The sequence below is a fragment of the Flavobacterium sp. C3NV genome, assembly GCF_046825355.2.
Lineage (GTDB): Bacteria > Bacteroidota > Bacteroidia > Flavobacteriales > Flavobacteriaceae > Flavobacterium.
The window spans coordinates 1-56916 of record NZ_JBKQBJ020000025.1; the positions used below are offsets into that span (position 1 = coordinate 1).

47 protein-coding genes, 1 rRNA gene and 1 other RNA gene are annotated in these 56916 nt (G+C 34.4%); 27 read left to right on the forward strand and 22 right to left on the reverse strand.

The features are described 5' to 3' along the window. On the reverse strand, positions 1-3991 hold a 3991-nt coding region (locus ACIDC4_RS23810; RefSeq protein ID WP_488381169.1), incomplete at its 3' end, for a beta strand repeat-containing protein. A gap of 32 nt (positions 3992-4023) precedes the next feature. After that, complete coding sequence (locus ACIDC4_RS23815; RefSeq protein ID WP_412045509.1) at positions 4024-4680, reverse strand: COG1470 family protein; 657 nt, start codon at positions 4678-4680, stop codon at positions 4024-4026. A 498-nt stretch (positions 4681-5178) separates the two neighbouring features. Between ACIDC4_RS23815 and ACIDC4_RS23820 the strand changes: the two genes are divergently transcribed. The 7 genes from ACIDC4_RS23820 to ACIDC4_RS23850 all read left to right on the forward strand — a co-directional run bounded on the left by ACIDC4_RS23820 (position 5179) and on the right by ACIDC4_RS23850 (position 11676). Beyond that, positions 5179-5664, forward strand: a complete 486-nt coding sequence (locus tag ACIDC4_RS23820) for a SixA phosphatase family protein (protein WP_230039606.1) — start codon at positions 5179-5181, stop codon at positions 5662-5664. A 6-nt stretch (positions 5665-5670) separates the two neighbouring features. After that, positions 5671-7752 carry a polyphosphate kinase 1 gene (gene ppk1, locus ACIDC4_RS23825; RefSeq protein WP_412045508.1) on the forward strand — a complete coding sequence of 694 codons (2082 nt, stop codon included), beginning with the start codon at positions 5671-5673 and terminating at the stop codon, positions 7750-7752. A 33-nt stretch (positions 7753-7785) separates the two neighbouring features. Continuing rightward, on the forward strand, positions 7786-8676 hold the full coding sequence (locus ACIDC4_RS23830; RefSeq protein ID WP_194619812.1) for a Ppx/GppA phosphatase family protein: 891 nt from the start codon (positions 7786-7788) through the stop codon (positions 8674-8676). Between the two features lie 164 nt (positions 8677-8840). Continuing rightward, positions 8841-9422 (forward strand): TMEM175 family protein, encoded by a 582-nt coding sequence (locus ACIDC4_RS23835; RefSeq protein ID WP_230039603.1) that lies wholly within the window; start codon positions 8841-8843, stop codon positions 9420-9422. A 17-nt stretch (positions 9423-9439) separates the two neighbouring features. Continuing rightward, positions 9440-10000: a Crp/Fnr family transcriptional regulator gene (locus ACIDC4_RS23840; protein ID WP_412045507.1), complete on the forward strand. Its 561-nt coding sequence runs from the start codon at positions 9440-9442 to the stop codon at positions 9998-10000. A gap of 59 nt (positions 10001-10059) precedes the next feature. Continuing rightward, positions 10060-11094, forward strand: a complete 1035-nt coding sequence (locus tag ACIDC4_RS23845) for a saccharopine dehydrogenase (protein ID WP_412045506.1) — start codon at positions 10060-10062, stop codon at positions 11092-11094. Positions 11095-11097: 3 nt separating this feature from the next. Then, the gene (locus ACIDC4_RS23850; protein WP_412045505.1) at positions 11098-11676 is read left to right on the forward strand and encodes an NAD(P)H-dependent oxidoreductase; all 579 of its coding nucleotides are present in this window, start codon (positions 11098-11100) and stop codon (positions 11674-11676) included. Between the two features lie 91 nt (positions 11677-11767). On the opposite strand, the gene ACIDC4_RS23855 is transcribed toward ACIDC4_RS23850, so the two are convergent. From ACIDC4_RS23855 to dnaX, 3 genes are all read right to left on the reverse strand, one after another. Then, complete coding sequence (locus ACIDC4_RS23855; RefSeq protein WP_412045504.1) at positions 11768-12325, reverse strand: acetate uptake transporter; 558 nt, start codon at positions 12323-12325, stop codon at positions 11768-11770. Positions 12326-12438: 113 nt separating this feature from the next. After that, on the reverse strand, positions 12439-12840 hold the full coding sequence (locus ACIDC4_RS23860) for a hypothetical protein (RefSeq protein ID WP_065449429.1): 402 nt from the start codon (positions 12838-12840) through the stop codon (positions 12439-12441). Positions 12841-13097: 257 nt separating this feature from the next. After that, positions 13098-14183, reverse strand: a complete 1086-nt coding sequence (gene dnaX / locus ACIDC4_RS23865) for a DNA polymerase III subunit gamma/tau (RefSeq protein ID WP_065449430.1) — start codon at positions 14181-14183, stop codon at positions 13098-13100. Positions 14184-14558: 375 nt separating this feature from the next. Here dnaX and ACIDC4_RS23870 point away from each other — a divergent pair, with 375 nt between their 5' ends. The 7 genes from ACIDC4_RS23870 (at position 14559) to ACIDC4_RS23900 (ending at position 18314) form a co-directional block, all read left to right on the forward strand. Beyond that, complete coding sequence (locus ACIDC4_RS23870) at positions 14559-15263, forward strand: hypothetical protein (protein ID WP_412045503.1); 705 nt, start codon at positions 14559-14561, stop codon at positions 15261-15263. 6 nt (positions 15264-15269) lie between these two features. After that, positions 15270-15722 (forward strand): nuclear transport factor 2 family protein, encoded by a 453-nt coding sequence (locus tag ACIDC4_RS23875; RefSeq protein WP_412045502.1) that lies wholly within the window; start codon positions 15270-15272, stop codon positions 15720-15722. Positions 15723-15824: 102 nt separating this feature from the next. Then, positions 15825-16517 (forward strand): hypothetical protein, encoded by a 693-nt coding sequence (locus ACIDC4_RS23880; RefSeq protein WP_412045501.1) that lies wholly within the window; start codon positions 15825-15827, stop codon positions 16515-16517. A gap of 199 nt (positions 16518-16716) precedes the next feature. Next, the gene (locus tag ACIDC4_RS23885; RefSeq protein ID WP_412045500.1) at positions 16717-17196 is read left to right on the forward strand and encodes a BON domain-containing protein; all 480 of its coding nucleotides are present in this window, start codon (positions 16717-16719) and stop codon (positions 17194-17196) included. Positions 17197-17203: 7 nt separating this feature from the next. Continuing rightward, positions 17204-17575: a LysM peptidoglycan-binding domain-containing protein gene (locus ACIDC4_RS23890; RefSeq protein ID WP_412045499.1), complete on the forward strand. Its 372-nt coding sequence runs from the start codon at positions 17204-17206 to the stop codon at positions 17573-17575. A 204-nt stretch (positions 17576-17779) separates the two neighbouring features. Then, the gene (locus ACIDC4_RS23895) at positions 17780-18028 is read left to right on the forward strand and encodes a type II toxin-antitoxin system ParD family antitoxin (protein WP_412045498.1); all 249 of its coding nucleotides are present in this window, start codon (positions 17780-17782) and stop codon (positions 18026-18028) included. Continuing rightward, on the forward strand, positions 18021-18314 hold the full coding sequence (locus ACIDC4_RS23900; RefSeq protein WP_412045497.1) for a type II toxin-antitoxin system RelE/ParE family toxin: 294 nt from the start codon (positions 18021-18023) through the stop codon (positions 18312-18314). Before ACIDC4_RS23895 ends, ACIDC4_RS23900 begins: the two co-directional genes overlap by 8 nt. Positions 18315-18746: 432 nt before the next feature. Here ACIDC4_RS23900 and ACIDC4_RS23905 read toward each other — a convergent pair whose 3' ends face one another. Continuing rightward, positions 18747-19118: a winged helix-turn-helix transcriptional regulator gene (locus tag ACIDC4_RS23905; protein ID WP_412045496.1), complete on the reverse strand. Its 372-nt coding sequence runs from the start codon at positions 19116-19118 to the stop codon at positions 18747-18749. Positions 19119-19246: 128 nt separating this feature from the next. Here ACIDC4_RS23905 and ACIDC4_RS23910 point away from each other — a divergent pair, with 128 nt between their 5' ends. Next, the gene (locus ACIDC4_RS23910) at positions 19247-20041 is read left to right on the forward strand and encodes an SDR family oxidoreductase (protein ID WP_412045495.1); all 795 of its coding nucleotides are present in this window, start codon (positions 19247-19249) and stop codon (positions 20039-20041) included. A 114-nt stretch (positions 20042-20155) separates the two neighbouring features. On the opposite strand, the gene ACIDC4_RS23915 is transcribed toward ACIDC4_RS23910, so the two are convergent. After that, a complete protein-coding gene (locus ACIDC4_RS23915; RefSeq protein ID WP_230039588.1) occupies positions 20156-20449 on the reverse strand; it encodes an SH3 domain-containing protein in 294 nt (97 codons plus the stop codon). Positions 20450-20573: 124 nt separating this feature from the next. Between ACIDC4_RS23915 and rnpB the strand changes: the two genes are divergently transcribed. Both rnpB and ACIDC4_RS23925 read left to right on the forward strand, forming a co-directional pair. Next, an RNA gene (gene rnpB, locus ACIDC4_RS23920) (RNase P RNA component class A) lies at positions 20574-20891 on the forward strand. 227 nt (positions 20892-21118) lie between these two features. After that, positions 21119-22036: a ketopantoate reductase family protein gene (locus ACIDC4_RS23925; RefSeq protein ID WP_412045494.1), complete on the forward strand. Its 918-nt coding sequence runs from the start codon at positions 21119-21121 to the stop codon at positions 22034-22036. Between the two features lie 6 nt (positions 22037-22042). On the opposite strand, the gene ACIDC4_RS23930 is transcribed toward ACIDC4_RS23925, so the two are convergent. Then, entirely contained in the window at positions 22043-22237 is a 195-nt protein-coding gene (locus ACIDC4_RS23930; RefSeq protein WP_055096600.1) for a hypothetical protein, read from the reverse strand. 210 nt (positions 22238-22447) lie between these two features. Between ACIDC4_RS23930 and ACIDC4_RS23935 the strand changes: the two genes are divergently transcribed. After that, positions 22448-22993: a hypothetical protein gene (locus ACIDC4_RS23935; RefSeq protein WP_412045493.1), complete on the forward strand. Its 546-nt coding sequence runs from the start codon at positions 22448-22450 to the stop codon at positions 22991-22993. Positions 22994-23025: 32 nt separating this feature from the next. Here ACIDC4_RS23935 and ACIDC4_RS23940 read toward each other — a convergent pair whose 3' ends face one another. Both ACIDC4_RS23940 and ACIDC4_RS23945 read right to left on the reverse strand, forming a co-directional pair. Then, complete coding sequence (locus tag ACIDC4_RS23940; protein ID WP_412045492.1) at positions 23026-23715, reverse strand: response regulator transcription factor; 690 nt, start codon at positions 23713-23715, stop codon at positions 23026-23028. 10 nt (positions 23716-23725) lie between these two features. Next, positions 23726-25084 carry a sensor histidine kinase gene (locus ACIDC4_RS23945; protein WP_412045491.1) on the reverse strand — a complete coding sequence of 453 codons (1359 nt, stop codon included), beginning with the start codon at positions 25082-25084 and terminating at the stop codon, positions 23726-23728. A gap of 275 nt (positions 25085-25359) precedes the next feature. Between ACIDC4_RS23945 and ACIDC4_RS23950 the strand changes: the two genes are divergently transcribed. After that, positions 25360-27474: a TonB-dependent receptor domain-containing protein gene (locus tag ACIDC4_RS23950; RefSeq protein ID WP_412045490.1), complete on the forward strand. Its 2115-nt coding sequence runs from the start codon at positions 25360-25362 to the stop codon at positions 27472-27474. Positions 27475-27645: 171 nt separating this feature from the next. Here the strand turns inward: ACIDC4_RS23950 and ACIDC4_RS23955 are convergent, their stop codons facing one another. Together ACIDC4_RS23955 and ACIDC4_RS23960 are read right to left on the reverse strand one after the other, a co-directional pair. Then, positions 27646-28248, reverse strand: a complete 603-nt coding sequence (locus ACIDC4_RS23955) for an RsmD family RNA methyltransferase (protein ID WP_194619772.1) — start codon at positions 28246-28248, stop codon at positions 27646-27648. Then, positions 28245-29066, reverse strand: a complete 822-nt coding sequence (locus ACIDC4_RS23960; protein ID WP_412045489.1) for a DUF3822 family protein — start codon at positions 29064-29066, stop codon at positions 28245-28247. Before ACIDC4_RS23960 ends, ACIDC4_RS23955 begins: the two co-directional genes overlap by 4 nt. Before the next feature lie 329 nt (positions 29067-29395). Here ACIDC4_RS23960 and ACIDC4_RS23965 point away from each other — a divergent pair, with 329 nt between their 5' ends. The 3 genes from ACIDC4_RS23965 (at position 29396) to kdsB (ending at position 32619) form a co-directional block, all read left to right on the forward strand. Continuing rightward, complete coding sequence (locus ACIDC4_RS23965) at positions 29396-30820, forward strand: ATP-dependent DNA helicase (protein WP_230039577.1); 1425 nt, start codon at positions 29396-29398, stop codon at positions 30818-30820. A gap of 115 nt (positions 30821-30935) precedes the next feature. Further along, positions 30936-31766: a 4,5-DOPA-extradiol-dioxygenase gene (gene ygiD, locus ACIDC4_RS23970; protein ID WP_412045488.1), complete on the forward strand. Its 831-nt coding sequence runs from the start codon at positions 30936-30938 to the stop codon at positions 31764-31766. Between the two features lie 121 nt (positions 31767-31887). Continuing rightward, on the forward strand, positions 31888-32619 hold the full coding sequence (kdsB, locus tag ACIDC4_RS23975) for a 3-deoxy-manno-octulosonate cytidylyltransferase (RefSeq protein WP_412045487.1): 732 nt from the start codon (positions 31888-31890) through the stop codon (positions 32617-32619). 429 nt (positions 32620-33048) lie between these two features. Here kdsB and ACIDC4_RS23980 read toward each other — a convergent pair whose 3' ends face one another. From ACIDC4_RS23980 to ACIDC4_RS24015, 8 genes are all read right to left on the reverse strand, one after another. Continuing rightward, complete coding sequence (locus ACIDC4_RS23980) at positions 33049-35463, reverse strand: alpha-ketoacid dehydrogenase subunit alpha/beta (RefSeq protein WP_412045486.1); 2415 nt, start codon at positions 35461-35463, stop codon at positions 33049-33051. Positions 35464-35650: 187 nt separating this feature from the next. Further along, positions 35651-38401, reverse strand: a complete 2751-nt coding sequence (locus tag ACIDC4_RS23985) for a gluzincin family metallopeptidase (protein WP_412045511.1) — start codon at positions 38399-38401, stop codon at positions 35651-35653. Between the two features lie 304 nt (positions 38402-38705). Beyond that, positions 38706-39434: an LOG family protein gene (locus ACIDC4_RS23990; protein WP_065448388.1), complete on the reverse strand. Its 729-nt coding sequence runs from the start codon at positions 39432-39434 to the stop codon at positions 38706-38708. 569 nt (positions 39435-40003) lie between these two features. Beyond that, entirely contained in the window at positions 40004-42835 is a 2832-nt protein-coding gene (gene uvrA / locus ACIDC4_RS23995; protein WP_412045485.1) for an excinuclease ABC subunit UvrA, read from the reverse strand. Positions 42836-42936: 101 nt separating this feature from the next. Continuing rightward, the gene (locus tag ACIDC4_RS24000; protein WP_412045484.1) at positions 42937-43890 is read right to left on the reverse strand and encodes a Fic family protein; all 954 of its coding nucleotides are present in this window, start codon (positions 43888-43890) and stop codon (positions 42937-42939) included. A gap of 63 nt (positions 43891-43953) precedes the next feature. Then, the gene (locus ACIDC4_RS24005) at positions 43954-45738 is read right to left on the reverse strand and encodes a chloride channel protein (RefSeq protein ID WP_412045483.1); all 1785 of its coding nucleotides are present in this window, start codon (positions 45736-45738) and stop codon (positions 43954-43956) included. A gap of 74 nt (positions 45739-45812) precedes the next feature. Next, a complete protein-coding gene (ggt, locus tag ACIDC4_RS24010) occupies positions 45813-47495 on the reverse strand; it encodes a gamma-glutamyltransferase (RefSeq protein ID WP_412045482.1) in 1683 nt (560 codons plus the stop codon). A 39-nt stretch (positions 47496-47534) separates the two neighbouring features. Further along, positions 47535-48119, reverse strand: coding sequence for an acyl carrier protein phosphodiesterase (locus tag ACIDC4_RS24015; RefSeq protein ID WP_412045481.1), 585 nt, complete (start codon positions 48117-48119; stop codon positions 47535-47537). A 412-nt stretch (positions 48120-48531) separates the two neighbouring features. On the opposite strand from ACIDC4_RS24015, the gene glmM reads away from it, so the two are divergent. Beyond that, complete coding sequence (glmM, locus tag ACIDC4_RS24020) at positions 48532-49920, forward strand: phosphoglucosamine mutase (RefSeq protein WP_412045480.1); 1389 nt, start codon at positions 48532-48534, stop codon at positions 49918-49920. 176 nt (positions 49921-50096) lie between these two features. Here the strand turns inward: glmM and ACIDC4_RS24025 are convergent, their stop codons facing one another. Both ACIDC4_RS24025 and ACIDC4_RS24030 read right to left on the reverse strand, forming a co-directional pair. Beyond that, a complete protein-coding gene (locus tag ACIDC4_RS24025) occupies positions 50097-51578 on the reverse strand; it encodes a glycosyl hydrolase (RefSeq protein WP_412045479.1) in 1482 nt (493 codons plus the stop codon). A 223-nt stretch (positions 51579-51801) separates the two neighbouring features. Beyond that, positions 51802-52674: a lysophospholipid acyltransferase family protein gene (locus ACIDC4_RS24030; protein ID WP_412045478.1), complete on the reverse strand. Its 873-nt coding sequence runs from the start codon at positions 52672-52674 to the stop codon at positions 51802-51804. Positions 52675-52786: 112 nt separating this feature from the next. Here ACIDC4_RS24030 and ACIDC4_RS24035 point away from each other — a divergent pair, with 112 nt between their 5' ends. From ACIDC4_RS24035 to ACIDC4_RS24050, 4 genes are all read left to right on the forward strand, one after another. After that, positions 52787-53434, forward strand: a complete 648-nt coding sequence (locus ACIDC4_RS24035; protein WP_412045477.1) for a rhomboid family intramembrane serine protease — start codon at positions 52787-52789, stop codon at positions 53432-53434. Positions 53435-53487: 53 nt separating this feature from the next. Then, the gene (locus ACIDC4_RS24040) at positions 53488-54177 is read left to right on the forward strand and encodes an SIMPL domain-containing protein (RefSeq protein WP_412045476.1); all 690 of its coding nucleotides are present in this window, start codon (positions 53488-53490) and stop codon (positions 54175-54177) included. Between the two features lie 168 nt (positions 54178-54345). Further along, positions 54346-55545 (forward strand): MFS transporter, encoded by a 1200-nt coding sequence (locus tag ACIDC4_RS24045; RefSeq protein WP_412045475.1) that lies wholly within the window; start codon positions 54346-54348, stop codon positions 55543-55545. A 1067-nt stretch (positions 55546-56612) separates the two neighbouring features. Next, positions 56613-56916, forward strand: a 16S ribosomal RNA gene (locus ACIDC4_RS24050); the annotation flags it as partial.

Here is a 56916-nt window from a genome sequence, read left to right on the forward strand (position 1 = left end):
AAGCAGCAAGCGCTAAAGCCGAAGTTGGTTGTCCTATAATAACAGAGTTTGTTTGAGTCGAACAATTATCAGTGACAGTCAAAGTATAAGTTCCTGCCGGAAGATTCGAAACCGAAGCCGTAGTTCCCACCGAAACATTTAAAGCGTTTTTCCAAACATAATTTACAGTTCCAACAGAATTCGTAACTAAACCAGCAGTTACTGATCCGGTGCTAAACCCAAAACAGGTAACATCAGTTTTAGAAGAAGCTGCAAGCGCTAAAGCTGCGCTTGGTTGTCCGATAATAACCGAGTTTGTTTGAGTCGAACAATTATCAGTAACAGTCAAATTATAAGTTCCTGCCGGAAGATTCGAAACAGAAGCTGTAGTTCCGACCGAAACATTCGAAGCATTTTTCCAAACATAATTTACAGTTCCAACAGAATTAGTAACTAAACCAGCAGTTACAGATCCTGTACTAAAACCAAAACAAGTAATATCCGTTTTAGAAGAAGCCGTAAGCGCTAAAGCCGCACTTGGTTGTCCGATAATAACTGAATTAGTTTGAGTAGAACAATTATCAGTAACAGTCAAAGTATAAGTTCCCGCCGGAAGATTCGAAACAGAAGCTGTAGTTCCAACCGAAACATTCGAAGCATTTTTCCAAGAATATGTAACCGTTCCAACATTATTGGTTACTGTACCTGCAGTTACCGTTCCCGTGCTGAACCCAAAACAAGTAACATCAGTTTTAGAAGAAGCCGCAAGCGCTAAAGCCGCACTTGGTTGTCCGATAATTACTGAATTAGTTTGAGTCGAACAATTATCAGTAACGGTCAAAGTATAAGTTCCCGCCGGAAGATTCGAAACAGAAGCCGTAGTTCCCACCGAAACATTCGAAGCATTTTTCCAAACATAATTTACAGTTCCCACAAAGTTAGTTACCGCGCCAGCTGTTACAGATCCTGTACTAAAACCAAAACAAGTAACATCAGTTTTAGAGGAAGCCGCAAGCGCTAAAGCCGCACTTGGTTGTCCGATAATAACCGAGTTTGTTTGAGTCGAACAATTATCAGTAACAGTCAAAGTATAAGTTCCCGCCGGAAGATTCGAAACAGAAGCCGTAGTTCCGACCGAAACATTCGAAGCATTTTTCCAATTATAAGTAACCGTTCCCACAAAGTTAGTTACTGTACCCGCAGTTACCGTTCCAGTGCTAAACCCAAAACAAGTAACATCAGTTTTAGAAGAAGCCGCAAGAGCTAAAGCCGCACTTGGTTGTCCGATAATAACTGAATTAGTTTGAGTCGAACAATTATCAGTAACAGTCAAAGTATAAGTTCCTGCCGGAAGATTCGAAACAGAAGCCGTAGTTCCTACCGAAACGTTTAAAGCATTTTTCCAAACATAATTTACAGTTCCAACATTATTGGTTACTGCACCCGCCGTTACAGATCCTGTACTTTTTCCAAAACAAGTAACATCTGTTTTAGATGAAGTTGCAAGTGCTAAAGCCGCACTAGGTTGTCCGATAATAACCGAGTTTGTTTGAGTTGAACAATTATCAGTAACAGTCAAAGTATAAGTTCCCGCCGGAAGATTCGAAACAGAAGCTGTAGTTCCCACTGAAACATTCAAAGCATTTTTCCAAACATAATTTATAGTTCCAACAGAATTAGTAACTAAACCAGCAGTTACAGATCCTGTACTAAATCCAAAACAAGTAACATCCGTTTTAGAAGAAGCTGCAAGTGCTAAAGCTGCACTTGGTTGTCCGATAATAACAGAGTTTGTTTGAGTAGAACAGTCATCAGTAACAGTCAAAGTATAAGTTCCTGCCGCAAGATTCGAAACCGAAGCCGTAGTTCCAACAGAAACATTCGAAGCATTTTTCCAAACATAATTTACAGTTCCAACAAAATTAGTTACTGCACCCGCAGTTACAGATCCGGTACTAAAACCAAAACAAGTAACATCCGTTTTAGAAGAAGCTGCAAGCGCTAAAGCCGCAGTAGGTTGTCCGATAATAACTGAATTAGTTTGAGTCGAACAATTATCAGTAACAGTCAAAGTATAAGTTCCTGCCGGAAGATTCGAAACCGAAGCTGTAGTTCCTACCGAAACATTCGAAGCGTTTTTCCATGAATAAGTAATAGTTCCAATTGAATTGCTTATTGCACCGGCATTCACACTTCCTGTACTTTTCCCATAACAGATAACATCCGTTTTAGAAGAAGCCGCAAGGGCTAAAGCTGCAGTTGGTTGCGTAATAACTACTCCGTTAATATTGGCAGAACAACCATTGGCATCCACTACTTTTATATTGTAGGTTCCGGCAATTAGAGCTTGTAAAGTATTTGGAGTTGTTCCTCCATTAATATAATAAGTAAACGGCGCAGTTCCGTTGGTAACATTTACCTGAATTTTACCATCGTTTCCGCCAAAACAGGTCACATTCGTTTTTGGCCCTAATGCGACAGTGTAAAATGGAGGCAAAGTAATATTAGAGGTTACAAAATCCCGATTGGCATACCACCATGTATTGATCGTATTTAAATTTCCGTACTGAGGACTACCATTATTATTACTATTGAAATTGTTCCAGGTATGACAATTACCGGGAGGAACGTTATTAGGAGTACAACCGGTTAGGTTTAGTTTGCTGCTAAAAACACCTCCTGTATAAGTAATGTTACTATCATCCCAGTAAAGTTTTAGAACATATCCTGATGGAGCAGCCGGCCTTACAGTTGTACAAGAAAAACCATTTTGATTTTCTTCGATATCATACATCGGAAAATGAAAAGCAGCCTGTCCAAAAGAGACTACGATAGGTATCGAGGTACCCTGCGCTATAGTATTTCCCAATCCGTCTTTTCCATTCCAGGGAACACTAACAGCATATGGTGGAGCTCCGGAACCTGTTACACTTTGAGTAGTTAGTACATCTTTTGTACCTGGAGTATAAATTCCGTCACCATTATTAAAATCAAGAAGTATATCAATTGTTCCGCTTTTAAAAACACTAATATTAATATTACTTTCTCCAATACCACAATTGGTAATTCCGTTTATTTGTATGTTTCCGTTATACGTTCCGTTTTTCCAGACATTAATATCAGGATCATTAAGAAAGACCTCATACTTCGGACTCATTTTAGTTGCATTTGCTGCATTCCAGACGCTTTTTTGATCATTAGCCGTATTTCCTGTGCTTCCTGCTCCTGTATTATTAAAAGCAACATTAAAGTACCAAGGTCTAAAACCCGCACCATTAAAATTAATTTTATTTACGAAACCTGTTTGTGTAATAGCTCCTGTTGTTGAACCGTTATCCGGAGCAAAAACAAAGAAAGCACCATTAAAATCAGTCGTAACATTATCCATTGCAAGAGCCCATCGTTTAGAGTACAGACGTCCTGAAATAGAATTTTTAGTAGCATTATTAGCAACTGTAATGTCATAATAATTATAATAAAGTTCTGTGTAACTATTGTTATTGGTTTCAAATTCAATATAATAATCACCTGCAGGCATACCGGTTGGATCAAAGACAATAGGAACATAACCAGTTGTAGTAATACCATTAATTCCATTTGGTCCGTTTTGAGCTCTTGAAAGTTTTTGAGCTTCTGTACCAGTTATATTTGATGATGAAGTAGTTAAATTATAACTTCCAAATACAACATTGCCGTTAGGATCTAAAATTCTAAATTTAGAATCAACTTCTGAATTATTATTATCCGGAGCAGATCTTCTGGCTTTACTAAAACCCAGATATACTTTTTCACTATTGGGGTTTTGAATCCTAATGTATAAACGTTGTTCATTAGTAGAACCGTATCTGGCAAAATTACCATACTCATTGTTGTTGATACAAAGAGAAGCTCGATGATTAACATCCGGCGTGGTTTGTTTTGTACCTTCTCCGCCATAAACATTCATGAACAAAGAACTTAATATAAAACTTAGAAGGATTTTTATTCTGATTTTAAAAGTAAAGTTTTCCATATTAAAAATTTAATATTGATGTGATGGTTATGCTAAGAGAAAAAACGAACTGCAACTACATTTTGTAGTAAGAAAACATAAGCGGCTCTGGAATTCATTGCGTTTTTTAAATCGAAGTATGATTTATTAAAACCAATTCCTTTTGTTTTTTTAGGAGGGATGTAGGTGTAAAGAATGACCTGATTTTTACTTTCCGGGCAAGAACCTGAAGTGGCGACAACCTTAGTGCCATTCCACTGGTCGAGCTTGCTACTGTCAGTTAAGTTGAGTTTTACATAAAATTCTACAGACTCTCCGGCAGCAAGTGTAATGGTTTTATTAAGTGCCGAATTGTTTTTATGCTGCAGTTTATTGCTCATTAAAATATTATTTTGCGAAGAACTTCCGTCCGGGTTTTCGGCAAAGCCCGAAAAGTTGTCCGCAGATAATTGATAAGTGTCTGTAGTAGTACCGGTGTTTTTAATTTGAAGTAAAAATGAAGTTTCGAAACCATTATACTTTTGCTCCTTATCTCCTTCAATAGTTATTTCTGAATTGCATGAACCCGATTGTGCAAATGCAATAGCTGTAATGAAACAAAACAGTAGAGTAAAAATGTTTTTCTGAAAAATGTTTTTTTTGAAAGAAAAAATAAACTTACAATTGTGAACAAATTTCGCTGCTTTTTCAAGAGTAGTTTTAGTTATCATATACTTAGGTTTTTTGTTTTTGGTGTTTATCAAATTTTAACAGAATCAAAGTTATAGAGAGGTGTTAATTTTGATTTTTTTTGTCCGTAACTAACCTAAAAACTCGTTGAAGTGTATTTTTTTTGTTAAATAATGGTCTAAAAAGCAATTTTTTTTGTCATTTCTAACAAATAAAAAAGTAGTCTTTTTTTGGTTTTTTGACTAAAAACGCAAATTTTAAAAACTTTTAAATGATTAATAATCAGATATTTAGTTAATTTTTTATAAATATACTTCAATCGACCAACTGTTTGGTTTAATAGATGAAGAGCACTTTTTTATAAAACTGATGTCATCGTAGCGTTATGTTTTTAGACGGTATAAAAAACTTTAATTCTTGTTAAAATTTGCTTTTAATGTTAACAGAAATAAAAAAAGTAAGAGGTTTAATATTTCTTTTGTAAATTAGAAGTTCAATAAAATTATTAACCTTCTAAGAGGTTTCTAAACCATCCGCCTATGAAAAATTTAATTTTAATACGCCATGCAAAATCAAGCTGGGAAGCGCCTTTAAAAGATTTCGACAGACCTCTAATGAAAAAAGGAATCCTGGATGCTCATGAAGTATCGGCAAATATTTCAAATTTTCTTCCTAAAACCTATATAATATGGAGTAGTACTGCGGCGCGGGCTTCAGAAACGGCACTGATTTTTGCCCAAAATATTTCGTATCCTATTGAAAGTATCGTTTATAAAGACGATCTTTATACTTTTGATGAAAAACAGCTCGAAAACGTTATCAAATCATGTGATAATAGTTTCGAAAGCGTTATTCTTTTTGGACATAACGAGGCTATTACAAATTTTGTTAATAAATTTGGGGATGTTTTTATCGAAAATGTTCCTACTTCAGGCTTTGTCTCTTTACAGTTTGATGCAGAAAGTTGGAACTCAATTAATAAAGGTAAAACCCATAAAACAATTTTCCCCAAAGATTTAAAATAATATAAAGTGTACGAACAGAAATATATCGATAGAGAAAAAAGTTGGTTAGCGTTTAATGCGAGAGTGCTTCAGGAAGCGGCAGATAATACGGTTCCGCTTTTAGACAGGCTGCGTTTTGTTGGAATTTTTTCGAACAATTTAGATGAATTTTTCAGGGTTCGTTATGCCGCAATTCGTAGATTAAGCCTTTCCGGAATTTCTGGAGAAAAATATTTAGGTGGAGTTTCTGCACATCAGTTAATTAAAGATATTACCGAAATTGTAATTCAGCAGCAATCTGAAAGTTTACGTATTTTAGGTAACATCGAAACAGAACTGGAAGCCGAAAATATTTTAATTATTAATGAAGATGAAATAACACCGGATCAGGCATGTTTTTTAAAAGACTTTTTTGATCAAAAATTGAGTCCTGAATTAGTAACCATTATTTTAAATGATTTAGCAGAATTCCCAATTCTTAAAGATACATTGGGGTATTTGGCTGTTCGTTTAGAAATGAATACAAACGATGAGGTTCGTTATGCCGTTATCGAAATCCCGAAAACGATCAACAGATTTGTTGTATTGCCTTCTCACGATGATAAACATTATGTTATTCTTATCGATGATGTAATTCGATACAACCTAAAAAACATTTTTAATATTTTCGATTATAAAAGTGTTTCGGCACATATGATCAAAATTACCCGTGACGCTCAGTTAGATATCGATAGCGATTTGAGTAAAAGTATGCTCGAAAAAATTGCAACATCGGTAAAAGACAGAAGAATAGGGGAGCCAGTTCGTTTTATTTATGATAATTTAATCGAAGAAGATACGCTGCATTTCTTTTTAGATAAAATGAAAATTGTAGAAACAGATAGTATTATTCCCGGAGGAAGATATCACAATCGTCGTGATTATATGAGTTTCCCTAATTTAGGAAGATACGATTTACTTTATAAACCAAATGAACCATTGCCAATTCCTGGACTAAGTTTGGGAGGAAGTATGCTCGAAAAAATAAGTAAAAAAGATTATTTGTTACACGCTCCATATCAGTCATTTTCATACTTAACCAAGTTTTTGCGTGAAGCAGCTTTGGACCCGAAAGTAACCAGCATAAAAATTACTTTGTATCGTTTGGCTAAGAATTCGCAGATTATTAGTTCATTGATAAATGCTGCAAAAAATGGTAAAAAAGTAACCGTACAAATAGAACTTCAGGCACGTTTTGATGAAGCTTCGAATATTTCGTATGCAGAGCAAATGCAAACCGAAGGAATCGAACTTATTTTTGGAATTAAAGGCCTTAAAGTACACAGTAAAATTTGTGTAATCGAAAGAACTGAAGAAGGAAAATCACGTCGTTACGGATTTATCTCTACAGGAAATTTCAACGAATCAACGGCAAAAATTTATACAGATGTTACCCTTTTTACCTGTCATCAGGGAATTTTGAAAGACATCTCAAAAATATTCGAATTTTTCGATATCAATTACAGAGTGCACAGATACAAGCACTTAATTGTATCGCCACATTATACAAGAACAAAATTTATTAAGCTAATAGATCGCGAAATTCTGCACGCTTTGGCCGGTAGAAAAACGCATATTAAATTAAAAATGAATAGTTTATCTGATTTTAAAATGATCGATAAATTATACGAAGCCAGTAATGCCGGCGTAAAAATCCAGCTTCAGGTAAGAGGTATTTGCTCCCTAATTCCAGGAATTCCGGGAATGAGCGAAAACATCGAAGCCATAAGTATTGTCGATAATTACCTGGAACATTCAAGGGTTTATATTTTCGGTAATGCCGGTCTGACCGAAGTTTATATTTCATCAGCAGATTTTATGACCCGTAATCTTGACGGAAGAGTCGAAGTAACCTGTCCGATTTATGATCTTGAAATAAAGAAAGAATTAATAGATAATTTTAATATTGCATGGAAAGGGAATGTTAAAGTGAGATATCATTCCTATAAATTAGATAATAAATACAAACCTCGAAATCATCATGCCCCTTTTAGAGCGCAACTTGAAACCTATAAATATTATCAGAACAAAATATCAGTTTTAGAGCAAGTTCCTCAAAAAATAAATTAAAAATAAAGAATAATTTTCAAATCATAAGTGAGCATGATTAATATAAAAAAATATGCAGCAATAGATATTGGTTCAAACGCCATGAGGCTTCTAATATCGAATGTTGTAGAACAAGATGGCAAAGAACCACAATTTAATAAAAGTTCGCTTGTTCGTGTGCCAATTCGTTTGGGACAAGATGCCTTTACAGTAGGAGAGATTTCAGAAGAAAATATAGATCGGATGGTGGATGCCATGAAAGCATTCCATCTTTTGATGAAAGTACATAAGGTAGAGCGTTATATGGCATTTGCTACTTCGGCAATGCGTGAAGCATATAATGCCAAAGAAGTGGTCGCTTTAATTAAAAAGAAAGCCGACATAAAAATCGAAATTATTGATGGTAAAAAAGAAGCTGCCATTATTGCATCGACTGATTTACTTCATTTATTAAAAAATGACGAAACCTATCTTTTTGTAGATGTGGGTGGTGGAAGTACAGAATTTACTTTGTTTTCTGACGGAAAACTTATCAATTCGAGATCTTTTAAAGCCGGAACTGTTCGTTTGCTGAATAATATGGTGCACGATGTGGTTTGGGATGAAATCGAAAAATGGATTAAAACCAATACGGCAGATTACGATGAGGTTACTTTAATTGGTTCCGGAGGAAACATTAACAAGTTGTTTAAAATGTCCGGAAAACAGCAGGAAAAACCACTTTCGTACATTTACATCAATTCGCAATACGCATTTTTAAATTCATTGACTTACGAACAAAGAATTGCAGAATTAGGATTGAATTCAGATCGTGCCGACGTAATTATCCATGCGACCAGAATTTATCTTAATGCCATGAAATGGAGTGGCGCACGCCAAATCTACGTTCCAAAAATAGGACTTTCAGACGGAATCGTAAAAGCAATGTATTACGGTAAGATTTAGTATTAGATCTTTAGGAAAAAAAATATTTTTGCCACGAATTCCACAAATTTACACGAATTATATTTTTCAATAGGAATAAAAAATTAGTGTAAATTTGTGGAATTCGTGGCAACTTTTTTCAGCATATTTCAGGCTGTAAACATAATTCAAAAACATATAAATAAATGAATAAAACAAGACTCGAGGCTTTTAGTGATGGTGTATTGGCGATTATTATCACTATTATGATTTTAGAAATTAAAGTTCCTGAAGGACATGAATTTGCCGATTTAAAAAGACTTATTCCTAAGTTTCTAAGTTATATTTTGAGTTTTATTTATGTGGGAATCTATTGGAACAATCACCATTATTTAATTCATGGCATGACCAAAATAAACGGAAAAATCCTTTGGGCAAATTTGCATTTATTATTTTGGTTGTCCCTAATTCCCGTTGCAACAGGCTGGATGGGAGAACATAATTTTGCAAAAGCTTCCATGACTTTGTACGGAGTCGTTTTGTTTTTATCGGCAATTGCGTATTTTATTTTACAGCGAATTATAATTGTAAACGAAGGTGAAAATTCAGTATTGGCAAAAGCTATTGGCAGGGATTTAAAAGGATATACATCAGCTATTTTATATGTGGTAGGAATAGTCTTTTCGTTTTACAACGAATGGGTTTCAGGTGCTGCGTATTTTGCTGTAGCCATGTTATGGCTTATCCCTGATAAAAGAATTGAAAAAGTCTTTGCTTCTAAAAATTAATTTATTCTGCATTTATAATGAAATCAGTTTTTCAATCTATTCAGGTTTTGCCTCAAAATGAATTAGAGCTGCTCGATGATTTAATTACTTTTCGAAAACTCAAAAAAGGAGAACTTTTATTGCAAGAAAACCAGGTTAGTAATGAAATCGTTTTTATCAATAAAGGGATTTTACGTTCGTATTTTTTCAATCATCAGGGCGATGAAATCACGAATTGTTTTGCTTTCGAAAACGAATTTATGGCTTCATTCTCTAGTTTTATAACGCAAAATGTAGCCGAAGAAAATATTCAGGCAATAGCTGATACAGAGTTGCAAGTCATAAGCCGTGAAAGTTTAGAAAAGCTTTATGCCTTAGGAATTCATTGGCAGGAAATAGGACGTAAGTTAACTGAAATGGAATATGTAACACTTCAAAAACGAATGATTTCTTTTCAGAAATTATCCGGAACCCAACGTTATGAAGAACTTTATAAAAACCATAAAAAATACCTGCAGCTCATTCCATTGCAATATTTAGCATCCTATTTAGGCGTGACGCCAAGACATTTAAGTAGAATACGTAAAGCGGTTTTATAGGACATTTGTCTGGTTATCGAGAGATATCTCATCATTATTTTTGCTGAAAACAATATATAATGATGAGAAAAAATATTTTAGTAATTGGCGGAACCGGCTTAGTAGGTAAAGTCATATTACGAATTCTTGAAGCAAGAAATCCTGACTTTAACCTGTTTGTAGGAAGTCGTCAGTCAGGAAAAACGAACAAAGATTTAATTGTTGATGTTACCAATCCAAAAACGTTTGAATGTATTCTACAGAATAAAATCGACCTGATTGTATTGTGTACAAAAGATAGCAATAATGAAATTTTGCAGTTTGCCATACAAAACAAATTAGACTATATCGATATTACAAAGCCAACTCCAGATCTCACTATTGCGTATGATTTAGCCAGGGTTAATAGCCAGAAAATAGATAGCCGAATTGTTTTTAGTTCGGGCTGGATGGGAGGTATAGTAGGTAGTCTCGTAGATTTTATACAGCCGGACAAACATAAAATTCAGGAAACCAATATTTTTATCTATTATTCTGTAAAAGATTTGGCAGGAAAAAGTTCAGCCAATTTTTTAGCTGAAAACGTATGTAAACCCTTTGTTGTTTATAAAAATAACCAACCACAACATGTAAAGCATTTTTTAAATTCCGAAAAATTTAATTTCTCTTTCGGAATTGGGAAACGTCAGGTTTATAATCTTGATGTTCCGGATTTGTTTATTTTAAATCAGGTAGAAAAAATACCAACTGTTTCGGTTAAGATGACCTACAATTCTAAGTTTGTAACCAGTTTGATGGGGTATTTTCAATCACTTAAGATTTTTAATATCATGTTTTTAAAAGAAAGACAACTGCTTTTTGGTTCAAGCGGAAATGGCGATCAAACCATTTTTGAAGTAGTCATAAAAACACAGCAGAAAACAAAAAGAGTTAGCTTGCAAAGCATTAAAGGTCAGGCTGAACTAACGGCTTTTTCGACAGTTTTGCATGTCGAAAAAATGTTGAGTGAAACTTTATCGGGCGGAATTTACTTTAGTCATCAAATACATTCGTCGAAAGAAGTTTATGAGGCTTTAAATACTTACAGTACCATTAATCTTAAAATAAACGAATAGAACATGAAAAAAATACTGATCATAAACGGACATCCAAATCCGTCAAGCTTCAATTTTGGAATAGCCGAATCTTATCTAAAAGGGGCAATCGCTTCCGGTGCAGAAGTCGAAACCATAACAATTGCTGCATTAAATTTTAATCCAAACCTGCAATTTGGTTATCAAAAACGAACTGAATTAGAACCGGATTTACTGGAATCGTGGGAGAAAATCAAAAAGGCAGACCATTTGGTTTGGATTCATCCGGTTTGGTGGGGAGGTTTACCGGCAATTACAAAAGGGTTTATTGATCGTTTGTTTTTACCCGGAATGGCATATCAATATCGCGAAAACTCAGTTTGGTGGGATAAATTACTAACAGGAAAAACGGCACATATTATCACCACCTTAGATCAGCCAGGCTGGTATTACAGATTGTTTTATGGAAGACCAAGCGTGAATCAATTAAAGAAATCTACTTTAGAATTCTGCGGTATAAAACCTGTAAAAGTAACTTACATCGGAATCATAAAAACAGCAACAGATTTTCAAAGAGAAAAATGGCTGCAAAAAGTGTATGATTTAGGATTGAAGAATAAATAAAAAAGTTTGCCACGAATTACGCCAATTAATACTAATTTTTCATTTAAAAAAGGTTCAAATTTAATTCGTGCAATTCGTGGCAAAAATAATATCAATAAGGCAGCACTTTTTCACCTTTTACTTCTTCTAATAATTCGGCCATAGACAAATAAAAAGCACTACTTCCGCAAATAATACCAATTGCTCCTGCAAAAGTGGCTATTGATTCAATTTCAGTCCATTTTTCAATTGCTAAAAGGAAGAATAAAACAGTTAAGGAAAGAAAAATAAATTGCTGAACCTTACTGCCGCCCCATGTTCCATACCACATAAAAGCAGTAAATATTCCCCAAAGAGCGAGATACCATCCTAAAAAAGATGAAGGAGAAGGTCCTGCTACAGTAATGTCGCTACTTGGCAGCATCCAGATAGCAACCAAAGTAATCCAGAAAAATCCGTACGAGGTAAAGGCAGTAGCGGCAAAAACATTTCCTCGCTTAAACGCAATAATTCCCGCAATTACCTGAGCAATTCCTCCATAAAAAATTCCCATTGATATGATTACAGCACTTACAGGAAAAAATCCCATATTGTGAATGTTTAATAAAATTGTGGTCATTCCAAAACCCAGAAGACCTAGTGGTGCAGAGTTTGCTAATTGTTTTTCCAATTTTTTAAGTTTTAATAAATTATTAATACGTCAAAAATATAGAAAAAATACTACAAAAAATATAGTTGAATGAAAAAAAATATCCTGAAATAGGTTTAAAGGACTTCTAAAAATTATGAAGTTAAATCTAACCCAAATGTAGATCTTAAAAGTTCAAGATTAGGATTAATTTCGACTAAACGATTGTATCGATCCTGATCGTTTAAACTTCTTTTGATTTCGATAGTTTCATTTACATTTACTTCAATCGTAATATCGTGATTGTGCAAATGTCCTTTTAAATGCCCTAAAAGACCATGAATCTGACCTTCAAAATCTAATTTAGAACCTTCGTTGGGTAACTCAAAAGTAATAACTGTACCGTTTAGTTTAGGATCATTAATCAATAGTAATGATTGCATGATTTTGTGCCCTTTGTCACCCAAACGCTGCGCATATTTATTCCATTGCACTAACATTTCAGTCTCCGTAAATTCTTCCGTAGGCATTACAGAAGTTGGCTTTACGTAGGACATACTAGCTGCTTCGAGCTCTTTTTTCTTGCGAATACTCGATAGAGAAAAAGCAGAAATTTTAGGTTCGTTGCTAACTTCAGCTTTTGGAGTTTCAACTTTCGGCGCTTCAACAGTATTGTTTACAGCAACATTGTCGTTTTGATTGACATTGCTATTTTGATTGGCATTGTTTTCTACCCCAGTATTTGGAACTTGGTTTTTTGCAGTTGGAATTTCAGTAATAGAATATCCACTATTTCTGTAATAAGTAGGGGGAATTATGAATTGCTCAACTTTTTTTTTTCTCCATCAAAGCTGATAGAGGCCAATTGCATTAAACATAATTCAACCAAAAGGCGTTGGTTCTGACTCAATTTATATTTTAAATCACAGTCGTTTGCAATATCAATTCCTTTTAATAAAAATTCCTGCGAACATTTTTGAGCTTGCACACCATACATTTGTTGTGCTTGTTCACCTACTTCCAGCAAAGCTATTGTAGCAGGAGTTTTGCTTACCAGTAAATCTCTGAAATGAGAAGCCAGACCGGCAATAAAATGATGTCCGTCAAAACCTTTTGCAAGAATATCATTGTACGCTAATAAAAGATCCGGAATCTTATTTTCTAAAAGTAAATCGGTAATGCTAATGTAAGTTTCGTAATCTAAAACGTTAAGGTTTTCGGTTACAGCCTGACGTGTTAAGTTCGTTCCGCAGTACGAAACCACACGGTCAAAAATAGATAAAGCGTCACGCATTGCACCATCTGCTTTTTGAGCAATAATGTGCAAAGCATCATCTTCAAAATTGATTCCCTGACTTTTCGCAACTTCAGCTAAATGTTCTTTAGCATCTTTTACCGTAATTCTTTTGAAATCAAATATCTGACAACGAGATAAAATCGTTGGAATAATTTTGTGTTTCTCTGTTGTTGCTAATATAAAAATAGCATGTTTTGGCGGCTCTTCTAAGGTTTTAAGGAAAGCATTAAAAGCTGCCGAAGACAACATATGAACCTCGTCAATAATATAAACTTTATATTGACCGGTTTGTGGCGGGATTCGAACCTGATCGATCAGGCTACGAATATCATCAACAGAGTTGTTGGAAGCCGCATCTAACTCAAAAACGTTAAAAGCGAAATCTTCGTTAGGATCATCATATCCGGGCTGATTTATTTTTCGAGCCAAAATACGCGCGCAAGTAGTTTTACCAACTCCACGTGGTCCTGTAAATAAAAGGGCAGAAGCAAGGTGATTGCTGTCTATGGCATTCAACAAAGTGTTGGTAATAGCTTTTTGCCCCACAACATCCTTAAACGTCTGTGGGCGATACTTACGAGCCGATACTACAAATTGTTCCATATTCTTTTTATTCGATAGCAAATATAGGCTGAAATTTACCAAATCACAAATCTGAAAATCATAAATATTTAAGGGAATTTTGATTGTTTTGAATGTGAGTCAATAAGGGATTTGAATTTTTATTTTTTAATATAATAGTGATGAAAAAGAACGCTGATAAAACGGCTCCGCTAAAGTGAAAACGCGGATTTTTAGGGATTTTTTTTTCATAACAATTGTCTTCCTGAGCGAAGTCGAAGGATCGCAATCATTATCGACAATCAATCTAATAACCGTGATAAAAAAAGAGATTTTAATTTTGTAATAAAAAATGTGTTATTTTTAATCCGATACAATTTTACTTTTTCTAAAAACTAATCTTTAAAACTAATTAAAATGAACCTGTCAAAATTTTATTTCGTTCTACTTTTCGCTTTTATTTCGAGTTCTATTTATGCTCAAAAGCAAGATGAAAAAGCGGTTGCCATTATCAATAAGGAACTTGAAGCAATTGGGGGAAAAGAATTTATAAAAAGTATCAATACGCTTTACACAAATTCGGTTACTCAAATGGAGGGACGGAATGCAAATTGGGTGGTAAAAGAAATGAAACCCAATATTGGCAGTTTTGAAATAGTGTATGGACAAAGGGTCGTTTTTAAATCGTGGTACGATGGAAAATTAGGTTATAATTTAAGCAATGGCGAAAAAACGCTGGCAGATCAGGAGAATTTTAAAGACAAATTATTTAAGAAAAATATATTCAACGAATTAGATTACCTGGATTCTACTTTGTACAAATTAGAATATGTAGGAACAGAGGATTTTGAATCAGCAAAATGTGACAAGATAAAAGCTACCTGCATAAACGGAAAAACAGTGTTTCTGTATTTTGATAATAAAACTGCCTTTTTAGTTAAATCCGAAACTTTAAATGGCGAAAAAGATTCGTTTTCAACGGTCGTTTATGGAGATTTTAAAACATTTGGAAAACTCACTTACTTTACAACGATGAGATTTGGAGTTGATCCCGATTCTCAAACGGCAAAAATTGAAGAACTTTTTTACAATGAAAAAGTAAGTGAAAACGATTTTAAATAAATATAAATGAAAAAGTTATTACTAATCACAATCACAATTGCATTTTACACTTTTAATCTTCAAGCTCAAACAGCGCAAGATACAATTGACATCAAACGTGTTGCTTTAGCTTATATTGAAGCGCAACATACTCCAAACCCAAAATTGATGGAAAGTGCTTTGCATCCGCGATTGGTAAAAAGATCTGTTTTTAGAAGCAAGGCCGCTCAAAAAGATTATATATCAGAATACTTTACAGAGAATATGGTGATTCTTGCAGAAACTTATAATGCAAAAGGTGATAAGTTCCCGAAAAATCCAAGAAAGGAAATTAAGCTTTTGGATATTTCGGCAAGAACAGCATCTGTAAAACTATTAGCTGATGCCTGGATAGATTATATGCATATTGTAAAAACCAATGGAGAATGGAAAATTATAAATGTGCTCTGGCAATATAATGATGTGACGCAACATGAGTAGTTTTTAATGTGTAAATTGCCTTTACGGATGATGATTGTCTCTAACTTTGTTTTGGAAGAGTCGATTAAATTTTGCTAAAATAAATAGTAAGAAAAGAAACGAATGAAAAATAATTTCCTGAAATTTTGTTCTCAAATTCCGTGGTTTTTTAATGAAAGTGATGGAATTTCTATTCATGATATAGAAATCACTTTTTCTGAAGATTTCACAAAGTTATTTCCAAATTTATATCAACTTTTAAGAACAGCAGATAGCGATTTAGTTGAATTGGAAAGAGATAAAGAAATTTCAAAATTTTATTTATTTACATGGAAAAATATTAATGGAGAAACCTCAGGATGGCTTTGTAAAATCGAAGAAGAAATACAATTCGATATTCCGAATGATTTGGAGATTTTAATTAAAAATATAGGAGGTATTCAGGAATCATATTCTGAAATTCTGGATGACGAACAACGTTTTACGGACAATCAAAATTTTCTTTTTATTGCTTCTGAATTGAGAAAGGATATTGGATTATGGAATGAGTTTTACCTAGATTTATGTAAAGAAGAAAACAAGATTCCTATTGATACGGCGAATTTGTTAAGAATTGCAGAAGAAGCGAATGGAAACGAAACTTTTTTAGATTTAAATACTAGTGAAGTTTTACTTTTTGCACCTGATCATGATTTCGAATATGTCTCAATCCTTAAAAATCAGCCCGAATATACTTTTTATAAAATAAAAAAAGTCAGTACGATTGTTGATTATACCGAGATTTTAGCAAAACAGTGGATGATCGTCGCACAATAGTATTTTTATGAAGTGGTAAATTACGTTTGGAAAAACAAGGTCAAATAATAAAAGTTCTGAGTCATAAAATTCAGGACTTTTTTTATTCCTCAATATTAAGAAATGGTAATAATATAAAAAATGTAAGATTATTTTGTAATATATAACTGATTTATTCGTTAACTTTAAATGTTTAATCAACTAAAAAAAAATATCTATTATGAAAATTAAATCTATTTTATTAGGAATGGGTCTTGCTGTCTCTTTAGTGGCTTGTGGTCCAAAAGATGCAGATATTCAAAAAGACATTGATGCACAAATTAGCGCTCTTCCGGGTGTTGAAGTTTCTGTAGAAAAAGGTGTTGCTACTATTTCAGGTACTTGTAACGATGAAACAATAAAACAAAGCGCTGAAAGTATTGTAAAAGGAGTAAAAGGAGTTAAAACGGTAGTAAACAATTGCGAAATTCCAGCTCCGGAACCTGTAGCTACAACTACTCCGGTAGAAATTAATGCTGATGGTGTATTGACTACTTCGGTAAATGACGTGGTAAAAACCTATAGTGGTGTAACTGCTACTGTAAAAGATGGCGTTGTAACTCTTACAGGAGATATCAAAAAAGATCAATTACCAAATTTGATCAAAAGCGTACAGGAACTAAAACCTAAAAAGGTAGAAAATAAGTTAACTATTAAATAAGGAAGTCATGAGTGTAAAAGATAAATATAAAGAGTTAACAGATTTGGCTACAAATTTAGGAATAGCAAATTTGCAGGTAAGAGAACAAGATAATGTTTTGTATGTTGATGGGACAGCAAAATCAGCAGAGGATAAAGAAAAACTATGGAGTGCTTACGGAAAAATAGATCCTGATTTCAGATCGGCCGATGTCGTAATGAATATCGAAGTGGCCGAAGGAACAACTACTGAATATACAGTAAAAGGTGGAGATTCATTATCTAAAATTGGAAAAGCGCACGGGGTTTCCTGGGAAGCAATTTTTGAAGCCAACAGAGATATCATTAAAAATCCTGACCTGATTCAACCTGGTTGGAAACTAAAAATACCAACAGCATAATTTAGTTTTGTGTTGTTATTGAAAGTCCGTCTTTATGATGGACTTTTTTTATGTTTTGAATTGAAGTGGCACACGGATTTACATGATTTTTTTATTTAGTCATTCGTGAGGAATGATAAGTCTGAATAAAATTAAAATTAAAATTTACTACGTTGTTTAAATATTACCAAAAATTGGTAACTTTGAATTAATTTATAAAATGCTATGGGACGAAATACTTCAATATCACTAGGAAATCATTTTGAAAACTTCATTGAAAATAGCCTTTCTGAGGGAAGATTTAAAAACGCGAGTGAAGTAGTTAGAGCCGGATTACGTCTTTTAGAAGAAGAAGAAAGTAAACTAATTATTTTGAAGAAGGCAGTTCAGGACGGAATTGACAGCGGACGCGCCGAAAACTTCGATGCCAAAAAACATCTTGAAAGTTTAAAAGCAAAGAGAAAAAATGGCTAAATACTATCTAACTAATAAAGCGGTTGACGATTTAGCTACTATTTGGGATTATACTTATGATGAATGGTCAGAAAATCAGGCGGATAAATATTATCTTTTACTTTTAAATTCATGTCAGGAAATAGCCGACAATCCTAGTCTCGGCAAAAAATACGATAACGTAACAGAAAAATTGTTGGGTTTTAAATCGAATCAGCACATAATTTTTTATCAGATTATTTCAAATAAAGAAGTTGAAATCATTAGAATTCTTCATGGAAGAATGGATTTGAAAAGTAAGTTTTAAAGTTTTTCGGGGCTAGGCAATCATTTTCATAAGGGGACTTAAGATTATACATTACGTTTGTCATCCTGAGCAAAGTCGAAGGCATACCAATTGAAACGTGGGCTTCGACTTCGCTCAGCCTGACACATGATCAAAACATAAAGTAATTCAGCAAATGAGATTGCTTTGTTCCTCGCAATGACAAAAATCCGTGTCAATCCGCGTTTTTGCGAAGCAAATCCGTGTCATCCGTGTGCTAAGACAAAGGTTACGGAATTACTTTGGCGATATACGAGTGTGATCCTTCGTTCATCAAGGATGACAAAATAGACCAAAATCTTCTTATGAATCCTAAAACCCTACTAGCCCTGATGGAAGCGGCATCCTTTTTCTTGCTTCTTTAGCAAGAAAAAGATATAGCGGACAGCAGGAAATAGCTCCTAAAAATATATATTATTCATCACTATCACTTAAAGGTTGCTTTAAAATAGAAGTTCTTAAACGGTTTTCGTTTTCATCTCCCCATTTTCCTAAAGCAGAAATTATTGGTATGAGTGTTTTTCCAAAATCGGTTAGGCTATATTCGACTTTGGGCGGCATTTGTGCATAGATAATTTTTGATACTAATTCGTGTTGTTCGAGTTCTTTTAGCTGGATATTTAAAACTCTTCTGGAAGCATCAGGAATTTTTCGCTGCAGTTCGCTTGGGCGCTGAAAACCTTCGTTGATGAACCATAACAAACGGATCTTCCATTTGCCATAAAGCACTTCACCAATTAGGTCCAGACCACAATTTAAGTTCAAAGGAATTTTTCTTTCATACATAAATACAAATTTAACCCAATGTTCTAAACTGCACAATAGGGGAAAAATTTATCCCTATGCAATTCGGTTTTCCGTAATTGTGGGAACCGGTCGTACTACCGAAATTTGCCTTTATAAAATCAAAACAAATGGAAACACAATTTAATTTTAATAATGAGTTATCAGGCAAAATTGCTTTGGTAACCGGCGGTACAAAAGGAACGGGTAAAGCAATTGCAGAACGATTGCTGAATGCCGGAGCAAGGGTTATTATTACGGCAAGAAACAAACCTGAGACGGAGAATAAAGAGTTGCATTTTATTTCGGCAGATTTGAGTACTTCAAAAGGTGCGGCAAAAGTAATTGACGAAATAAAAACAAATTTTGGCAAACTGGATATTCTGATTAATAATCTTGGAAGTTCAGAAACTCCTGGGGGTGGTTTTGAAGCTTTGATGGATGAAGATTGGGAACAAACTTTTCAGGCGAATTTATTTGCTCCGGTACGATTAGACAGAGGTTTTTTGCCCGGAATGATTCAGCAAAAGTCAGGCGTAATTATTCATATTGCTTCGATTCAGGGAAAATTGCCTTTGTACGATTCGACTTTGCCTTATGCGGCTGCAAAAGCTGGATTGATTAATTACAGTAAAAGTTTATCGAATGAAGTCGCGCCAAAAGGGGTTCGCGTACTTACGGTTTCTCCGGGCTGGATCATGACAACATCGGCAAAAAGAATGATGGAAAGAATTGCCCAAAGTTCGAATGGTACAGTTGAAGAAGCGACTGAAAGTGTGATGAATGCATTGGGCGGAATTCCTTTTGGCCGTCCTGCACAACCTGAAGAAGTAGCAGAGCTGGTTGGTTTTCTGGTTTCGCCAAGAGCCAATTATTTAACCGGAACCGAATTTGTAATTGATGGCGGAACGATTCCTACAATTTAGATGATAACAATTACAAAAAAGGCAATTTTACACAGAAATTGATTGTTTGTAAGTTGTAATTTGATTATTTATGTCGCTGAGTGTAAAGTTATTTTACACTCAGCGACCTATTATTTATCTTCCTCTAATGCTTAAATCAAATAAAAATTTTGCCGTTTCCTGATCTGAGTCGGCTGAGAAGCCTGCTACATAAACGCCTTTTTTGCCTGATGTTGATTTAATTCCGTATACAACTGCCTCATCGCCCGGGTCTGATTCCCCTTCGTATCGATACACATGTACAATTTCAAATTTTTCAGGATTTTTTTTAATCAGGTCCGAGTTTAGATTAAAATCACAAGTAAATCCTTTTTCATGTAATTGATCCAGAGCTTTTGAAACAGTTGCGTAGTGATACATTCTAATCATGATAATTGAATTTTAAAATTATGGATTTTAAAGATAACCAATTTAAAATTAAATCATTATGATAATAGGCCAAAAATCTAAAATTTAAAATGATTATTGTTAGTAGATAAAACGCTACTTTTGCACCGCAGACCGCCTTATCGTCGTCCTGATTTATTGGGAGGGAGGAAAGTCCGGACACCACAGAGAAGCATAGCGGGTAACACCCGCCGGTGTTAGAAATAACGCAAGGACAAGTGCAACAGAAAGTATGTACAGGTAATGCTGTAGTGAAACCAGGTAAACTCTATGCGGTGAAATACCAAGTATATCAGCATTTAAGGGCTTCTCGTCCGTTGTTGAAGGGTAGGTAGCTTGAGTCATGTAGTAATACATGATCTAGATAAATGATAAGGCCTTGATTTATCAGGGACAGAATCCGGCTTATAGGTCTGCATTTTTTATATATTTGTGAAACGCTCTACTCTTTTTTCGCGAATATAATTCTCTAAAAAATATTCTTAGAATTTAATCGCTTTGCGTAATGGCATGCTGATGGCACAGATTCGCTTTCGCGAAAGCGCTGATTTAAACGGATTTGTATTATCATTTTTGTCATCCTGAGCGAACTCGAAGGAACGTAAGCAGCTCCGCAATGTATTGAAAATTGAAATTTAAAAATTGGAATTTATGACAAGAATCGGAATTTTAGGAATCGGTGGAGTAGGTGGTTATTTTGGCGGACTTTTAGCGAAAGCATATTATAAGTCTGATGAAATCGAAGTGATTTTTATCGCTCGTGGCGAAACCCAAAAAGCAATCGTAGAAAGCGGATTGAAGATCATTACTGATGATTCAGAAACTGTGGTTTATCCTAAACTGGTTTCGAATAATCCAGATGAAATTGGAGTTTTAGATTATCTAATTTGTGCTACTAAAACCTATGATATCGAGGAAAGTTTGCTTTCATTACAGCAATGTATTTCTAAGGAAACGGTGATTCTTCCGCTATATAATGGAGTAGACGCGCCGGAACGTATCCAGAAGATATTTCCTAAAAATGATATTTTGCAAGGTTGTGTTTATATTATTTCGATGATTTTTTCGCCTGGAACAATCAGGAAAATTGGCTTTTATGAAAAGTTGTTTTTTGGATCTAAAACTGCTTCGGTTTCAAAATTGAATGATTTACAAGACATCTTTGAGAAAGCTAAAATCGAAAGCTATCTGGTAGAGAATATTGAAGAAACCGTTTGGGAGAAATTCATTTTTATTTCGGCTCTGGCTTCTGTCACTTCATATTTAAACCAAAATATTGGACAGATTTTAAGCAACCCTGATGCTAAAGCTGTTTATGTCGAATTGCTTAAAGAAATTGAATTGGTAGCCAAAGCCAAAGGTTTACAACTACCATATGATATTGTAAACCAGACTATTATAAAACTAGAAAAATCGCCTAAAGAAGCGACTTCATCTATGCACAGGGATTACTTGGCAGGTAATAAAATAGAAGCAACTTCGCTAACAAAATTTGTGGTCGAAGAAGGTTTGAAATATGGCGTAAAAACTCCGCTGTACGAAAAAATAAGTAATGTTTTATTGTCTTAAAAAAGTTTAAGCTTCATCTTTTGTGGCGCGCACTAAACTAATTCCTGACATAAAAAACACTATACCTAGTATACCGTAAATAATTAATGATTTAATGTCTCGCGTTTCGCCTGAAGTACCTGCAAATATAACAGCAGTGTAAATCAAACCAACGATTCCGAGGATGGTTAATAATCCTCCGAAAAATCTTTTTAGGTTCATGATGTTTGGTTTTTAAATGTTTCATTACAAATGTATTACGTAGGTTATTTAAATAGTTATACAATTGGTTCTAAAACTTATATCATTTACAGTATGTTTATTTCGTGCTGAAATTTTTACTACCTATTTATTTGTAAGAAAATATTTTGATTTTTAATTCATTTGTATTGTTTTAATCTTATTTTTGATGCAACAATTTAAAAATCAAACATGAAGAAAAATTATCTGTTTTTACTTTTGGCAGTTCTTTGCATTAATGCTGTTCAGGCGCAGGATGATGCCCCGGTTTCGGTAGTTAAAAATCAATTTAAAGTTAATTTGCTATTTCCCGCATTTGTTTATGAGCATGGTTTTGATGCTAAAAACACACTGTATTCTGAGGTAACTTTAGGAGTTGGTTATCGTTATAGCAGTTATTATGGAACAAGCTGGTATGTTTTTCCTATGATCAACGAGCAGTTTCGTCATTACTATAATCTTGAAAAACGAGCTGCTAAGGGAAAAAGAACTGCTCGTAATTCAGGGAACTTTTTAGCTGCATCTGCGTATTACAACTTTGAATCATTAAATACCAACGAAAAATACGGTAATTACGATCCATCGTTTACTCTGGCGGCACTTTGGGGTTTTCAGCGTACTTACAAAGGCAGATTCAATCTTGAGGTACATTTAGGACCGGGAGTAAATTTTGACAAATATGATACTGAATTTGTCCCTGTTACTAACTTTACTTTAGGTTGGGTTATCGGAAAATAATCAAAAGAGATATAGTAGAAAACCTTGAGAGATCAAGGTTTTTCTATTTTAAATTCTAACCCAATATTTCGAGTGCTTTCTATTTTTATTTTTGGATCTGAATTAAAATATTTTCTAAGTCTGCTGATAAAAACATCCATACTTCGTCCTGAAAAATAATCGTCTTTTTTCCAGACAGACATTAAAATTTGGTCTCTTTTTAATAACTGATTATGGTTCAGATATAAATATTCAATAAGAGAAGCCTCCATTTCTGTGAGCTGCTGCACGTGATTTTTATTATTGAGGGTTAATCTTTCATTATCAAAAACATAAGAACCAATTTCAATGATATTATCTCCGTTCAGACTTCTTTTTTGTTCGATTCTCTTTAGAATGTTATTCAAACGCAAAATGAGTTCGTCGACTTCAAAAGGTTTAATGATGTAATCGTCTGCACCTAGTTTTAATCCAATGATTTTGTCTTCCTTTAACTTTCTCGCGGTTAGAAAAATAAATGGAATCTCAGGATTGATGTTGATTATTTTTTCGGCCAATGAAAATCCGTCCAGTTTTGGCATCATGACATCAAAAATGCAAATATCAAAAGCCTGGTTTTTAAAATAGTCTAAAGCTATTTCGCCATTTTGTGCCCAGATCACTTCAAATTGGTGCAATTCTAAATATTTTTTTAGAATTCCGGCAAAATCAAAATCGTCTTCGGCTAAAAGTAATCTTTTCAAAATAAGGTAATTAAACTTTTAATAATATAGTAAACTGAGTTCCTTTTCCTAAATCGCTCACCACGCTCACAGAGCCCTGATGCGCTTTTATAATTTGATCGACATAATACAATCCTAAACCTAAGCCTTTTGTATTATGAAGATTTCCTTGTTCTACACGATAGAATTTTTCAAATAGAAGTGATTGTTTGTTCTTTTCAATTCCAATTCCGTCATCGTCAATACTAATAGAAAATTGATTTTGAACCATTCTTGTTTTTATCGTAATCTTATTTGAACCATATTTTACAGCATTTTCGAGAACGTTTAAAAGTGCCGTAGTCAAATAAAACTTATCCAGAATGAGGTTTGTATCTTGAGTTTGAAAATTGGTTTTAATATCAACTTTAGGATACGTAATCTTGAAATCATTGATTATGGTTAATAGAAAATCTTCTGTTTCTATTTTTTCTTTTTGCAGGTCAATTCCGTTTTCAGCCAAAGAATTTGCCATAACCTGATCGATCAAATTTTGTAAACGATTGTTCTGGCGTGAAATCGTGTCAACGATTGCATTAAAACTTTCGTCATTATCCCTGATATCTTTTCGTTCTAATATTTTGGTCGAAATGCCTAAAGTGGTCAAAGGAGTTTTGAGTTCGTGTGTAATATTATTGATAAAATCAGTTTTGATCTCGTTTACTTTTTTCTGCTTGATTAATGCTTTTATGGCAATAACAAAAAGCGTTATAAGGGTTGCTATAGAAAGCAAAGACAGAATTAAAACGAAAGTCATTCGTCTTAAAATAATCATTTCCCAGTCGATTACAGACACATACATTGAATCTTCAGTCAATAACTTATAATCTTTATTTTCGAAAGTTCCGCTAGAAGTTCCAACGTAATTTCGAACTAAAAAAGCTTTATTTAAAGATAACAGGTTTCCGTATAATTTGTTTTTGATAAAAGGCTTTTCAGAGAAAATAGTATCGATTTTTTTGGCGTTTTGATACAGTACAAATTTGTTGAGTACAATCGCAAAATCTATTTTCAGGTTGGGTAAATCTCTCTTAAACTTACGCTGAATCTTTTGTGTTAAAACATCATTGTATTCATTTTCGAGTATATACTTTTTAACCTCAATTTTGGTATTTTTTCCCTGAATATAATTTTCTGATAATTCTTTGTAAAGAGCCTCTTTTTTAGAAACAATTACCGAATCAATATCACCATAATTATTAGAGATTTGAGCAATTTCATTTTTGATTTCGGTATGAAACTGCGCCACTTTATAATCGTAAGTGGTTTTTACCAAATAGCATTGTACCGCTGATAAAACGATCAGAGCAACGACAGAAAAGGCTATTAGTAAATTGATTCTTTGTTTCATTAGTTGTTTTTGTTTTGGCTCGCGAATGACACAGGTTAAACTGGTTTACACGGATTTTTTTTTTTTTTTTTTCACGCAGATTAAAGACTTTGCAGATTTATAAAAATAACCTGTGTAAATCCGTTCCATCCGTAAAATCCGTGGGCTATTCCCAATTCAAAAATAATGTTTTTGAGAGACAATCAGCACATTAACTCCGCATTAACCTTCAATTAACCTACGGAACCTTTTTTTAGAATCACTTTTGCAGGATTACAACTTAAATCCAACCAAAAATGAACCTTTATTTGCCCTTGAAAATTTTCCTGATTTTGTTTTTCTTCCTGCTTTCTTTATTTGGATATGCGCAAAATAAAACGCCAAAAGACAGTATTTCGAATAAACTTAATGAAGTTGTTGTTACTCAGAACAAAAAAACGTTTACCAATACAAACGGAAATATAAAAGTTGATGTGGCTAATTCTATCTATAATTCGATCCCGAATACGGTTGATTTATTAGCGAAATTACCAACGGTTCAGGTAAGTTCAGATAAAGAAAGTATCTTGGTTGTTGGCCGCGGAAATCCTTTAATCTACATCGACAATCAAAAAGTAGGAATGAATGATTTGAATGCTTTGGCTGTGGTCGATATTAAAACGATCGAAATCATTCAGAATCCATCTTCTAAATATGAGGCCGAAGGTCGTTCTGTAATTTTTATTACACGAAGATTCAGTAAAAAAGACGGTTTTAGAACAGAGATTTCTGAGGTTACTTCTTTTAAGAAAAAGTACAGCAATTATCTTGGTTTTAATACCAGTTTTAAAAAGAATAAAATCGAATGGAAAGCTAACTTTAATTACAATCAGCTGCAGCCGTGGGAAAATCATAGCATTGATTATCAAATTCCGGATGCGGAAATTGCTTCTAAATATGATGTAACTGCTTATTCTAAAAAACGTCAATTTGTTTTTGGAGGTAGTTTGTTTTATAAAATAAACGATGATGATTATTTTTCGTTTAGTATAAATAGTAAGCTTCAAAAAGATCTTTTTCCTATCAATACAATTACTGATAATAAAAACAAAGAGATAATAAATAATGTTGTGACATATAGTGATAATGAAAATAAAAAGAATTTTATAAACTCATTCTTGAATTATTCCAAAAAGATAAAGTCTCTAGATACGCAGGTTTTTACAGGATTTCAATACTCTAATTTCGATCAGGGAATGTGGAGTCAGGTCGAAAATAATTATAATAATACGCAGTTTGAGTTGGCACAACTTCGGGATCAAAAATTTAAGGTCAATGTTTTTTCGGGAAAAATTGATGTTGAGAAAAAGTTTAAAAACGAAATGAAATTTGAAATAGGAGGATTGTATGCTTCCGCAGATTCAAAATCAGATTTGGATATAATGTATTATGAGAATAGTGAAAATGAAATTAGTCATTATGATTTTAAAGAGCAAAATCTGGCAGGTTACAGTCAGCTTTCCGGAAAGATTAAAAAAGTCGATTTCTCGTTTGGTTTTAGAGTAGAAAACACCAATGTAAACGGAAAATTTAAAACCGATTTAGTGCCTTTGATCAATAAAAACTACACTAATTTTTTTCCGAAAGTGCAATTTTCAGTAGCTATAGACAGCACGAAAAGTATTAGTGTAAATTATGCCAAGAGTATTTCTAGACCTAATTATTCGTCTTTAAGTCAGGGAACAACGTATATAAATCCGTATTTTTTATATGCCAGAAATATTAATCTCGATCCTACGATTGTTAACGAGATTTCTTCGATATTTCAGTATCATGATAAATCGGTTAAACTAACCTATTATCAAAATACAGATCCGGTTTATAATAGTTTTTTCTTTGATAAGGATTTGAATATCATGACTTTTAAAGACGTAAATTTTGACAAGGAATCTGCATTTGTTCTCGATTTCGAATTACCTTTTACGTATAAATTCTGGACAACAACCAATTCTTTGGTTTTTGTTTCAGAGAAGATTGAAGATGCTTCAGCGGTATTTTTATCTTCAAAACCCTATGCGTATTATTATTCAAACAACGAATTTAAACTTCCAAAAGGATATACGGCGGTTCTTGCTTTTAGAGGAATTACCAAACAAAACAAAGGTGTTTTTGAAAGAAATGCAAGGTCAATTGTAGACATGGCGGTTTCGAAAACTTTCTTTAAAAATTGGAATTGCAGTCTGAACTTCAATAATGTATTTAAAAAGATAAATGAAGAAGAAGTATTTACCATTAATAATATCAACTCAAAAGCCAGGTATTTGGTTGATGAACACGAGATTTCAATTTCAATAAAGTATTCTTTTGGGAAAGTAAAGGAAACTGAATTTAAAGGGAAAAGTATGGAGGAAAACTCGGGCCGGGTGAATTAAAATGCAATGTGCATAATATTTTTTCACGCAGATTTTGCAGATTTTTCAGATTTTTTTTTAATCTTTTAATCTGTGGTTTTAGAATTTGAATTATTGCAAAATGGAGCGAAATCGGAAGTATTATAAAATCCCGATTTCGCTCCATTTGAGCTTTTTATATTCAGACGAAAATTAACCTTCGTCGTCTTCTGTAGCTTTATTCAATTTAATGGTTAGTTCTTCCTCATCATCGGTTGAGTGTAATTCGAAGAAACTAAAAAACGAACCTCCGTAACTTTTCTGGAAAGAGAAATTACTTAAGTGTTCCATCTTGGTGTATTTAGAATGCTCGATAATCATCATTCCGTCTTCGTTTAATAATTCTCTTTCGAAAACCGTAAGAACAATTTTTTCAAACGCCGCCTGATCTAATCCGTACGGAGGATCTGCAAAAATAATATCGTAAGAGGTTTTGCAATTGTCTAAAAATTTATAAACATCGCTTTTAGTTGCAGCGATATCAAAATCGTATTCTGATGACACTTGCTTAATGAATTTTACGCATCCAAAATCACCATCAACAGATGTTATTGGAGCACTTCCGCGTGAAGCAAATTCGTAACTAATGTTCCCTGTTCCGGCAAATAAATCCAAAATCTTTAAGCCTTCAAAACTAAAATGATTGTTCAAAACATTAAATAATGCTTCTTTACTCATGTCAGTCGTAGGTCTTACAGGAAGGTTTTTTGGCGGAAAAATGCGTCGTCCTTTGTATTTTCCTGAAATGATTCTCATGATTGAAATAAGATATAATGTTTTTGATTTTGTGCAGTTGAAAAGCTATTTTTTTCTTGTAATGTACTTACATCCAAGAACGAAATATGGCGAATGTATTTGTATGCAATCGCATAATACGGATCGTTTTGATGTATGGTGCCTAATAATTCAAGCGGGAAACTTTCCGGATTTAAGCTCAATTGCTCGGCTGTAAAAAGAATATAATAAAGAAAATCTTCCGGAGTCTGGTATTCAAAAGAATTGAATAATAACAATTTTTGATTCTGAACCACAATAACTTCAAAATGATTAGCATTGAAATTGACTACCATTTTTTTCTGGTCGTTGTTCTTAGAACTTTCAAGAATTTTCTCGACCAAAATACTGTTGACATGTTTGTAATCAAACGAACCAACTGTATCAATCAAAAAGTTATTGATATTGATGTACGGAATATAAACCGAATGCATCTCGTAATTTGAAATTTGATCGAAAGTAAAAAAGTCGGTTTCAAAAACCTTTGTATTGTATTGCAAATAGCTTCCTAAGAAATTTTCGTCAAACAAAGCGGTGGGTACAAAAGTCGAAAGATTGTTGTTATGAATAACTAAAATCTCGTCGTAAGTTTCTTTTAGTTCCGGATATTTTTTAAAAGCGGCGCTGTACAATTCCTCAATTTTTGATGGTTTTTGTGTAGCATCAAAATTGATTTCGTTAAAAGCTGTAATCGTATTATTTAAAGTATCAAAACAACAAAATGAAAATCCGTTCAGTGAAACCTGAATAGAAAGCTTTTTGTAATTTTTTGAAGTGATGTTAGTATTTTGCAATGACATATTGATTTACAATTCGTTACCTGTTTTACAAGAAAGAATTTAAGGCGATTACAAACTTACAAATTAAAAAGGAACAATTACAAATGCAATTTCGAAAAACAATTTTAATTGGATTTTAAAATACGGTTAAATTTTCTTTACCATGTAAGGGATTATAAGTTCATATTAATTTAGCAGAAAAAATAGAAACTTAAATTCCTTACATTACTTATATGTTGAAAAAAGTCCAAATTGATATTTTAATTGATTTTTGCCATTGCAATTGATTTTTGAATTTGACATTGAAATTGATATTTAAAAGCCCGTTCTTTGTAGTTCAATTTTTCCCTATGAATTCATCACTTTTTTACGGCGTTTTACAAAAACGATTTCCTTTTGCACCCACTTATAAACAGGACATTTTTTTTCAGAAAATTGCTATTTTCCTAACTGATACGCATAACGAAACGATTTTTGTATTGAAAGGATATGCAGGAACGGGAAAAACAACCGTGATCTCGACAATCGTAAACAATCTGGGAGATATTAATAAAAAGTTTGTTTTGCTGGCGCCAACAGGTCGCGCGGCAAAAGTGATTGCCAATTATTCGAATACACCTGCGTTTACGATTCATAAAAAAATATATTTTCCTAAAAAATCTGCTGGTGGAGGCGTGGCTTTTACCAAGCAGGTAAACAAACATAAAAACACCATTTTTATCGTCGATGAGGCTTCGATGATTTCAGACAGCAATTCAGATTCGAAATTGTACGATAACGGATCACTTCTGGATGATTTGATTCAGTATGTATATTCAGGAACCAATTGCAAAATGATTCTTTTGGGAGATACAGCGCAGCTGCCTCCGGTAAATTTAGATATAAGTCCTGCGCTTGATGTGCAAACTCTAGCCGTGCATTACGACAAAGAAATCGAGCATATCGAACTCGACGAAGTAATGCGTCAGGAAGAAAGCTCAGGGATTTTGTACAATGCGACTGAACTGCGTGAATTACTAAAAGATACTTTTATTACCGAGTTTAAATTTGATGTAAAAAGATTTAAAGATATTATCCGTCTTACGGATGGTTATGATATTCAGGATGCTATAAATTCTGCTTACAGTAATTACAGTATTGAGGATACAGCTTTTATTGTTCGTTCGAATAAAAGGGCGAATCAATACAACGAACAAATCAGAACGAGGATTTTATTTAAAGAAAGTGAACTTTCGGTTGGTGATTTTCTGATGGTGGTAAAGAATAATTATTTCTGGCTAAAAGAAACCGATGAAGCCGGATTTATTGCCAACGGAGATATTATTGAAGTTTTAGAACTCTTCGGAATCAAGGAATTATACGGTTTTAATTTTGCGAAAGTAAAGATCAGAATGGTCGATTATCCGGATCAGAAACCTTTTGAAACCGTTTTGTTATTGGATACCATAAAAAGTGAATCTCCATCTTTAACCTACGAAGAATCAAATCGTTTGTATGAAGAAGTGATGAAAGATTATGAAAGTGAAACCACAAAATACAAGAAGTTCCAAAAAGTAAAAGAGAACGAATATTTCAACGGATTACAAGTAAAATTCTCCTACGCCATTACGTGTCACAAATCGCAAGGTGGGCAATGGAATACCGTTTTTATAGAACAACCTTACTTACCAAACGGAATCGATCGTGATTATATAAGATGGCTTTATACCGCTATGACGCGTGCCAAAAATAAATTATATTTGATAGGATTTAAAGACGAGAGTTTTGAGGAATAAACACGAATTTACTTGGTCTGTTCGCTATCGCTCGAGTCACGAATTACCACGAATTAATTTTTTAAGATTTAGCATTAGTGAAAATCTGTGAAATTCGTGTTTATAATTATTTAAAATGACAACACTAAACGATTTACATTCGATTTCGTCTACGTTTTCGAATACAGATAAAATGCCGGTTTTATTTTTAGGACACGGTAGCCCGATGAATGCAATTGAAGAAAATCAGTTTGTGGCGGGTTTTCGCGATTTGGCTAAAACATTACCACAACCCAATGCTATTTTATGTGTTTCAGCACATTGGTTTACCAACGGAACCAAAGTTACTTCGATGCAAATGCCCAGAACAATCCATGATTTTGGAGGTTTTCCGCAAGCACTTTTTGATGTACAATATCCTGCGAAAGGAAGTCCGGAACTGGCTGTTGAAACTAAGAAAATATTAGAACCTGTAAATGTAGATTTAGACGAACATTGGGGTTTAGATCATGGCGCGTGGAGTGTAATTAAACACTTATATCCAGAAGCTAATGTTCCTGTAATTCAGTTGAGTATTGATTATACTAAATCAGGACAATATCATTTTGAGTTGGCTCAGAAACTACAATCTTTACGTCGTAAAGGAATTCTGATTATTGGCAGTGGGAATATTGTTCACAATTTACGTTTGGTTGATTTCAGGAATTTTGACAAAGACAATTACGGTTTTGATTGGGCAATTGAAGCCAGAGAAACCGTAAATAATTATTTATTGGATGGAAATTTCCAGCCTCTGATTGATTTCGAAAAAATGAGCAAAGCCGTTCAGGTTGCGATTCCAACTCCGGATCATTATTTGCCTTTGTTGTATACTTTAGGCTTAAAAGAAAAATCAGAAGAATTGAGTTTGTTTAATGATAAATTACTGGCAGGTTCGTTAAGTATGACCTCAGTAAAAATCATGTAACAAACTCTGCGAATCTTTGTGAAAACCTTTGTGGATCTCTGTGGTAAAATTATAACACAAAGTTTTACAAAGATTTTCGCAGAGATTCACGAAGAAAAAAAATAAATTAAAAAATATTAGAATGAAAATAATAGCTGTAATTCCGGCGCGATACGCCTCAACACGTTTTCCTGCTAAATTAATGCAGGATCTTGGCGGTAAAACCGTAATTCTAAGAACTTATGAAGCAACGGTAGCCACAAAATTGTTTGATGACGTATTTGTAGTAACCGACTCGGATTTGATTTTTGCTGAGATTGTTTCGAATGGTGGTAAAGCGATTATGAGCATCAAAGAACACGAATCAGGCAGTGATCGTATTGCTGAAGCTATATTTAGCCTTGATGTTGATATTGTAGTAAATGTACAGGGCGACGAGCCCTTTACAGAAGCTGGGCCTTTAGAACAGGTTTTATCTGTCTTTAAAGATGATGAAGATCGTAAAGTTGATTTGGCTTCGCTAATGCGTGAGATTACAGATGAAGACGAAATCAATAACCCGAATAATGTGAAAGTGGTGGTAGATCAATCGCAGTTTGCCTTGTACTTTTCAAGATCTGTGATTCCGTATCCAAGAGATACAGATGTTGGTGTTCGTTATTTTCAGCACATTGGGATTTATGCTTTTAGAAAACAGGCTTTATTAGATTTTTACAGCCTTCCTATGAAGTCTTTAGAAGCTTCTGAAAAACTGGAACAGCTAAGATATTTGGAATTCGGAAAACGTATTAAAATGGTCGAAACGACTCATGTTGGTATTGGGATTGATACGGCTGAGGATTTAGAGAAGGCTCGCGCTATTTTAGGAGTTTAGTTTGCGCGTAATGGCACACGGATGACACGGATTCGCTTGCGCGAAAACGCTGATTACACGGATTTTTGTCATTGCGAGGAACAAAGCAATCTCATATGCTGAATTACTTTATGTTTTGATAGTGTGTCAGGCTGAGCGTCCCGAGACTTCGGGAGAAGCTCGCGTTCCAATTGGTTCGCCTTCGGCTTCGCTCAGGATGACAAACGTGATGTATAATCTTAAATCCTCTTATGAAAACGAGTGCCCTAGCCCTGATAGTAGTGGAAATCCTTTTGTGTAATGAAATGGAACAAAAGATTGGAGCGGATAGCAGGAAATAGCTCCTGAAAATTTAAATTCCAAATAGTAAATTCCAAATTCCAATTTTGACAAAAATGCACATAAAAAAAAGCTCCAAATTTTGGAGCTTTTTTATATATAAATCTAAATTTATTGATACAAATTTGGATATTTTGAAGGATTAACTTCATTCATCATAGTATAAACTTTCTCAAAAATATCTTCGGCAGATGGTTTAGAGAAGTAATCACCATCAGTTCCGTAAGCCGGTCTGTGTGCTTTTGCAGCCAGGGTTTGCGGTTTACTGTCTAAGTGAATGTACGCATTTTGTTCTTCCAGAATTTGTTGCAGGATGTAAGCCGAAGCTCCACCGGGAACATCTTCGTCGATTACTAAAAGACGATTTGTTTTGGCGATACTTTTTACAATGTCTTTATTGATGTCAAACGGAAGTAGTGACTGAATGTCGATTACTTCACAATCGATTCCTAATTCTAGTAGTTCGGTTGCTGCTTGTTCTACCAATCTTAAAGTCGATCCGTATGAAACTAATGTAATATCGGCACCTTCTTTTAGGGTTTCAACTACACCAATCGGTGTTTTGAATTCACCAAAATTCAAGGGAGTTTTTTCTTTTAATCGGTAACCATTCAAACATTCGATTACTAAAGCGGGTTCGTCAGTCTCTAAAAGAGCGTTGTAAAAACCTGCTGCTTGTGTCATATTTCTTGGTACGAGAACGTGAATACCACGAACGGCATTGATAATCATACCCATTGGTGAACCAGAATGCCAGATACCTTCAAGACGGTGTCCGCGGGTTCTGATGATTAATGGTGCCTTTTGTTTACCAACGGTTCTGTATTGTAAGGTCGCCAAATCATCGCTCATGATTTGAATCGCGTATAGTAAATAATCTAAATACTGAATCTCAGCAATTGGGCGTAAACCTCTTAAAGCCATCCCAATTCCTTGCCCAATAATGGTAGCTTCACGAATACCAACATCGGCAACACGAAGTTCTCCGTATTTCTCCTGCATTCCTTCAAGACCCTGGTTTACGTCACCAATGTTTCCTACATCTTCACCAAAAATTAGTGTTTCAGGATATTTGGTAAACAAAGCATCAAAGTTATCACGAAGGATCATTCGGCCATCAAGGTCGGCTTTTGCATTATCAGCATATTCAGGAAGTACTTTTTCTACTGAAAAAACATTTTTATCTGAATCTGAATGCAAATTGCTGCTGAATCTTGGTTGCGTAATTTCGATATAATTGGTGATCCAGTCAGACAACAAAACTTTGCTGTTTGGGATTTCTATAAAGCGCAATATTTTTCTCGCGATTACCAGCATTTCCTTTTTTAAAGGCGATTTGATAGCGCTTAACTCAGAGATGTATTTTTGAATTTTATCTTTATGGTTGATACTCGCAGCAGAAATTTGCTCCAGTAAAGCCATAAGATTTTTTTGATCTTCGATAATTGGGTTGATGAAAGAGTTCCAGGCTTCTTTTTTAGCTTCAAGAACTTCTTTTTTTAATTCGGCATCAATTTCGGCCAGTTCTTCAGGAGATGCAATATTGATGGCAATCATCCATAAACGCATCTGACGAATACAATCGAAATCTCTTTCCCAAGCCAGTCTGTCGGCATTTTTGTAACGTTCGTGAGAACCTGACGTCGAGTGACCTTGCGGCTGTGTTAGTTCGTTTACGTGAATTAAAACCGGAACGTGTTGCTCACGGGCAACTGCAGCGGCTCTTTCGTAAGTCGAAACCAACTCTGCATAATCCCATCCTTTTACTCTAAAAATTTCGTACCCGTTCGCGTCTTCGTCGCGTTGGTATCCTTTTAGAATTTCAGAGATATTTTCTTTGGTAGTTTGGTATTTAGCATGAACAGAGATTCCGTATTCATCATCCCAAACGCTCATAACCATTGGTACCTGCAAAACTCCTGCAGCATTTATGGTTTCAAAAAAGAGACCTTCTGAGGTACTTGCGTTTCCTATGGTTCCCCAGGCAATTTCGTTTCCGTTTACAGAGAATTTGTCTTTGGTTTTGATACCGTCAACGTTTCTATAAATTTTAGATGCCTGAGCCAATCCCAATAATCTTGGCATTTGTCCGGCTGTAGGTGATATATCTGCGCTTGAGTTTTTTTGTTTTGTTAAGTCTTTCCAGGATCCGTCTTCGTTTAAACTGTGCGTTACAAAGTGTCCGCCCATTTGTCTTCCGGCAGACATTGGATCAAAATTTAAATCAGTATGACCGTATAAACCTGCGAAAAATTGTTTTGGAGTCAGTTCTCCAATAGCCATCATAAAAGTCTGATCGCGATAGTATCCGGAACGGAAATCTCCGTTTTGAAAAGATTTTGCCATAGCAAGCTGTGGTACTTCTTTTCCGTCACCAAATATCCCGAATTTGGCTTTTCCTGTCAATACTTCTTTACGACCTAAAAGGCTACATTCGCGGCTGGTAACTGCTATTCTGTAGTCATTCAATACCTCAGTTTTGAAATCTTCAAATGTTAGTGTAGTATTGTTTTTTTCTTTTATCATAATCTTGAGGGGTCATGTTAGACTGCGAAATTACTTAAAAACAATCAATAATCATAATTCTTTAAAATAAATATAATTTAATTATTTGTATTTAAAATCAAAAAACTACGTATATTTTTTAAGTTATTTTTACAATAAAATGTAAATTAGTGATAATATCGCATGTTTTTCTTTAAAATTTATTCAATTAAAACCATTTTCTAGTAAAAAGATTGACTAATGTTTTTGGCGATAGTGTGATCACAAATCGTATTTTTTCGTTGTATTTATTTTGAGAAATTTCCCACCCGTTATTCGAATAAACAGGAAAGTAAAGCTCAAAATAATCCGGAACGAGATTTAATCTGATACCGCTATCGTACACAAAATTTTCACTCTGGTGTTTACTTTTCATAAAGCCAACATCGCCATAAACCTCAATCCAGTTCCAGATCGAATAACTGGCGTTTAATGCTGTCATCCATTGATTGGCGTAGGCTGGCGCTAGTTTTGACTTAAAACCACCCTCGGCCATAACATATTGCTGACTAAAAAATCCGGTACTTTCTGATCGTCCGTAAAAATTATAATCGAACATATAATCGGTTGGACGGTCTAAACCAAAACTAAAATAATCTGAATTTGTTGTGTTGTATAAAAAACTTCCCGCGTACAATCTTAAATTCAGTTTATGATTGTTTTCAAATAATCGTCGGTATTCTACTTCTCCGGCAACTTTACCAAAGTTTCCTCCAAACTGAACATCAGTCATAAAACTAAAATGATCGATCAATTCGGTTTTGGTATTCGAATAACGAGCGTTAAAAACAGAATAATTGGGTTTAGAATTATCGGTTATATACTGACTTGCTTCACGATTTACAATGACTTGTCGAAACATAATAAGTTGTTTTCGATTGTCTCTAAAATTCTCTTCGCGAATTCTAAACTGAACCATAGGATTCAGTCTTAAATAAGTCGCATCAGGAGCATAATGAAAATAATTTTGACTCACAGAATATCTCACATTATAAAGCGTGCTGTTTCTGTAATATTGATTGTACACAAACGCTGATGAACCCGAAACTGTTCCGGCCTTTATAGAATAAGCAGGATTGATATCAAAAGTAAAAGGTTTATCCAGAATCGTTTTGTTATGAAAACGAATACCCGGCGTAAAACCATCATACAAATTATAAGTAAGCGTAGGAATGTATAAAATCTGGTTGTAATACGGATCTTCTAAGTCTTTGGCAAAATTAAACTTGATAGGACGATTCGTTATTACAACACTTTTTAGTGATTTCCAGTTGTTTCTCTGGTTGTATTCAGGAACTTCATTATCGTAATTCAGGACAATTTTATCAGCATTTTTTCGGTCGAATTCATAAATAGAATCCGTGTTTTTGGGTTCAATCCATTTTTTAAAAACGACTTCATTTTTCTTAAGTCCGTAAACCGAAATCGGAACGAAATTGTCGGTTTTATTTTTAATTTGAAACTGAATGCTGTCTTTTGTTCTTGAAACATTCGAAAACTTATAATCAATAATATCTCTAGAATCAATAATAGTAGTAAAAAACCAATCAATGTTTTTAGCGCTATTTTTAGTTAGTATTTTTTCAAAATCATAACGATTGGTTTGTTCGGTTTTATTCAGGTTGTAAAATTCCTGTACACTTTCGGGAACAATATCATGATTCAGATAATCATCTAAATAGCTAAGGCTTAATCCTGCGCGATATTTACTGGCAATTTGTTCGTTGAATTTTATCAAGGTATTTTTTGGATCTCCAAGCGGCTGATCGAGATTTTTTCTGGCCATCAGCATATAATAATAACTGTATTGCTCGTTGAAAGTAAGATTGGTAATGTTATAACTTTTAAAGAGTTTCATCTTAGAAAGTCGCCCAAGCATCTTTTGATCTAAATGATTTTCGTCCATGTATTTCATCATGGTATAAATCTGAATTCCGTCATAAACCCAATTGTCTTTTCTTGGATCTAGTTTTAAACTATTCTTTAAATAATTATTCAGATAAGTTTTTAAGAACGTAATTTCAAAGATAAAATCATCAGAAAACGGACTTATAAATGAAGGCAATTGATTCAATCCATAAAACGGATTACGATCATAATCTGCCTGCGAAACGGTGATTTTTTCGTGCGGATATTTCCCTATAAAAGCACTCGCAAAATTTACAACCCTATTTATAATAACGGCTTTCTGAATTTCGCTTAGCTTTTTGTTTTTAAGATTTGTAAGTACTTCAAGAGAACCATTGTCATAGTTTACAAAACTATTCTCCTTTTCGATAAAAAAATTAAAGTCGGTTCTGTTGGCTCCGGAAAAAAAATAAGTATTAAAAGATGAATTCGTTTCTTCTTTCGAAACCAAATTCAGATCTGTAGTAATCGAATACTGATTCGGAATCTTGATGTTGACCTCATAGTTGGTAGCCGCATTTGCAATATCATCTAAATTGAAATTGTTAGATTTCGTAAAACGATGATTTTCAAAACGCGCCGGACTCAGGAACCAGTTTTTTAGGTTCATTCCGCCATTTTGATCAAAGCCATAACGAGTAAATTTATCACTCGGGATTTTTGAAATATAAACAAGATGTAAATCAATTTTCTCTCCGGGATATAATTTTCGGTTTAGTTTTACGACCACAAAATCAGGATTCTTTTCCGTTCTTTCCCATTCAAGTGCCATATTATCTGAATCTGTCAAATTCAAAATAGTAGTATTTCCTCTTTCTGCAGCTTTCGCTAGGTGAAAACCTCTATAAAACTCATCCGAAAATCTTTTGGCCAATGGTGTATTCTTTCCAGAGAATGCATTATTCCAATCGTTCAAAACAATCGAAATCAAAGAATCGTTAGAGGTATTATAATAGGTAATATCCTGTTTTACATTCAGTGTTTTTAGCTCGAGATTAACCGCCACCTCCATCTTAGACTGATGTTGTGCATACTGTTTTAATGAGCTCATCAAAACAAAAACGAAGAATATGACTTTATATAATAGTTTCAATGATTGCTTGGGATAATTAATATATAACTTAAGTTACGAGTGTTCAGTTGTTTTGGTTTTTTGTAAAAATAGCATAAAAAAAGCTGTTTAAAAAAACAGCTTTAATTTTTTGTAAGATTTTATAATTATTTCACCATATAAAGTGAAATATGGAAATTTAAGTTTAACGCTTTATGCGACATTTTTAAATGAACTTATATAAATTATATGGTGAAAAAAAATATTAGAAATTAGGACTTAAATCGTATTTCTTGTAGAATTTATCCAATACATCAACCACTTCATCTTCAGTGTCAACGATCTTAAATAAGTTCAAATCCTCTGGACTAACAGTATGCATTTTTTCTACCAAAACCGTTTTTACCCATTCGATCAATCCTGACCAGAATTCAACACCAACTAATATAATTGGAAATTTCCCGATTTTTTTGGTCTGAATCAACGTAATCGCTTCAAACATTTCGTCAAGAGTTCCAAAACCTCCTGGCATTACCACAAAACCTTGCGAATATTTTACGAACATTACTTTTCTCACAAAGAAATAATCGAAATTCAGGTTTTTATCGTGATCGATATAAGGGTTAAAGTGTTGTTCAAAAGGCAATTCGATATTTAAACCCACCGAAATTCCGCCTCCTAAATGCGCACCTTTATTACCAGCTTCCATGATTCCGGGGCCACCTCCTGTGATCACACCGTAACCAGCTTTACTGATTTTGTAAGCAATTTTTTCTGCCAATAAATAGTATTTATCGTCCGGTTTTGTTCTCGCCGAACCAAAAATAGATACACACGGACCAATACGTCCCATGCTTTCGTAACCGTTTACAAACTCGGCCATGATTTTAAAAATAGCCCAGCTATCATTTGTTCTAATTTCATTCCACGTTTTTTGTTTCAAACGGTCCTGAATCACTTTGTCCTCATCATTATCAAAATCTTCTAATCTCATTTTAGGTATTTTAATTATTTATATTTTTAGCTGTGTCGTTTTTAAATTGTCATACTGAGCGGAGTCGAATTAGGAGCTATTTCCTGCTGTCCACTGTATCTTTTATGGTGAACCCCACCATAAAAGGATGCCGCTCCCATCAGGGCTAGGGCACCAGTTTTCAATTAAAACATTGTTTTTAGCCCATAAAAAATTGCCAAAATCAAAAACTTTGACAAAAAGGGCGTACTAAATTACTGCTTTTTTCGAGAATTGTTACAGAAATGGGGATTTATTAATTTAAATGTAACATTTCTGTATGAATGTTTTTGGTTGGGGATTCATTATCAATAGGTTGATAGGTTCAATAATGATTTTGATATTTTGTATCGTTAATAGATTGGTTTTAATCATTTTTCGCAATCCATGACCCCACTCTTGTCATCCCGAGGAACGAGGGATCTCCGCAAGCAGCTCGACAACTATTGGCGATTTTGCCTGAGGAATCTCTTGCGGAGATCCCTCGTTCCTACAGGGATGACAAAAATGCGCAGACTATCTTTGACAAAGGTGTTAGGATGAAATATTTTCTATTCTAACTCTTTTTTCAAAAACTTCGCCGTATAGCTTTTTTTATTTTTCGCTACTTCTTCAGGAGTGCCTTTAGCGATCAATTGTCCGCCGCCTTTTCCGCCTTCTGGACCAATATCAATAATATAATCAGCAAGTTTTATCACATCCATATTATGCTCGATAACCAGGATTGTATTTCCTTTATCGACCAATTTATTGATAACATCCATTAAAACACGAATATCTTCAAAGTGCAAACCAGTTGTAGGTTCGTCCAGAATATAAAACGTATTTCCGGTATCTTTTTTAGACAATTCTCCGGCTAGTTTAATACGTTGCGCTTCACCACCGGAAAGCGTTGTACTTTGCTGACCAAGGGTGATATAACCTAAACCAACATCCTGAATAGTTTTTACCTTTCTGTAAATCTTCGGAATGTTTTCAAAAAATGGAACCGCTTCATCAACCGTCATATTCAATACATCCGAAATTGATTTTCCTTTGTATCGAATTTCTAAAGTTTCTCTGTTAAAACGTTTTCCCTGACAGGTTTCGCATTCTACATAAACATCCGGTAAAAAGTTCATTTCGATAGTTCTAACACCTGAACCTTCGCAGGTTTCGCAACGTCCGCCTTTTACATTAAAGCTAAAACGACCCGCTTTGTAACCACGAATCATACTTTCAGAAGTCATGGTAAACAAGTTTCTGATTTCTGTAAAAACTTCTGTATATGTCGCCGGATTCGAACGTGGTGTTCTCCCAATCGGACTTTGATCGATATCAATTACTTTGTCAATATGTTCAAGACCTTCAATCTTTTTATAAGGTTGCGGTTTTTTTACACCGTTAAAATAATACGCATTCAAAATAGGGTAGAGCGTTTCGTTGATCAAAGTCGATTTTCCACTTCCTGAAACTCCCGTAACGCAAATTAATTGTCCTAAAGGCAATTCGATCGAAACATTCTTTAAGTTGTTTCCGGTTGCTCCGGTTAGTTTAAGGAATTTTCCATTTCCTTTACGGCGTTCTTTTGGAATCTCTAATTTCATTTTACCATTCAAATATTGAGCGGTTATTGTGTTTGATTTTAAAGTTTCAGCCGGAGTTCCAATACTGATGATTTCTCCTCCGTATTTACCAGCTTTTGGGCCAATATCAATAACATAATCAGCACGTTCGATCATATCTTTATCGTGTTCAACGACAATAACCGAGTTTCCGATATCACGTAATTGTTCCAAAGAATGAATTAGTTTTTCATTGTCTCTTTGGTGCAAACCAATACTTGGCTCATCCAGAATATATAAAACACCAACTAATTGCGAACCAATTTGAGTCGCTAATCGAATACGTTGAGCTTCACCACCTGAAAGTGATTTTGAACTTCGGCTTAAAGCCAAATAATTCAAACCAACATTCATCAGGAAGTTCAAACGGTCTTTGATTTCTTTTACTACTTCTGAAGCAATTAAAAGTTGTTTGTCTGATAAATGTTTGTTTAAATCCTGAAACCAAACAGTCAGATCAGAGATATCCATATCGCATAATTCGACGATATTTTTTCCGTTTATTTTAAAAAATAACGCTTCTTTTTTCAAACGCGAACCATCACAAACCGGACAATTTACTTCATCCATAAAATCTTTTGCCCAACGTTTTATAGTGGTCGAAGAAGTTTCGTCAAACTGATTTTTGATGAAATGCGAGATTCCTTCAAAATCTATTTTATAGTCACGTGTAACTCCTAAATCTTTAGAATTAACAACGAATTTATCTTTTCCACCATGCAAAATCATGGTCATGGCTTCTTCCGGAATTTTCTCAATCGGGTCGGTTATCTTGAAACTGAATTTTTCTCCAATAACTTCCAGTTGTTTAAAAATCCACGACGATTTATATTCGCCAAGCGGAGCAAAACCACCTGCTTTAATCGATAATTTAGGATTTGGAATAATCTTTTTCACGTTGATTTCGTGAACCGTTCCCAATCCGTTACAATGCGGACAAGCTCCTTTTGGAGAGTTGAACGAGAATAAATTAGGTTCCGGATTTTGATACGAAATTCCGGTTGTAGGACACATTAAATTTCTACTGAAATAACGAACTTCATTCGTATCCTGATCCAAAATCATAAGTACATTCTCGCCATGATGCATGGCGGTATTGATACTTTCAGATAATCGTTTTTGATTGTCTTCGGTATCTTCAATCAACATTCTGTCGACTACAATCTCAATATCATGGGTTTTATAACGATCCAGTTTCATTCCTGAAACCAAATCCTGCACTTCGCCGTTTACACGAACTTTAAGGAAACCTTGTTTGGTAATTTGCTGGAATAACTCGGCATAATGACCTTTTCTGGCTCGAATAATCGGAGCTAGAATATTAATGCGTTTTCCTTTAAAATCCTGAATAATCAAATCTTTAATCTGATCGTCAGAATACGAAACCATTTTTTCGCCAGTGTTGTAACTGTAAGCGTCAGCACCACGAGCATATAAAAGTCTCAGGAAATCGTATATTTCGGTAATAGTTCCTACGGTTGAACGCGGACTCTTACTCGTTGTTTTTTGTTCGATCGCAATTACGGGCGAAAGTCCGTCGATTTTATCAACATCAGGACGTTCTAATCCGCCAAGAAACTGTCTGGCATAAGCCGAAAAAGTTTCTACATAACGACGTTGTCCCTCGGCATAAATGGTATCAAACGCCAAAGAGGATTTTCCCGAGCCTGATAAACCGGTAATAACCACCAGTTTTTCACGCGGAATAGAAATGTCTATATTTTTTAGATTATGAACTCTTGCACCAAGAACTTCAATAGTATTGTCTTTTTCTAACATAATTTTGAGCAAAACGCAAAGTTACCACTTTGATTTATTCTTTTTGTGCTCGATAGCAAAACTTTATGTTACAATTAGTAACAAAATAACGCTAGTGTGAACTAGCGTTTTCTTTTTCGGGTTGCCATATATTCTTCGATAGCTTCTTTGGTAGTATACCAATTTCGACCTTCTTTGTAAGCGTCAATTTTTCCGGTTCTTGCTAATAGACTAACGTATTCCTGACCATAAGGGCTTTCAGGTTCGCTTACAATATTTTGTATAGACTGATAGTCATAAGTGCTTCCGGGCATTGAACTTAAATATATATTTAATGTTCGCTCTAAGGCCTGACACATCAAAAGTGTTAGTTTTTGATAACTTCCATTATTGGCCTGATTGAGCGCCTCGTAATATTTTTTTCTGTCATTTTTCAAAATAATAGCAGGCGGAAAACCACAACGCATTAATAATAAGTTCATACTCAAACGAACTGTACGACCATTTCCATCAAAAAAAGGATGTATCCAAACCAGTTTATGATGGTAAATCGTTGCGAGTTCAATATCGTTTAATCCTAATGGATTGGTACTAATGAAGTCTATTAATTCATCCAAATAGTCTGAAACTTTATTCGCGTTTGGAGGCATAAAATTAGCTCCTGAAATACGTACGCCGCCATTTCTCAAGCGCCCGGCAAAATCATCTTCGATAGAACGCAAAACCAACCCGTGAATAGAAAGGATATCAATACTTCGAAGTTGGTAATTATCATCAACAATAGAATATAAATAGTCAATTGCTTTATCGTGATTATGAGTTTCGAAATGTTCCCTTAAGGATTTTCCTTTTATAGTAATGCCTTCCTGAATAACCATTTGGGTTTCACGCAGGCTCATCGTATTGCCTTCTATGCTATTAGAATTATAGGTCCATTCAAGAGATAAGCTTTCGCGGATTTTATGCAAAGCAATATTAGGCAATGGTCTGCTGTCTTGCAAATCAAGCCTTTTTTGGTACAATCGATCAAATGTTGATTGAAATTCTTCTCTGTATGTTAAGTCAATATTCCACATAATCCCACAAAGATACTTCTTAATATCGGATAAATAAAATTTTTAACCTATCCGATAATAAGGCTACTCAATCGTCATAGAACGCAATTTTGTTCTGTAAGCCTCAAGTGCAATAGACTTAGAAATGAATCCAAAATATTTTCCGTTTCGTAAAACAGGAAGAAAAGCAGATTTTGATAGTTCGAATTTTTTCATCACAATTTCCATGCTGTCAGTAGATGTAATTGTTGCCAAAGGTGTTTTCATTACATCTTTTATCAAAGTATATTTAACGCGATAGTTATTGAATATAATTTCCCGAATATCATTAAAATGAACCACACCAACCAAATCTTTTTCATTGTCGACAACAGCAAAAACAACCTGATTTGAGTGTGAAATAAGATCAACCAGTTTGCTTAGATTTTCATCCGGATGAACTGTTAAATAATCACATTGAATAATAGTATCAATATCTAAAGTAGAAAGAATATTAGAGTCTTTATTACTTGTAAAAGCATGACCTTTTTTAGCTAAACCTTTTACATCAAGCGAATATTTTTCGAAACGTTTAGAAATAGCAAAACTTATCGAGGAAACAATCATCAGCGGAATCATCAGGCTATAACCTCCCGTAATTTCGGCGATTAAGAAAATGGCAGTAAGAGGTGCATGAAATAATCCGCTCAGGATACCGGCCATTCCAACCATTGTAAAATTGCTAATCGGTAATTTTGATAAACCAATAAGGCTGATAAATTTCGAGAAAAAGTAACCTAAGTAAGATCCTAAAAATAAGGAAGGAGCAAAATTCCCTCCGTTACCACCACTTCCCAGGGTTAGCCCTGAAGCGAATACTTTTACCATCATCGTGCATCCCACAAAAAGAAGCAACACCCATTGATTATTTCTAAAATCAGCAAATAAAGTATTGTCTAATATTTGTCCGGGATCACTTTCAGATAAGGTTTTGATGCTTTCGTAACCCTCTCCAAAAAGTGTTGGAAATATAAAAATAAGTAATGCCAATAACGAAGAACCAATTAGTGCTTTTCTATAAGGACCCACTTTTAAATTTGAAAAATAATGTTCGACTCTCTGGAAATTTCGAGCGTAATAAACGGCTATAAAACCTGTCAGAATTCCTAATAGAACATAAAAAGGGATATTATGATAGTTAAAAGCTTCTTGTTTTTTAAACGATAATAAAATAGTTTCATCCAAAACGATAGCAGAAACCAAAGCACCGGTCGCGGCAGAAATCATAATAGGCGTAAAGGCCGAAATACTTACGTCGACTAATAAAACTTCTATAGCAAAAAGAACTCCGGCAATTGGAGCATTAAAAGCAGCCGAAATTCCCGCTGCAACACCGCAGCCAATAAGTAATGTTCTGTCTTTATAGGGTAATTTATAGTTTTGGGCAAAGTTGGATCCAAATGCTGCTCCTGTAATCACAATAGGACTCTCTAAACCTGCAGAACCTCCTAAACCAACCGTAAGGGAAGAGGTAACGATTTGAGCATACATCTGCTTTTTTGGTATAATACTGGCTTTTTTTGCAACAGCATATAAAATCTGAGAAGTTCCTTTTTCGATGCTTCCGTTAAGAACCCTTTTTACCACAAAAACAGTCAGCACGATTCCAACAATTGGAAGTATACTATTAATGAAACTTAGTTTTAAAATACCGTTGATGTAAGTCGCAAAAGAGAAAACACTGTGAGCAAAGGTTTTAAGAACAATTACCGCCAAAGAGCAGGAAACACCAATTAAAACACTTGATAAAAAAATAAACTGCTTTGGAGTCATTAATGATTGTGCCAAAGCGATGATGCTTTCGAGTCTTCTGAAATATTTTTTTAGCATTCTGTTTGTAAAAGTTAGGTAAACTACAAATTTAGCTGATAATGTTTAATTTTAAATAGAAATCTGTAATTAAATTAAAAACCAACTGCTGTATCGTCTCCTCGTGAATCTGCGCCACCTTCGAGAGTGTTGTTTGGTAAAACTAATATACAGTCTAATTTACCAATTACCGGAGTTGTTTTTTCGTTGATTAAATATCCTTTTGCTTTTAGTTTGTCGATAGTATTTTTATCGAAAGCATTTGGTTCAAAAGTAATTAAGTCCGGTAACCATTGATGGTGAAAACGCGGAGCATTTACAGCATCCTGCATGCTTAAATTGTATTCGTAAACATTTAAAATAGCTTGCAATACACTTGTAATAATCGTAGATCCTCCCGGAGAACCTACAACCATAAACAATTTGCCATTTTTCTCGACAATTGTTGGAGTCATTGAACTAAGCATTCTTTTTTGTGGTGCGATGCTGTTGGCTTCATTTCCTACCAGACCAAACATATTTGGAGAACCCGGTTTGGCGCTGAAATCATCCATTTCATTATTCAAAAAGAAACCCAATTCATCACAATAATATTTAGATCCGTAACCATCGTTAAGTGTTGTGGTGGCAGCAACGGCATTTCCTTGTGCATCAACAATTGAATAATGAGTAGTTTCGGTACTTTCATTAAAATTTACTTTTCCTTCTTTTATTTCTGATGATAAACTGGCTTTGTTTGTATCGAAAGTTGACATTCTGCCTTTTAAATACGAATCAGATAATAACCCGTTAATCGGAATTTTTACAAAATCAGGATCTCCCAAAAACTGACTTCTGTCGGCGTAAGCTCTTCTTTCAGCTTCAACAATTACCTGAATCGATTCTTCAGAGTTATGTCCCATTTTGGCTAAATCATAAGGAGCAATCATTTTCATGATTTGCGCCAGACAGATTCCGCCGCTGCTTGGTGGCGCCATCGAAGTTATTTTTAAATCTTTGTAATTAAATTGTAATGGCTTTCTCCATTTGGCTTCGTATTTTTCTAAATCTTTAAGCGTTATAATTCCGCCTTTTTTTTGCAGATAATTCACTAAGATTTTAGCCGTTTCGCCTTTATAGAATTCATTTCTTCCGTTTTTGGCAATTCGTTTTAAAGTATTGGCAAGAGCCGGATATTTTATGGTATCATTTTCTTTAAAGTTACCAGCCAATAATGTATTAGGACCATTTATTTTTACAATCGCATCATGATAAGCCTGAAGTCTTTTTTCTTGTTTTTGGGTTACAACAACACCTCTTTCTGCCAAGGCAATAACGGGTTTCAAAATTTCAGACATAGGCATAGAACCTAGTTTTTTATGAACCGCAAAAACTCCGGCAACAGTTCCTGGGACACCAATGGCAAGAGCAGTTTCGGTACTTTTACCTTTTATGACATTTCCTTCTTTATCCAGAAACATACCTTTTGTTGCTGCCAAAGGCGCTTTTTCACGATAATCTAAAGATCCCACTTCGCCATTCGCTTTTCTGTAAACCATAAATCCGCCACCACCTAAATTTCCTGCGTAAGGGTATGCAACTGCCAATGCTAATTCGGTGGCAACCATAGCGTCAAATGCATTTCCGCCTTTTTGTATAATTTCGGCACCTACTTTTGAGGCTTCCTGGCGCGCCGAAACGACCATAGCTTTTGTAGCTACTAATCCGGTTGGTTTTGCAGTTTGTTGCGCAAAACTATATATAGAGATAAAGCCGAATAAAAAGACTATTTTTTTCATAAAAAGAATCGGGTTTTGTTTTATAGAATCGGGTTGATTTTATAAGGAAAGTAATTTTTGTTTTGAATGAGCTTTTATATCTTCAAAAAAAAGCGTGAACTCCTGTTCGAATTCTGTATAAAATTCTACTAGTTCTGCACTTGCAAACTGCATCTTTGATAGGTTCTTAGACCTTCGGTCCATTTGAGTCAGGATATTATGAATTCCTTCTACGGTTTGATAACTCAAAAGCCAGTTTCTTTCGATCATATAAGGCATTAAACCTTGTGTTTTTTCGGTGAGAATATCATAATTTTCATGTAATGATCGGTAGAATCGATTAATGAAATCTTCCAGTTTTTCATCTGAATATTTTTCCCAGTTTTTGGCTAGAAAATGGTCGTAAACAATATCGACAATAACGCCTGCATAATGATGGTATTTTTCATGTAAACGTTTGGTGCTTTGTCTGAAAACATCATGCGAATCTGTGAAAGTATCTATGGAGCGATGTAAAATAATACCTTTTTGAACTTCATCAGGAAAATGTTCAAATTGTTTCCCGCGAATTCCATCGGCCATAAAATTGCCAATTTTAATTAAATCATTGTCTCCGGACAAATAAATGTGGGCTAGGAAATTCATTTTTTTCTTTTGAGTGGCTAAGGTTCTAAGTGGCTAAGAAACTAAGTTTGTTTTAGTAAAAGTATGAAAACTTTTTTAGATCCTTTTATAATAAGACTTCACAACATAAACTTAATATTTTAGTTTATTTTTAAAATCTTAGTAGCTTTTTAAAAAAACCTTAGCAACTTAGCATCTCAGCAACTTAGAACCTTTTTTTAAAATCTTAGTAGCTTTTTAAAAAAGACCTTAGCAACTTAGCATCTCAGCAACTTAGAACCTTTTTTTTTAAATCTTAGGAGCTTCTTTAAAAAACCTTAGCAACTTAGCATCTCAGTAACTTAGAACCTTTTTTTAAAATTCTTAGCCACTTAGTCACTAAGAACCTTAGTAACTTTTCTATATTTGTAATTGGTAACCATAACTCATAAAAATGACTTTAATAAAATCGATATCAGGAATAAGAGGAACAATTGGTGGAAAAGTAGGAGATAACCTGACTCCGGTTGATGCTGTAAAATTTGCATCGGCATACGGTACTTTTCTTAAAAACAATACTTCAAAAGAAAAATTGACGGTTGTGATTGGTCGCGACGCCAGAATTTCAGGGCCAATGATTCACAATCTTGTAGTTAATACTTTAATTGGTTTAGGGATTAATGTAATAGATCTTGGACTTTCGACTACTCCAACGGTAGAAGTGGCTGTTCCTTTAGAAAAAGCAGATGGTGGAATTATCCTGACAGCTTCCCATAATCCAAAACAATGGAATGCCTTAAAATTATTGAATGCAAAAGGAGAATTTTTAAGCGGAGAAGAAGGCGCTAAAATTCTTGAAATTGCTGAGGCTGAAGCTTTCGATTTCTCGGATGTGGACAGTTTAGGCGAAATCACTGTAAATGATGCTTATATGGATATTCATATCGACGAGGTGCTGAATTTACCTTTAGTTGATGTTGAAGCGGTAAAAGCAGCAAAATTTAAAGTAGTAGTTGATGGCGTAAATTCTTCAGGAGGAATTATCATTCCGAAATTATTAGAATTAATGGGCGTTGAAGTAGTAAAATTATACTGCGAACCAAACGGACATTTCCCTCATAATCCGGAACCTTTAAAGGAACATTTAACAGACATCTCTGAATTGGTAGTAAAAGAAAAAGCGGATCTGGGAGTTGTAGTTGATCCGGACGTAGATCGTTTGGCTTTTATTTGCGAAGACGGAGAAATGTTTGGAGAAGAATATACATTAGTGGCTTGCGCCGATTATGTTTTGAGTAAAACTCCGGGAAATACAGTTTCAAACATGTCATCATCACGTGCTTTGCGTGACGTAACAATTGCTCACGGCGGAAAATATGAAGCCAGCGCAGTTGGAGAAGTAAACGTAGTAGCATTAATGAAGAAAAACAATGCTATTATTGGTGGTGAAGGTAATGGTGGAATTATTTACCCAGAATCTCATTACGGACGCGATAGTTTGGTAGGAGTGGCGTTGTTCCTGACTCATTTGGCCAACAAAAAAATGTCAGTTTCGGCATTGCGTGCTTCATATCCTGAATATTATATGAGTAAAAATAAAATCGAATTAACACCACAAATTGATGTTGATGCGATTTTAGTAGCCATGACAGAAAAATATAAAAACGAAGATATCACAACGATTGATGGTGTGAAAATTGATTTTGCTACAGAATGGGTTCATTTAAGAAAATCAAATACAGAACCAATCATCAGAATTTATACTGAAGCTCCTTCACAGGATAAAGCAGATGTTTTGGCACTTCGAATTATAGATGAAATAAAAGCCATTGCAGGAATTTAAATACCTGAAATGGTAGGGTTTAACCGCAAAGTGCGCAAAGGTTTTTTATATTTAATCTCAAAGTCGCAAAGCCGCAAAGAAAAATAAACTTTGCGGCTTTGTGGCTTTGCGAGAAATAAGTTAGCGTTCCTTGCGTAAAACCTTTGCGAACCTTGCGGTTAAAATATTTACGAAACTTAGTTTTTAATAATCTTAATAGATTTTTTAACTGAGCCATAAACTGCATTTATAATATAAACTCCTGTCGATAATTTATCTCCAATTTTAATATCTTCATTCGTAAAATAATCGTCTGAAGCATAACAGATACTTCCTTTCATATCTACTATTTTTAAAGATAAAGGCTCTGTAATCGATGATTTTATATGAAGTGTCGATTGCGTTTTTATTGGATTTGGATATATCGTAAAAGAATCTTTTTCGAATGCAGGATCGTTAACACCCAGACTCGCCAGAGAAACATCAATATAATTAAAATTCATGTTGTTTGATTTGAATTTAATTTTTAGATAAACTTCGCCTTTAGGCAAGGCGATACCGTTTACAATTTTGTTTGTATAGGTTTGCAAACCACCAGTTGCATCAAATGTTTCATCTGTTTTAACGACGACATCATTTACTAAAACATCAAATTTACCCTGATTTGTAGAGGCTACTCTAAAAGAAAAATTATAGCTTCCGGCCTGATCAGTATTTAGCATAAATTCATTCCAATCGCCCTGGTCAATAGCGCTTACATTTTGACCCGTTCCGGAATCTGTAGTATTTTGCAGGCTCGTTCCTTTTCTTCGGTAATCTTTATTGGCGGTTATTCTGCCTGGAACGTTCATTTTTTTTGAGGTGTAAGTGGCATTTACATATTCGGTTCCTATTGGTCTTAGAATACCACTTTCAGGAGCTAATAAAGGACCTTCTGCCATATCTAGCCAATCGGCAGGAACTCTTCCGGTAAACCATGAATAGCGATAAATGTCTGGGTCATTTTCAAAATTTGTTATGATTTCTTTCATAAATGCAGTCTTTTGAGCTGCAGTCTGAACCACTCTGTTGGCAAATTCAGTTACCCAAATAGGACGGTTGTATTTTTTAAGAAGACTGGTAACGCCAATTACATCGCCAGAGGTTCTGTCATAAGTATGAAAGGCAATATAATCGACTTTGCAAGTTGGGCATAAAAGAAAAAACTGATCGTGCCATGCAGTCGGACTGCTGTAACCTCCGTAACTATTATTAGGATCATTAAAAGCCGGGGATGCACTTACTATTTCCAGATTTTTGGCAGCAGCTATTTTTTCAATATTCTTCCAGAAATTTACAGCATCTTGCGCAGTCATTCGCGCACCATCATTAAAATTAGGCTCATTAAAAGCGAGCAAATATTTGGCACCCGGCTTTATTCGGTCAATAAAAGCCTGAACATTGTTATCGCTGATCTGATTCCATGCCATGGGTACATATTCGACACCAATAGAAGCATAATTGGCGTTTGTGTCCTTTTCAGGCAAAGAACCCCAGTTGTACCACCACGAAACTCCTGGTTTCAGGGCAAGTAAATCAGCTGTCGAATGGTCTTTGTAAGCTATTCCGCGTTTAGGGCTTTGAGCGTGAGTGAGGATCGAAAAACAGAGTAGGAGTAAGAAAGATATTTTTTTTGTCATAGTTTGATAATTTAGATTTGGGAAAATTTTATCAATATCAAATATATGCCGTTTATCTCGTTTATCATTTTGATCCTGCGATAAAAAAATATTACAAAAACCCATCAAAAACCTGCTGTAGATATATGAGATAAATGAATTTCTTGTTTTTGATAGTTTTCAAAAAAAAAAATCCAAAAAAGTATTGGCTACCTTTTTGGATTTTAATTTTTAGATTAGGTTACTACTCAACCTTATGTTTCCATCTTTTATGTGTCCATAAATAATATTCAGGAGCTTCGTAAATTTGTTTTTCTACTTCTCTTAAATACTTTTCTGTTATTTCAAAATTTTCGTATTCTTTAGGATCATCTGCTATAGGCACAATTGTCGCCTCATAATAACCACGTCCTACTTTTTGTACTTTTACAAAAATCACACTCAAATCATATTTTTTAGCCAGCATTTCTGCCCCTGTATGAACCGGAACTTCGATTCCCATGAATTTCATCGAATGAAAAATTCGATCAAGTTTTGGCGATTGATCACTTGCCAATCCGTAAAGACTTAGAATTCCATCACGTTGGTTTTGTGCCATTAGCGGAATTGTCTTTCTAGTTTCTACTAATTCAGCATCGTATTTAGAGCGTATTTTTCGAATTAATTTATCAAAATAAGGATTCGCAATTTTTTTATAAACCCCAATTCCTCTAAATTTAATTCTCTTATTAATGGTCAAAAGCCATTCCCAACTTGCATAATGAGAAGCGACCAAAACAACACTTTTTCCTTTATCTTCGTATGAACGAAGCACTTCGATATTAGTGATTTTAAATCTTTTCTCCATTTCTTCCGGAGTAATACTCATTGTTTTTATCATTTCCAGAAACATATCACACATATGCTGATAGAACTTTCTTTCTGTCTTTTTTCGTTCTTCTTTGCTTAAGTGTGGTAAAGTAAGTGCGAGATTTTCGCTAACGACTTTTCTTCGGTATCTAATGATATGATATACCATAAAGTAAATACAATCTGATAGCCAGTAGAATATTCGGAAAGGGAGTATAGAGATAAGCCATAGTAAAGGATAGGCTAATATATAAACAAGAAATTGCATGTAATATTTTTTTACAAATATAAAGTAAAAATGAATAACCAGTGATATTTTGCACTGACACTAACATATGTTTAAGAATGACTATATTTACCATTCACATTAAATATTATTTATGAATAGCGTTAATACCATTTTGATTGGGATTATAGTTGCCAATGTTTTAATTAGTTACAAAGGTTTTAATGATCTTGCCTTTTTTAGAAAATACGAATTTCATGTAGGAAGCATTCGTTCCGGAGAACAAATAAGAATGCTTTCATCTGGTTTTTTGCATGCAGATATGATGCATTTAATATTTAACATGCTAACATTATGGTTTTTTGCGCCCGTTGTAATAAATTGGTTAGGAAGTATTTCGTTCGCCTTAATCTATTTCGGTAGTTTGATTTTTGGAAGTTTATTAACTATGCTGTTTCATAAAAACGATTATAGTTATCGCGCAGTTGGAGCATCTGGTGCAGTAACGGGAATTTTATATTCAGCGATATTATTACAGCCGGATATGATGTTAGGAATTTTCTTCGTTATACCAATGCCGGCTTATTTATTTGGAATTTTATATTTATTGTATTCGATTTACGGAATGCGCGCCAAAAATGATAATATCGGACACACGGCACACTTTGGAGGTGCTATAGGAGGTTATTTGATAACTTTGGTAAAAGAACCTTCATTAATTGTAGATCATAGTTTGATGGTTATTCTATTGGCCATTCCTATTTTAATACTTTTTGTTATGGCAAAATTAGGCAAGCTCTAAATATTGGCACAACTTTTGAAATTCCATTATCAAACAATTTAAATATAACAAAAATGAAGAAAGTAGTATTATTTTTAACAATCATGTTTATGACTATGTCTTACGCTCAAGAAACCAAACAAATTCCTCAAATCAATGTAAATGGGGAAGGCAAAGTAAAAGTAGCACCTGATCAGGTTTGTATTTCAGCAACTGTTGAAACAAAAGGGAATAATGCTAAAGATGTCAAAAAGCAAAATGACGAAAAAATCGATGCAGTTTTAAAGTTCATCAAAAAATCGAACGTTCCTGCAGCTGATTTCAAAACAAAACAAGTAGCTCTTAATCCGCAATACGATTACGAGAAAAAGAAAACAAGTTACAATGCTACTCAAACCATAGAAATTGTATTAAAAGATTTATCTAAATACGATGAATTGATGGAAGGTTTGGTTCAGCAAGGTATTAATCGTATAGACAGAGTTTCTTTTGAAACTTCTAAATTAACTCAAATTGAAACAGAAGCTAGAAAATTGGCTATAAAAGATGCTAAATTAAAAGCAGAAGATTATGTTTCGGTTTTAGGACAAAAAGTGGGTAAAGCTTATACAATTTCAGATAATACTCAGGTATATCGTCCACAACCAATGTATGCTGCTATGAAATCTGTAGCTATGGATTCAGCTGGTGCATCAAACGAAACTTTGGCAATTGGAGAAATAGAAGTTATTGCAAATGTTAGCGTGAGTTTTATTTTAGATTAACAACATATAAATTTCAATTTTAAAAATCCAAATTCCAATTCTAAAATTGAGATTTGGATTTTTTTATGTTTTTACTTTTTGAATTTAAGATGATAACCTTATGCTTTTACGCCGGCTATTAGTTTTAAACTAGAGTTTTCATTATTTTTGCACTTCTAAAAAATCTTCATGAATTCTCCTGTAAAAGCCATCAATCCTATTTATAATCTACAATTTGGATTAGTCTGTTTAAGTTCATTGCTTTTTTCTGCCAGTTTTAATATGCTCATTCCCGAATTGCCGGAATATTTGAGCAATATGGGAGGAGCAGAGTATAAAGGATTAATTATTGCCCTTTTTACCTTAACAGCAGGAATTTCCAGACCTTTTAGTGGTCGGTTGACCGATACTTTAGGCAGAGTACCCGTAATGGCAGTTGGTTCTATTGTCTGTTTTGTCTGCGGTATTTTATATCCGGTTTTAGGAACAGTTTCCGGATTTTTATTCTTGAGATTAATTCACGGATTTTCAACTGGATTCAAACCTACAGCCACCGCGGCCTATGTTGCAGATATTGTACCAAGAGAACGCTGGGGTGAAGCTTTAGGTTTGCATGGATTGTGCTTTTCTATAGGAATGGCTCTTGGCCCGGCTATTGGAAGTTCGATTAAATTGTATTCTTCTATGAACATGCTTTTTTATGCATCTTCTGTTTTTGCGCTACTGTCTATTGTTATTCTGATGAATATGAAGGAAACGTTGAAACATAAACAGCGTTTTAGCCTGCGTATTTTAAAAATTTCACGAAAAGATATCATAGCTTTAGAAGTTCTTCCCGCAGCTATAGTCACTTTTCTTTCTTATATGGCCTATGGTGTTATCCTGACATTGATTCCGGATTGGAGCCAGCATTTAGGAATTGCCAACAAAGGATTGTTCTTTATGGTCTTTACTATTACTTCAGTAATGATTCGTTTTGGCGCAGGAAAAGCGTCTGACAAATACGGCCGCCTTCGTTTGATAGCAATTGGACTCTTTTTATTAATTATATCCTTAGTGATTGTTGGATTTTCAACATCAATTGCCGGATTTTTGGCAGGAGCAGCATTATATGGAGTTTCTACGGGAATTGTCTCTCCGGCTTTAAATGCCTGGACAGTCGATATGAGTTTTCCCGAACATCGTGGCAAGGCTATGGCAACAATGTATATTGCCTTGGAAGCAGGAATTGGTCTTGGTGCACTTTTCGCCGGATGGGTTTATCAGGATGTGATTGCAAAAATTCCAATGTTGATGTACGCCAGTGCAATAATGGTTTTCTTATCCTTATCGTATGTTTGGGTTCAGTTTAGGAGAGATAAAAAAAGCAATTTTTCGCAACAACTGTAAGTTGGTATTTAAAACGTTTACTTATTCGTATCCTTATAATAGGAACTAAGTCAGGATTTACATTATATAGCCCGATAGTTTCAAAGACTATCGGGTTTATTTTTTGTACCTATATATAAGGAGAAGTTTCTACTATAATATATAAGAGCAATTTTTACATATAATGCATAGACTAGCTTTTATTGGAATTTTAAAGATTTGGAATTTTAGTTTTAATCAGGAGCTATTCCCGCTGTCCTTCCAATCTTTTGCTTTTTAAAGAAAAAAGCAAAAGGATTTTCCCTCCCATCGGGGCTAGGGCAGTAGTTCACAAAAGAAACATTAGTAAGAAGAAGAAAGAAACCGCCCTAAAAGAATAAACTTTGCGACTTAGCGCCTGATAACTATCTGGATTGCGCGATTAAAAAACAGTAAACCCCCAACTTTGCGACTTTTTCAAAACAAAGCCAACAAAAAAAGAAACCTTCGTGCCTTAGCGCCTTCGCGGCAAAACCACCCAAAACAGGCAAAACCCAAGAAAGCCACCCAAACCATAAAAAAACTTCGCCTTGTAAAAACCACCCAACCAGCGACTTATAAAAAAGATTAAAAATAGTTAAGAAAAGCTATTGTTTAACTGAATAAACTAGCTACTTTTGCACCCGCAACAGCGATAGACGTTCACTGAAATACTGACAAGCCTTACGAATCAAGATGAAAATTTATTTTCAAAAAAAGATTGAAAAAAGCTTGTGAGATTTGAAAACGGATGTTACATTTGCACCCCGCAAAACACGGAAAGTTCATTGATAGATTGGTAGGTTTTAGAAGTAAAAAGAAAAGAAATTTTCTTTAGAAAAAACTTCAAAAAACATTTGCCAGTTAGAAATAAGTTTTCTACTTTTGCACCCGCTTTGAGAAACAAGCGAAACAAAATTGAAACACGTTCGTAGACATATTGAATTGACAGCCGCTTTAACAGAGATGTTAGAGCAAAAGAATAAAGAGTAAGATAATCGAGAGATTACAGAATAACCGATAGAGACTGATTCGAATAACAATAGCTTGAGCAATCAAGCAAACAATATACGATGAAGAGTTTGATCCTGGCTCAGGATGAACGCTAGCGGCAGGCTTAACACATGCAAGTCGAGGGGTATTTATCTTCGGATAGAGAGACCGGCGCACGGGTGCGTAACGCGTATGCAATCTACCTTTTACAGAGGGATAGCCCAGAGAAATTTGGATTAATACCTCATAGTATATAGACTCGGCATCGAGATTATATTAAAGTCACAACGGTAAAAGATGAGCATGCGTCCCATTAGCTAGTTGGTAAGGTAACGGCTTACCAAGGCTACGATGGGTAGGGGTCCTGAGAGGGAGATCCCC

Bases quoted from the DNA above. Each gene is read 5' to 3' on its own strand.
- ACIDC4_RS23815 (WP_412045509.1), bottom strand. From the start codon at position 4,680: ATGATAACTAAAACTACTCTTGAAAAAGCAGCGAAATTTGTTCACAAT.
- ACIDC4_RS23820 (WP_230039606.1), top strand. From the start codon at position 5,179: ATGAAAAATTTAATTTTAATACGCCATGCAAAATCAAGCTGGGAAGCG.
- ACIDC4_RS23830 (WP_194619812.1), top strand. From the start codon at position 7,786: ATGATTAATATAAAAAAATATGCAGCAATAGATATTGGTTCAAACGCC.
- ACIDC4_RS23835 (WP_230039603.1), top strand. From the start codon at position 8,841: ATGAATAAAACAAGACTCGAGGCTTTTAGTGATGGTGTATTGGCGATT.
- ACIDC4_RS23840 (WP_412045507.1), top strand. From the start codon at position 9,440: ATGAAATCAGTTTTTCAATCTATTCAGGTTTTGCCTCAAAATGAATTA.
- ACIDC4_RS23845 (WP_412045506.1), top strand. From the start codon at position 10,060: ATGATGAGAAAAAATATTTTAGTAATTGGCGGAACCGGCTTAGTAGGT.
- ACIDC4_RS23850 (WP_412045505.1), top strand. From the start codon at position 11,098: ATGAAAAAAATACTGATCATAAACGGACATCCAAATCCGTCAAGCTTC.
- ACIDC4_RS23860 (WP_065449429.1), bottom strand. From the start codon at position 12,840: ATGTCCTACGTAAAGCCAACTTCTGTAATGCCTACGGAAGAATTTACG.
- dnaX (WP_065449430.1), bottom strand. From the start codon at position 14,183: ATGGAACAATTTGTAGTATCGGCTCGTAAGTATCGCCCACAGACGTTT.
- ACIDC4_RS23870 (WP_412045503.1), top strand. From the start codon at position 14,559: ATGAACCTGTCAAAATTTTATTTCGTTCTACTTTTCGCTTTTATTTCG.
- ACIDC4_RS23875 (WP_412045502.1), top strand. From the start codon at position 15,270: ATGAAAAAGTTATTACTAATCACAATCACAATTGCATTTTACACTTTT.
- ACIDC4_RS23880 (WP_412045501.1), top strand. From the start codon at position 15,825: ATGAAAAATAATTTCCTGAAATTTTGTTCTCAAATTCCGTGGTTTTTT.
- ACIDC4_RS23885 (WP_412045500.1), top strand. From the start codon at position 16,717: ATGAAAATTAAATCTATTTTATTAGGAATGGGTCTTGCTGTCTCTTTA.
- ACIDC4_RS23890 (WP_412045499.1), top strand. From the start codon at position 17,204: ATGAGTGTAAAAGATAAATATAAAGAGTTAACAGATTTGGCTACAAAT.
- ACIDC4_RS23895 (WP_412045498.1), top strand. From the start codon at position 17,780: ATGGGACGAAATACTTCAATATCACTAGGAAATCATTTTGAAAACTTC.
- ACIDC4_RS23900 (WP_412045497.1), top strand. From the start codon at position 18,021: ATGGCTAAATACTATCTAACTAATAAAGCGGTTGACGATTTAGCTACT.
- ACIDC4_RS23905 (WP_412045496.1), bottom strand. From the start codon at position 19,118: ATGTATGAAAGAAAAATTCCTTTGAACTTAAATTGTGGTCTGGACCTA.
- ACIDC4_RS23910 (WP_412045495.1), top strand. From the start codon at position 19,247: ATGGAAACACAATTTAATTTTAATAATGAGTTATCAGGCAAAATTGCT.
- ACIDC4_RS23915 (WP_230039588.1), bottom strand. From the start codon at position 20,449: ATGATTAGAATGTATCACTACGCAACTGTTTCAAAAGCTCTGGATCAA.
- ACIDC4_RS23925 (WP_412045494.1), top strand. From the start codon at position 21,119: ATGACAAGAATCGGAATTTTAGGAATCGGTGGAGTAGGTGGTTATTTT.
- ACIDC4_RS23930 (WP_055096600.1), bottom strand. From the start codon at position 22,237: ATGAACCTAAAAAGATTTTTCGGAGGATTATTAACCATCCTCGGAATC.
- ACIDC4_RS23935 (WP_412045493.1), top strand. From the start codon at position 22,448: ATGAAGAAAAATTATCTGTTTTTACTTTTGGCAGTTCTTTGCATTAAT.
- ACIDC4_RS23945 (WP_412045491.1), bottom strand. From the start codon at position 25,084: ATGAAACAAAGAATCAATTTACTAATAGCCTTTTCTGTCGTTGCTCTG.
- ACIDC4_RS23950 (WP_412045490.1), top strand. From the start codon at position 25,360: ATGAACCTTTATTTGCCCTTGAAAATTTTCCTGATTTTGTTTTTCTTC.
- ACIDC4_RS23955 (WP_194619772.1), bottom strand. From the start codon at position 28,248: ATGAGAATCATTTCAGGAAAATACAAAGGACGACGCATTTTTCCGCCA.
- ACIDC4_RS23960 (WP_412045489.1), bottom strand. From the start codon at position 29,066: ATGTCATTGCAAAATACTAACATCACTTCAAAAAATTACAAAAAGCTT.
- ACIDC4_RS23965 (WP_230039577.1), top strand. From the start codon at position 29,396: ATGAATTCATCACTTTTTTACGGCGTTTTACAAAAACGATTTCCTTTT.
- ygiD (WP_412045488.1), top strand. From the start codon at position 30,936: ATGACAACACTAAACGATTTACATTCGATTTCGTCTACGTTTTCGAAT.
- kdsB (WP_412045487.1), top strand. From the start codon at position 31,888: ATGAAAATAATAGCTGTAATTCCGGCGCGATACGCCTCAACACGTTTT.
- ACIDC4_RS23980 (WP_412045486.1), bottom strand. From the start codon at position 35,463: ATGATAAAAGAAAAAAACAATACTACACTAACATTTGAAGATTTCAAA.
- ACIDC4_RS23985 (WP_412045511.1), bottom strand. From the start codon at position 38,401: ATGGAGGTGGCGGTTAATCTCGAGCTAAAAACACTGAATGTAAAACAG.
- ACIDC4_RS23990 (WP_065448388.1), bottom strand. From the start codon at position 39,434: ATGAGATTAGAAGATTTTGATAATGATGAGGACAAAGTGATTCAGGAC.
- uvrA (WP_412045485.1), bottom strand. From the start codon at position 42,835: ATGTTAGAAAAAGACAATACTATTGAAGTTCTTGGTGCAAGAGTTCAT.
- ACIDC4_RS24000 (WP_412045484.1), bottom strand. From the start codon at position 43,890: ATGTGGAATATTGACTTAACATACAGAGAAGAATTTCAATCAACATTT.
- ACIDC4_RS24005 (WP_412045483.1), bottom strand. From the start codon at position 45,738: ATGCTAAAAAAATATTTCAGAAGACTCGAAAGCATCATCGCTTTGGCA.
- ggt (WP_412045482.1), bottom strand. From the start codon at position 47,495: ATGAAAAAAATAGTCTTTTTATTCGGCTTTATCTCTATATATAGTTTT.
- ACIDC4_RS24015 (WP_412045481.1), bottom strand. From the start codon at position 48,119: ATGAATTTCCTAGCCCACATTTATTTGTCCGGAGACAATGATTTAATT.
- glmM (WP_412045480.1), top strand. From the start codon at position 48,532: ATGACTTTAATAAAATCGATATCAGGAATAAGAGGAACAATTGGTGGA.
- ACIDC4_RS24025 (WP_412045479.1), bottom strand. From the start codon at position 51,578: ATGACAAAAAAAATATCTTTCTTACTCCTACTCTGTTTTTCGATCCTC.
- ACIDC4_RS24030 (WP_412045478.1), bottom strand. From the start codon at position 52,674: ATGCAATTTCTTGTTTATATATTAGCCTATCCTTTACTATGGCTTATC.
- ACIDC4_RS24035 (WP_412045477.1), top strand. From the start codon at position 52,787: ATGAATAGCGTTAATACCATTTTGATTGGGATTATAGTTGCCAATGTT.
- ACIDC4_RS24040 (WP_412045476.1), top strand. From the start codon at position 53,488: ATGAAGAAAGTAGTATTATTTTTAACAATCATGTTTATGACTATGTCT.
- ACIDC4_RS24045 (WP_412045475.1), top strand. From the start codon at position 54,346: ATGAATTCTCCTGTAAAAGCCATCAATCCTATTTATAATCTACAATTT.